51 protein-coding genes (2 of these 51 running past the window's edge) are annotated in these 57,671 nt (G+C 59.2%); 11 read left to right on the forward strand and 40 right to left on the reverse strand.

Annotated features, from left to right (window positions below):
- Both xseA and JOE62_RS12255 read left to right on the forward strand, forming a co-directional pair.
- A protein-coding gene (xseA, locus tag JOE62_RS12250; protein WP_204722578.1) for an exodeoxyribonuclease VII large subunit crosses the window boundary here: on the forward strand, positions 1-53 show its end. The gene continues 1,210 nt to the left of window position 1, outside the view; only the last 53 of its 1,263 coding nucleotides appear in the window; its start codon lies off the left edge, out of view; the stop codon is at positions 51-53.
- 28 nt (positions 54-81) lie between these two features.
- A complete protein-coding gene (locus JOE62_RS12255; protein WP_204722579.1) occupies positions 82-312 on the forward strand; it encodes an exodeoxyribonuclease VII small subunit in 231 nt (76 codons plus the stop codon).
- 20 nt (positions 313-332) lie between these two features.
- Here JOE62_RS12255 and JOE62_RS12260 read toward each other — a convergent pair whose 3' ends face one another.
- The 4 genes from JOE62_RS12260 to JOE62_RS12275 all read right to left on the reverse strand — a co-directional run bounded on the left by JOE62_RS12260 (position 333) and on the right by JOE62_RS12275 (position 4,207).
- Positions 333-1,196, reverse strand: coding sequence for a PPK2 family polyphosphate kinase (locus tag JOE62_RS12260; protein WP_204722580.1), 864 nt, complete (start codon positions 1,194-1,196; stop codon positions 333-335).
- Positions 1,197-1,477: 281 nt separating this feature from the next.
- A complete protein-coding gene (locus JOE62_RS12265; RefSeq protein WP_204722581.1) occupies positions 1,478-2,698 on the reverse strand; it encodes a pyridoxal phosphate-dependent aminotransferase in 1,221 nt (406 codons plus the stop codon).
- 92 nt (positions 2,699-2,790) lie between these two features.
- Complete coding sequence (locus JOE62_RS12270) at positions 2,791-3,696, reverse strand: glycine betaine ABC transporter substrate-binding protein (RefSeq protein ID WP_204722582.1); 906 nt, start codon at positions 3,694-3,696, stop codon at positions 2,791-2,793.
- A gap of 40 nt (positions 3,697-3,736) precedes the next feature.
- Positions 3,737-4,207 carry an NUDIX hydrolase gene (locus tag JOE62_RS12275; RefSeq protein ID WP_038990672.1) on the reverse strand — a complete coding sequence of 157 codons (471 nt, stop codon included), beginning with the start codon at positions 4,205-4,207 and terminating at the stop codon, positions 3,737-3,739.
- A 112-nt stretch (positions 4,208-4,319) separates the two neighbouring features.
- Here JOE62_RS12275 and JOE62_RS12280 point away from each other — a divergent pair, with 112 nt between their 5' ends.
- Positions 4,320-4,826: an Lrp/AsnC family transcriptional regulator gene (locus tag JOE62_RS12280; protein ID WP_038990673.1), complete on the forward strand. Its 507-nt coding sequence runs from the start codon at positions 4,320-4,322 to the stop codon at positions 4,824-4,826.
- A gap of 72 nt (positions 4,827-4,898) precedes the next feature.
- Here the strand turns inward: JOE62_RS12280 and JOE62_RS12285 are convergent, their stop codons facing one another.
- Together JOE62_RS12285 and JOE62_RS12290 are read right to left on the reverse strand one after the other, a co-directional pair.
- Positions 4,899-5,732: a hypothetical protein gene (locus JOE62_RS12285; protein ID WP_204722583.1), complete on the reverse strand. Its 834-nt coding sequence runs from the start codon at positions 5,730-5,732 to the stop codon at positions 4,899-4,901.
- Positions 5,733-5,912: 180 nt separating this feature from the next.
- The gene (locus tag JOE62_RS12290) at positions 5,913-6,533 is read right to left on the reverse strand and encodes a GNAT family N-acetyltransferase (protein WP_141356608.1); all 621 of its coding nucleotides are present in this window, start codon (positions 6,531-6,533) and stop codon (positions 5,913-5,915) included.
- An 85-nt stretch (positions 6,534-6,618) separates the two neighbouring features.
- Here JOE62_RS12290 and JOE62_RS12295 point away from each other — a divergent pair, with 85 nt between their 5' ends.
- The gene (locus JOE62_RS12295; protein WP_204722584.1) at positions 6,619-7,233 is read left to right on the forward strand and encodes a 5-formyltetrahydrofolate cyclo-ligase; all 615 of its coding nucleotides are present in this window, start codon (positions 6,619-6,621) and stop codon (positions 7,231-7,233) included.
- A 61-nt stretch (positions 7,234-7,294) separates the two neighbouring features.
- On the forward strand, positions 7,295-8,005 hold the full coding sequence (cpaB, locus tag JOE62_RS12300; RefSeq protein ID WP_204722585.1) for a Flp pilus assembly protein CpaB: 711 nt from the start codon (positions 7,295-7,297) through the stop codon (positions 8,003-8,005).
- A gap of 4 nt (positions 8,006-8,009) precedes the next feature.
- Here cpaB and JOE62_RS12305 read toward each other — a convergent pair whose 3' ends face one another.
- The 7 genes from JOE62_RS12305 to JOE62_RS12335 all read right to left on the reverse strand — a co-directional run bounded on the left by JOE62_RS12305 (position 8,010) and on the right by JOE62_RS12335 (position 18,821).
- Complete coding sequence (locus tag JOE62_RS12305; RefSeq protein ID WP_204722586.1) at positions 8,010-8,327, reverse strand: hypothetical protein; 318 nt, start codon at positions 8,325-8,327, stop codon at positions 8,010-8,012.
- Positions 8,324-12,556, reverse strand: coding sequence for a DUF4011 domain-containing protein (locus tag JOE62_RS12310; protein ID WP_239543361.1), 4,233 nt, complete (start codon positions 12,554-12,556; stop codon positions 8,324-8,326). The genes JOE62_RS12305 and JOE62_RS12310 overlap by 4 nt, the downstream gene beginning before the upstream one ends.
- A 392-nt stretch (positions 12,557-12,948) precedes the next feature.
- On the reverse strand, positions 12,949-14,535 hold the full coding sequence (gene guaA, locus JOE62_RS12315; protein WP_038990680.1) for a glutamine-hydrolyzing GMP synthase: 1,587 nt from the start codon (positions 14,533-14,535) through the stop codon (positions 12,949-12,951).
- Positions 14,536-14,679: 144 nt separating this feature from the next.
- Complete coding sequence (locus tag JOE62_RS12320; RefSeq protein ID WP_038990681.1) at positions 14,680-15,144, reverse strand: DUF3817 domain-containing protein; 465 nt, start codon at positions 15,142-15,144, stop codon at positions 14,680-14,682.
- Between the two features lie 50 nt (positions 15,145-15,194).
- Positions 15,195-16,004 carry an SURF1 family cytochrome oxidase biogenesis protein gene (locus JOE62_RS12325; protein ID WP_204722588.1) on the reverse strand — a complete coding sequence of 270 codons (810 nt, stop codon included), beginning with the start codon at positions 16,002-16,004 and terminating at the stop codon, positions 15,195-15,197.
- Between the two features lie 174 nt (positions 16,005-16,178).
- Positions 16,179-17,330 (reverse strand): GuaB3 family IMP dehydrogenase-related protein, encoded by a 1,152-nt coding sequence (locus tag JOE62_RS12330; RefSeq protein WP_066140656.1) that lies wholly within the window; start codon positions 17,328-17,330, stop codon positions 16,179-16,181.
- Between the two features lie 174 nt (positions 17,331-17,504).
- Positions 17,505-18,821, reverse strand: a complete 1,317-nt coding sequence (locus JOE62_RS12335) for a BtrH N-terminal domain-containing protein (protein WP_204722589.1) — start codon at positions 18,819-18,821, stop codon at positions 17,505-17,507.
- A 232-nt stretch (positions 18,822-19,053) separates the two neighbouring features.
- Here JOE62_RS12335 and JOE62_RS12340 point away from each other — a divergent pair, with 232 nt between their 5' ends.
- Positions 19,054-19,608, forward strand: coding sequence for a hypothetical protein (locus JOE62_RS12340; protein ID WP_204722590.1), 555 nt, complete (start codon positions 19,054-19,056; stop codon positions 19,606-19,608).
- 268 nt (positions 19,609-19,876) lie between these two features.
- Here the strand turns inward: JOE62_RS12340 and guaB are convergent, their stop codons facing one another.
- The 5 genes from guaB to JOE62_RS12365 all read right to left on the reverse strand — a co-directional run bounded on the left by guaB (position 19,877) and on the right by JOE62_RS12365 (position 27,850).
- The gene (guaB, locus tag JOE62_RS12345) at positions 19,877-21,382 is read right to left on the reverse strand and encodes an IMP dehydrogenase (RefSeq protein WP_038990687.1); all 1,506 of its coding nucleotides are present in this window, start codon (positions 21,380-21,382) and stop codon (positions 19,877-19,879) included.
- 121 nt (positions 21,383-21,503) lie between these two features.
- The gene (locus JOE62_RS12350) at positions 21,504-23,657 is read right to left on the reverse strand and encodes an acyltransferase family protein (RefSeq protein ID WP_338085825.1); all 2,154 of its coding nucleotides are present in this window, start codon (positions 23,655-23,657) and stop codon (positions 21,504-21,506) included.
- Between the two features lie 497 nt (positions 23,658-24,154).
- Positions 24,155-25,759, reverse strand: a complete 1,605-nt coding sequence (gene groL / locus JOE62_RS12355; protein ID WP_204722592.1) for a chaperonin GroEL — start codon at positions 25,757-25,759, stop codon at positions 24,155-24,157.
- 33 nt (positions 25,760-25,792) lie between these two features.
- On the reverse strand, positions 25,793-26,089 hold the full coding sequence (gene groES, locus JOE62_RS12360; protein ID WP_013349608.1) for a co-chaperone GroES: 297 nt from the start codon (positions 26,087-26,089) through the stop codon (positions 25,793-25,795).
- 204 nt (positions 26,090-26,293) lie between these two features.
- Positions 26,294-27,850, reverse strand: coding sequence for an amino acid permease (locus JOE62_RS12365; protein WP_420842195.1), 1,557 nt, complete (start codon positions 27,848-27,850; stop codon positions 26,294-26,296).
- A gap of 455 nt (positions 27,851-28,305) precedes the next feature.
- Between JOE62_RS12365 and JOE62_RS12370 the strand changes: the two genes are divergently transcribed.
- Positions 28,306-29,547, forward strand: a complete 1,242-nt coding sequence (locus JOE62_RS12370; protein ID WP_204722593.1) for a THUMP-like domain-containing protein — start codon at positions 28,306-28,308, stop codon at positions 29,545-29,547.
- Positions 29,548-29,702: 155 nt separating this feature from the next.
- Positions 29,703-30,845 carry a glutamate--cysteine ligase gene (locus JOE62_RS12375; RefSeq protein WP_204722594.1) on the forward strand — a complete coding sequence of 381 codons (1,143 nt, stop codon included), beginning with the start codon at positions 29,703-29,705 and terminating at the stop codon, positions 30,843-30,845.
- Positions 30,846-30,872: 27 nt separating this feature from the next.
- On the opposite strand, the gene JOE62_RS12380 is transcribed toward JOE62_RS12375, so the two are convergent.
- The 11 genes from JOE62_RS12380 to JOE62_RS12430 form a co-directional block, all read right to left on the reverse strand.
- Entirely contained in the window at positions 30,873-31,547 is a 675-nt protein-coding gene (locus JOE62_RS12380) for a FadR/GntR family transcriptional regulator (protein ID WP_204722595.1), read from the reverse strand.
- On the reverse strand, positions 31,544-32,791 hold the full coding sequence (locus JOE62_RS12385; RefSeq protein ID WP_338085787.1) for an MFS transporter: 1,248 nt from the start codon (positions 32,789-32,791) through the stop codon (positions 31,544-31,546). Before JOE62_RS12385 ends, JOE62_RS12380 begins: the two co-directional genes overlap by 4 nt.
- A gap of 238 nt (positions 32,792-33,029) precedes the next feature.
- Entirely contained in the window at positions 33,030-34,460 is a 1,431-nt protein-coding gene (locus JOE62_RS12390; RefSeq protein ID WP_204722596.1) for a glycoside hydrolase family 32 protein, read from the reverse strand.
- Positions 34,457-34,597: a twin-arginine translocation signal domain-containing protein gene (locus tag JOE62_RS12395; protein ID WP_204722597.1), complete on the reverse strand. Its 141-nt coding sequence runs from the start codon at positions 34,595-34,597 to the stop codon at positions 34,457-34,459. Before JOE62_RS12395 ends, JOE62_RS12390 begins: the two co-directional genes overlap by 4 nt.
- An 8-nt stretch (positions 34,598-34,605) precedes the next feature.
- Positions 34,606-35,553 carry an ABC transporter ATP-binding protein gene (locus tag JOE62_RS12400; protein ID WP_204722598.1) on the reverse strand — a complete coding sequence of 316 codons (948 nt, stop codon included), beginning with the start codon at positions 35,551-35,553 and terminating at the stop codon, positions 34,606-34,608.
- Positions 35,550-36,467 (reverse strand): ABC transporter ATP-binding protein, encoded by a 918-nt coding sequence (locus tag JOE62_RS12405; protein WP_204722599.1) that lies wholly within the window; start codon positions 36,465-36,467, stop codon positions 35,550-35,552. The genes JOE62_RS12400 and JOE62_RS12405 overlap by 4 nt, the downstream gene beginning before the upstream one ends.
- Positions 36,464-37,438 carry an ABC transporter permease gene (locus tag JOE62_RS12410; protein WP_204722600.1) on the reverse strand — a complete coding sequence of 325 codons (975 nt, stop codon included), beginning with the start codon at positions 37,436-37,438 and terminating at the stop codon, positions 36,464-36,466. The genes JOE62_RS12405 and JOE62_RS12410 overlap by 4 nt, the downstream gene beginning before the upstream one ends.
- 5 nt (positions 37,439-37,443) lie before the next feature.
- The gene (locus tag JOE62_RS12415) at positions 37,444-38,421 is read right to left on the reverse strand and encodes an ABC transporter permease (RefSeq protein ID WP_134779750.1); all 978 of its coding nucleotides are present in this window, start codon (positions 38,419-38,421) and stop codon (positions 37,444-37,446) included.
- Positions 38,422-38,494: 73 nt separating this feature from the next.
- Positions 38,495-39,961 (reverse strand): ABC transporter substrate-binding protein, encoded by a 1,467-nt coding sequence (locus JOE62_RS12420; protein WP_239543365.1) that lies wholly within the window; start codon positions 39,959-39,961, stop codon positions 38,495-38,497.
- Positions 39,962-40,215: 254 nt separating this feature from the next.
- Positions 40,216-41,220 (reverse strand): LacI family DNA-binding transcriptional regulator, encoded by a 1,005-nt coding sequence (locus JOE62_RS12425; RefSeq protein ID WP_204722602.1) that lies wholly within the window; start codon positions 41,218-41,220, stop codon positions 40,216-40,218.
- A 382-nt stretch (positions 41,221-41,602) separates the two neighbouring features.
- Entirely contained in the window at positions 41,603-42,631 is a 1,029-nt protein-coding gene (locus JOE62_RS12430; RefSeq protein WP_204722603.1) for a substrate-binding domain-containing protein, read from the reverse strand.
- A 122-nt stretch (positions 42,632-42,753) separates the two neighbouring features.
- Here JOE62_RS12430 and JOE62_RS12435 point away from each other — a divergent pair, with 122 nt between their 5' ends.
- From JOE62_RS12435 to JOE62_RS12445, 3 genes are read left to right on the forward strand one after another with little or no spacing between them, the layout of a single operon-like run.
- Entirely contained in the window at positions 42,754-44,226 is a 1,473-nt protein-coding gene (locus JOE62_RS12435; RefSeq protein ID WP_204722604.1) for a glycoside hydrolase family 32 protein, read from the forward strand.
- Complete coding sequence (locus JOE62_RS12440; protein WP_204722605.1) at positions 44,223-45,143, forward strand: carbohydrate kinase family protein; 921 nt, start codon at positions 44,223-44,225, stop codon at positions 45,141-45,143. Before JOE62_RS12435 ends, JOE62_RS12440 begins: the two co-directional genes overlap by 4 nt.
- A 20-nt stretch (positions 45,144-45,163) precedes the next feature.
- Positions 45,164-46,462, forward strand: coding sequence for an MFS transporter (locus tag JOE62_RS12445; RefSeq protein WP_204722606.1), 1,299 nt, complete (start codon positions 45,164-45,166; stop codon positions 46,460-46,462).
- A 190-nt stretch (positions 46,463-46,652) separates the two neighbouring features.
- Here the strand turns inward: JOE62_RS12445 and JOE62_RS12450 are convergent, their stop codons facing one another.
- From JOE62_RS12450 to alr, 11 genes are all read right to left on the reverse strand, one after another.
- Entirely contained in the window at positions 46,653-48,212 is a 1,560-nt protein-coding gene (locus JOE62_RS12450; protein WP_204722607.1) for a glycoside hydrolase family 32 protein, read from the reverse strand.
- Between the two features lie 138 nt (positions 48,213-48,350).
- Positions 48,351-49,328: a LacI family DNA-binding transcriptional regulator gene (locus JOE62_RS12455; protein WP_338085788.1), complete on the reverse strand. Its 978-nt coding sequence runs from the start codon at positions 49,326-49,328 to the stop codon at positions 48,351-48,353.
- Between the two features lie 38 nt (positions 49,329-49,366).
- The gene (locus JOE62_RS12460; protein ID WP_204723295.1) at positions 49,367-50,248 is read right to left on the reverse strand and encodes a carbohydrate ABC transporter permease; all 882 of its coding nucleotides are present in this window, start codon (positions 50,246-50,248) and stop codon (positions 49,367-49,369) included.
- Between the two features lie 32 nt (positions 50,249-50,280).
- The gene (locus JOE62_RS12465) at positions 50,281-51,162 is read right to left on the reverse strand and encodes a carbohydrate ABC transporter permease (protein ID WP_058254858.1); all 882 of its coding nucleotides are present in this window, start codon (positions 51,160-51,162) and stop codon (positions 50,281-50,283) included.
- A 70-nt stretch (positions 51,163-51,232) separates the two neighbouring features.
- Complete coding sequence (locus JOE62_RS12470; RefSeq protein WP_204722609.1) at positions 51,233-52,567, reverse strand: ABC transporter substrate-binding protein; 1,335 nt, start codon at positions 52,565-52,567, stop codon at positions 51,233-51,235.
- A 56-nt stretch (positions 52,568-52,623) separates the two neighbouring features.
- Positions 52,624-54,099, reverse strand: coding sequence for a glycoside hydrolase family 32 protein (locus JOE62_RS12475; RefSeq protein WP_204722610.1), 1,476 nt, complete (start codon positions 54,097-54,099; stop codon positions 52,624-52,626).
- Positions 54,100-54,477: 378 nt separating this feature from the next.
- Positions 54,478-55,548 carry a tRNA (adenosine(37)-N6)-threonylcarbamoyltransferase complex transferase subunit TsaD gene (gene tsaD, locus JOE62_RS12480; RefSeq protein ID WP_204722611.1) on the reverse strand — a complete coding sequence of 357 codons (1,071 nt, stop codon included), beginning with the start codon at positions 55,546-55,548 and terminating at the stop codon, positions 54,478-54,480.
- Positions 55,545-56,036: a ribosomal protein S18-alanine N-acetyltransferase gene (gene rimI, locus JOE62_RS12485; RefSeq protein WP_338085789.1), complete on the reverse strand. Its 492-nt coding sequence runs from the start codon at positions 56,034-56,036 to the stop codon at positions 55,545-55,547. The genes tsaD and rimI overlap by 4 nt, the downstream gene beginning before the upstream one ends.
- Positions 56,033-56,710, reverse strand: a complete 678-nt coding sequence (tsaB, locus tag JOE62_RS12490) for a tRNA (adenosine(37)-N6)-threonylcarbamoyltransferase complex dimerization subunit type 1 TsaB (RefSeq protein WP_204722612.1) — start codon at positions 56,708-56,710, stop codon at positions 56,033-56,035. Before tsaB ends, rimI begins: the two co-directional genes overlap by 4 nt.
- Entirely contained in the window at positions 56,703-57,281 is a 579-nt protein-coding gene (gene tsaE / locus JOE62_RS12495; protein ID WP_204722613.1) for a tRNA (adenosine(37)-N6)-threonylcarbamoyltransferase complex ATPase subunit type 1 TsaE, read from the reverse strand. Before tsaE ends, tsaB begins: the two co-directional genes overlap by 8 nt.
- A protein-coding gene (alr, locus tag JOE62_RS12500; RefSeq protein WP_204722614.1) for an alanine racemase crosses the window boundary here: on the reverse strand, positions 57,274-57,671 show its 3' portion. Its footprint extends 772 nt past the window's final position; 398 of the gene's 1,170 nt are visible here — the last part of the coding sequence; the start codon falls outside the window, past its right edge — the gene reads right to left on this strand; the stop codon is at positions 57,274-57,276. Before alr ends, tsaE begins: the two co-directional genes overlap by 8 nt.

Consider the following 57,671-nt stretch of genomic DNA (forward strand, 5'->3'; position numbering starts at 1 on the left):
AGCTGGTTGCACAGACCCTTGAATCAATTCCCGCCGGCGAGACCGCCAACTAAGCACGCCGATCACTGACCTGGAGTAATCATGACTGCACAGATCCCTGAAGATATTGCCAAGCTTTCCTACGAACAGGCTCGTGAAGAACTGCTGACCGTAGTGAACCAGCTGGAAACCGGCGGCGTGGCCTTGGAAGCCTCGCTGGCCCTATGGGAACGCGGCGAAGCGCTGGCAGCGCACTGCGAGAACTGGCTCAACGGAGTCTCCCAGCGCCTGGAGCAGGCCCGCGCCAATCACAACGAGGCCTCAGACCAGTAGCCATTGCACTTGGCTGCGAGCTATTTCGCAGCCTCCAGCCGCGCTTTCTCTTTCACTACATCAAAGGCTGCCTCGGGCCACTGGGGAGCGATGCGTTCTAGGGTGGCCAACAGCAATTCGGCAACGCACAACCGCGCCTTCCATTTCTGATCCGCCGGAACGATATTCCACGGTGCGCTCTGGTTGTCGGTACGGTTGATCGCGGTCTCATAGGCTGACTGGTAGCCGTCCCACAACAGACGGTCATCCACATCCCCGGGAGAGTATTTCCAGTGCTTGTCGGCACGTTCCAACCGCTCTGAGAGGCGTTCGTACTGCTCTTCGCGGCTGATATGCAGCATCACTTTGATGGGGTGGATGTTCTGCTCAATCAGCTGTTTTTCAAAGTCGACAATCTTCCCGTATCTGGATTCAATGACCTCTGGAGACGCGAAGCCCTTGACCTTGGCGACCAGCACATCTTCGTAGTGCGAACGGTCAAAGACACCCACCAGTCCCCCGGCCGGCAATTCCTTGGTGATGCGCCAGAGGAAATCATGGGCGGCTTCTTCTTTAGTCGGAGCTTTGAAAGCATGGTGCTCCACGCCCTGCGGATCCAGCATGCCCAGCACGTGGCGGACAATGCCGCCCTTTCCGGCGGTATCCATTCCCTGCAATATCAGCAGGACCGCCGGGGCTTGGCCTCCGGAAACTGATGCGGCGAAAAGCCGTTCTTGCAGATCTGAAAGCAACGGCGCCAATTCTTCCAGGCGCTTCTCGGCCGCGTTCTTATCGCCGGGCGCATCCTTGGGCCACCAGGCAGGGTTCTTGGTTGCCCGTTCAGAGAGTTTCAGCCCTGGCTCAGCACGCAGCGCTTGGATCAGGCTGGCAGGATAAGCGCTCATCAAAAACTCCTCAAGCGTTGTTCAAGGTCATGCTCTACGTAGTTGTCAGCCTACTGTCCCAACTAACCCCTGAGAAGAGGGCTCGCACTGCTGCGCAGGAAGAATCGTACTTGTTGTTCCCTAAGGAATTCGCGTCTTCAGAACCACGGATCGTTATGGAGCTGTCTAGGTGGATCTCGGCCTAGTAGCACTCCAACACCGCTGGAATATTACTGGTCTTTCAACACAAAACCGGCCCGGAATTAACCTATTGATTCCGGGCCGGCAAAGCAGCGTGTGGCTTAGGCGCGGGCGCGCCAGTCCGCCAGGAACTGTCCGATGCGTCCTACCGCGTCGGTCAAATCCCGCACATTGGGCAAGGTGACCAGACGGAAATGGTCTGGACGGACCCAATTGAAGGCGGTGCCCTGGGAAATCAGGATCTTCTGGGCCTTGAGCAGTTCCAACGCGAAGGTCTCGTCATTGTGGATCGGGTAGACCTCGGGGTCGAGCTTCGGGAACATGTACAGCGCGCCCTTGGCCTTTTGCACGCTCACGCCGGGAATGGCGGTCAGCAAGTTGTAGGCCGCGTCGCGCTGTTCGAGCAGGCGTCCGCCAGGCAGGATCAAGTCGTTGATCGACTGGTAGCCGCCCAAGGCGGTTTGGATTGCGTGCTGCGCCGGCACGTTGGCGCACAGTCGCATGTTGGTCAGCAGATTGATGCCTTCGATGTAATCCCCGGCTTGGTGCTTGGGCCCGGAGATCGCCATCCAGCCCGCACGGAAGCCGCACACGCGGTAGGCCTTGGACAGGCCGGAGAAGGTCAGGATCAGCACGTCATCTGCCAACGAAGCGGTATTGATGTGCGCTGCATCGTCGTAGAGGATCTTTTCGTAGATCTCGTCAGAGAACACGATCAACCCATGCTTGCGCGCCAGTTCGAGGATGCCCTCCAGGGTTTCCTTCGGGTACACCGCACCGGTGGGGTTATTCGGGTTGATGATCACGATGCCCTTGGTGCGATCGGTGATCTTCGCTTCCATATCTTCAAGATCTGGAAGCCACCCTTCTTCTTCGGTATTCAGGTAGTGCACCGGGGTGCCACCAGCCAGCGAAACCGATGCGGTCCACAGCGGGTAGTCGGGGGCTGGAATCAGGATCTCGTCGCCGTTGTTCAGCAGCGCGTTCAGCGAGAGGGTGATCAGCTCGGACACGCCATTGCCCAGGTAAACGTCATCCACGCCAATGGTCTGGATGCCACGGGTCTGGTAGTACTGGGAGACGGCGGTGCGTGCCGAGAGAATACCCCGGGAATCCGAGTAGCCCTGGGCATTAGGCAGGTTGCGAATCATGTCAACGAGCACCGCATCAGGCGCCTCGAAGCCGAACGGCGCGGGATTGCCGATGTTCAGCTTCAGGATGCGGTGTCCTTCGGACTCCATGCGCGTGGCATGCTCCAACAGCGGGCCACGGATATCGTAGAGGACATTGTGCAGTTTCGTTGATTGCTTGAATTCTGCCATGATTACACTTTCTCACGTCAGGTGCGATCCACACACCTTATTACCCGACCGCTATGGTCAGCGGCCGAAATCTTGGGAGCGCTGGCTAGGGCCTACTCTTCGATGATCCATTCCCAACGGGCGGCCGCTTGTTCCGGGCTCAGGCCGTCTTCTTGGCTGACCATCCGATTCAGGTCAACGAGCGACTGTTGCGAGAATTCACCGGTGATGCTGTCCAACTGCGCCCGAGCTTTGTCATCCACGTCGTCATCGGCCAGCAGCATGTAATTCTCCGCGTTGAAGAAGCTTGCGCTTCCGGGAATGGTGTAGAAGCCCTCATCCGAGATGACTGCGTTTCCGGCGCTCAGCACCACCGCGCTGTCCACCGAAGTGCGCAGCTTGCCTGCCAATTTCGCGGTCTGTTCTTCTACGACTTTTGGCTTCTCGCAGCCCGCATCCTTCAATGCAGTTTTCAAGGATTCGGAGCTGGCTTCATCGCTGATGATCGTCAGATCAGCGCAGGCAGCAATCAGGGTTTCTACGGAATCGACCTTGTGCAGGGTTGCCTGAGCCTGGCTCATGACCAGGATCTTGCCGGCATCAGCAGGGCTGAGCTCCAAAGCAGTCACTTTACCCTCAGCGTCATTGATGGCACTGCGCAGGCTTTGGGATTCCTCGGCACTGAGCAGCTGGTCTTCGCCGGTGATAGCTGCCGGATCAGCAGCGAGGGACAGTGCTTTGGCCGCTTGGTCCAACGCCAGATCGGCTTTTCCATCAACAACCTGCTGGTAGGGATTCGCCGCTGGCTCGTTCAGCGATGCCTTATAGCCTTCGGCTTTCAGGGCGTTGGCGTAGACATGAGCCAGGGCCTGGTCAGCCGGCTGGGTGCCGGCAGCAATCCGCAAGGTGATCTCCTTGCTCGGCTCTGTTGTTAGGGTTTCGTCTTCAGTGCACGCAGACAGGGTGAGCAGCAGTGCTGCGCTGAGCGTGCCGACGGTGATGGAATTTCGCAAGTTCATGTCCCTATTGATTCTAGGGCAGGTCACCTGCGATCCGTTGCTACTTGCCGGGTGCGGTCAGTCGCAAAATGCTCTCGACGCGTTCAATGCAGTTCAGCTTGGCAATCTCCTCGCGCGTGAACCAGGCCGCCTGGCTGGTCGAGCCGTTGACTTCATGGCGCAATTCGCCACCGGTCAGCCTAGCACGATAGGTGACGGCCACCGTTTGCATGGCGTGGCCTTCGCCCGAGTAGCGTTTCGAACCGGGAATAACTCCCGTGGTGACATCCAGGAGCTCCAATGCGTCTACGGCGTAGCCGGTCTCTTCATAGACCTCACGGCGGGCGCCTTCCTCGATAGGCTCCCCCAAGTCGATACCGCCACCTGGAAGGGACCAGCGCGGCGTGAAGCGCGGATCGCGATGACGCATATCCCAGAGCGTAAGCAGTACCTTTCCTTCGTGTTCCACCAAGCAATAGGCTGCCAGCCTGGTATCGAAGGATTCACCGGTGTGCTCAGAACGACGTGTCATATCCCCAATATATCCGTTTGTTCACCGATTATTTGTTCGTACGCGGACGGCATACTCCGATTTTTACCTCAAAGATCCCGCTGATGCCTTGCGAATATGATGAAATATTATTATGGCCCAGCAATCAGAGCTTTCATCAAACGTCGATCTGGACGAAATCGATCGAATCATCATCGACGAATTGGTCGCGAATGCGCGTATCTCCAACGCGACCCTCGCACAGCGTGCCGGCATCGCACCATCCACTGCGCTGCTGCGTACCCGTTCCCTGGTCGAACGCGGCATCCTCACCGGCTACCACGCCGAGGTGTCATTGGCAGCTGTCGGCCGTACCGTGCAGGCATTGATCTCGGTCAAGCTGCGGGCGCACGATCGCGAGAAAATCGATGCGTTCGTGGCACGCATTCCGCAGCTGCCTGAGGTCCTCTCCATGTTCCATGTATCCGGCGGCACCGACTACCTGCTGCATATCGCGGTTGGCTCCACCGATGCGCTGCGGGATTGGGTGCTTGATAACCTGGCGACCGATGAGTCGGTGGGCCATACCGAAACCACCTTAGTCTTCGCTCATCACCGCGGCAATCGCGGACCGCTGCCATTCGACGACATGATCAGCTGACAGCAATTCATAGACGTGTGGCCCGGACCTTGGGAAAAGGGTCCGGGCCACACGTCGTTGAGCTTGGATGTCCTATGCGCGACGGCGCTGCATGACCGCATCGAGGTTCAGCCGAGGCTTGGAAGCTGCGGAAACTGCCGGCGCGGCTTCTGGCGCCGGAGCCACCGGAGCAACGGCTTCCTTGCCTGCCGGAGCGCTCTCGGAACGCTTGGCAGCAACCGATGGAACTGCTGCGCGCTCTTCAGCTGATACCTCGGCAGCCAGGCGCTTGGCGTCCTCCGATGCCTTCAGGCTGATCTGCTTGCTCGGGCGCAACTGCTGCTGGACTGGAAGCGCAGGCTTGTGGGTACGATGTGCACCCTGCTCAGCTGCTTTTTCCGCAGTTTTGGCAATCCGCTCAGTGGCTTCCACATAGGTAGGCTTTGGGACACGCGTTGGCTCCCATGTCTCTGGCTGCTTCACGCCGCCGTGGCCGTGCGCCACGCGCAGCGCTTCGGCACGCAGCTCTTCAGCGGTAATTGCTGGAGCACGGCGGGAAGAACCTGGTCGGGCGTCAAAGACCTCGTCCTTTTCATGCTTGCGCGAGACGACCTGATTGGCGGCATCGTCGAAGGCCGGGGTCTGCAGCGCCTTCTGCCGGGTGGCTTCGAGGTGCTCAAGCAGCTTGCGGTTGCGGTCGCGCACAGCCAGGCCGCGCAGGGTGGCGAAGGAAGCGACGGCAACCAGCGCGAACAAGCCGACGGCACCAAAGGTCAGAGCCGTGAACGGAGCCAGGATGAGACCGACAACGGTCGCGATGACTGCCAAGGCACCAACGAGTGCGACGGACAACCGGCCATAGCGCACACGAATCTTGAGTTTGGTCGCAGCACTTTCCTGCGGAGCGCTCTGTGACGTGCCAGCCATGTGGGTCCTCCATCACCGATTGATTCGGTCAAATCCTTGTGGAACCAAATATGGTTCCGTCAAATCAACACTATGCAACCTTGGGTGCGCGCTCACGCACATCCCTAGGCGTGTCCGCATGTTTTCGATCCGGTTCGCTCATATCAGAGCTTGATTGATCGAAATAGCACGGAATCCGGGTCAGTATTCGTAGATGCGTTCGAGCATCGGAGTTTTCAGCTCTTCGCGGGTCAACGCGAAGGTGCGGTGATCCCGCCACTGCCCGTCGATGTGCAGATAACCCTTGCGCAGGCCCTCATCGCGGAAACCGAGCTTGTCCACAACGCGAAGGCTGGCGGCATTCTCCGGACGGATATTGATTTCCATGCGGTGCAGCTGCAACTGCTCGAAGCAGTGGTCGATGACCAAGGCGCAGGCTTCCGGCATCAGACCGAACCCGGCATGATTACGGTCAATCCAATAACCGATGGACGCTGTGCGTGCGGCCCCGTATTGCACGGAAGACACGGAAACCTGCCCGATCAGTGGCGGACGCCCCCGGTGCAGCTGGGGAAGGGCCAGTGCCCAGGAGTATCCGCTTCCGTCAATTGCCGATTCGTCCCTTGCCCTGAGCATCTCCCGAAAGGTCATGGATTCCGGCGGGCCCAAGGGACTCGTGGGATCCCACGGCTTGAGCCATTTGGCATTGGCATAGCGCAGATTGATCCACTCGGCCTCATCCCGCGCGGTCAGCTGGCGCAGCAGCAGCCGTTCCGAGGCCAGATCCGGAACCAGGTGCTTTGCCCGACGAGAGATGAACATGTGCACATCGTATTACTTCGTCATGCCCGCAGCCGCCAACGGCACCAGCGGGCAGCGATTCATTGCGTACGCGTAAGCTGTAGGCATGAACCTCACCGCTGACCAGCATCCTGGATCCGACAAGAAGGCCGCACGTGCCGCCGTCCGCAGTTGGCGCAGGGCGCTTGATCCGATCCAGCGCGAGCAGCTCGGCCAAGATCTGACCCGCACTGTGATCGGCTACCTGAGCCAAAGCACCGGCGTCGTCCAGAAGGTCGCGGCCTACTGCTCCGGTCCGGATGAACCGCCAACCGAGGCGTTATTGGATGCACTGGTCAATGAGGGCATTGACGTCTATCTGCCGGTGTGCGAACCGGATTATGCGCTGTCATGGGTCGAATACACCCCCGGCATGGAATTCGCGCCGAGCGCTTTGGCCCCGGTGTTGGAACCTGTGGGCGAACGGATCGGCACGGAACTCTTCGACGAGATCAATACATTGATCATGCCAGCCCTTTCCATCGACGAGGACGGATTGCGCCTGGGCCAGGGCGGTGGCTATTACGATCGCTTCCTGCCGTTGATCGAAGACGCCCCGGTACGGGTAGCTGCGGTGGTGTACGAGCATGAGTATGTTCCACCCGGTGCTTTCCGGATCGACGAACATGACCAGCCGGTGGACTTGGTGTTCACGCCACAGCAGGTGCATCAGATCATCTGATTTACCCACAGCTCGCGGGCGGCGGGCCACGGGTTCCAGTGATGGCTGGTTGCATGGGAATATGAGCTACTTCTCCAGGACCCAAGCCGCGCCCCGTCCTCCGGTGATTCCCAAGCCGAAAATCAGGCCGGTCCGTAATCGCAATGAGCTGTTGCGCCGCTATCGAAAGCCATTGGCCATTGCCTGCGCGTTGCTCGCCTTGGCAGGCATGCTCAATGTATTTTCTTCCGGGCAATTGGCCCAACGCGAGGTCGTAGTGGCGCTCAGCGACATTCCTGCCGGTTCCCGGATATCCGCCAACCAGCTGCAGATGCAAACTGTGCGGCTCGACCCGCATGATGCCGAGGTCTTTGAAGGCATTGAGGCCGTAGCAGGGCAACGCGCGGCCGTGGCACTGCGTGCAGGAACGGTGCTGCGCGACTATTCGCTGGTGGGACCGCAGCTTTTGCACGGATCACCAGAAGGTACCGTCGCAGTACCGCTGCGTCTGAGCGACCCGGCCACGGTGACGCTGCTGCATCCAGGGCAATTGGTGGATATTGTATTAACCACCGGCGACGGTTTTGAGAAGGAAATCAGCTCGCAAACCATCGCCAAAGCGGTGCCGGTGCTCTGGGTTCCGGATAATACCACTGGTTCTGAATTCGGCATGCTCAGCAGTGCTGACCCGACCGGCGAGGGGATTGTCGTGGTTGCGGCGGCCAACAGCCTCTCGGATGATCTGGCAGGGGCGGTATCGCGCGGCAAGGTTTCAGCCGTCTTGGTGAATTAGGCGTTCAGCCCCAGTGCGGCGGTTTCTCGCGCTTCATCATTTCAGCAAGATCTTCCTTGGAGTCGCCCCAATTTCGCGGGTCCTGGTCCTTGGCGAGCAAATCAGCCAGCGGATCGGTGGTGCGCTTCTTGGCTCCTGCCGCCATCGTGTTCTCGGGCGCACCGGCACTCTGCGGGCCCGCTAGCGCACGGTTGACGGATTCTGAATGGGGCACCGGTGTGTAGCTGCCGGTCAGTTCGACACGTGCAGCCAAATGCTGCGGCGGTGCCACAACGCGCGGCCGCTTGCGGCGGCCGCGCGTTGGTCCTTGCTCAGAAGTCATGGCTTCTTTGGTTCCGATTCATCGATCTTGCTGGTGGCTGGCACAGGTGCTGGGGTCACCGGCTTGCCTGCATCGTCCTTGGCAGGCGACTCGGTTCCAGCCTTGGCCGCGCTGCCGGCAGCCGGCGCTTCCTGCTTGCTCTCTGCCGTGGGTTCCTGGCGCGTCTTGGTGGACTTCAGCAGTTTCGATTTTTCCTTCGGCGCCTCCGGCTCGGTGGTGACTTCACGGGCCGAGACTGGTCGAGCGGCGGCCATGCCGCTGCGGGCCGATGGCTGTTCAGCAGCCGTCGTCTTTTTCAGGCCCAGGGCATGGGCCAGGCGATCGGCGACTGCACCTGGGTCCGTGAAGACATCGATGGTCCACAGCGGAACATAACGCCAACCGTGCTTTTCGAAGAATTCCGGGCGCAGGCGGCTGCGCTCACGCACGGTCAGGCCTGCATAGTGCTCGGTGCCGTCGTAGACCACGGCCAACGGGCGGATGCCGGTGTGCGCCGAGTCGTAGGCATGTGCCGACAAATCCAGCACACCACGGTAATCCTCGGAAACTATCGCACCGCTTTCGCGCAAGCGTCGGGCAAGATCCGAGACCAACGGGTCGAAGCGCGGGTTGCGCATCGAGCTGACTCCGGAATCCCCGGCCTGTACGCGTCCGAACAGCTCGAAGAACTGGCGGGCTCCGCGGTAGACGCGGTTCAGGTCGACATCCTCCGGCAGCAGGCTGGAAACCAGGGTCATGCGGGTGCGCGATCGGGTCATCGCGGCGACGAACAGCTGCTCGCCGCCCTCGCGGGACAAGGCGCCGAATTCGTGCAGCGTCTTGCCGTGCGGGGTACGTCCGTAGCCCCAGGCGAAGATCACCGAATCCCGGCGCAAGCCGATCAGCCGGTCCATGGTGGTCACCACGAACGGTTCGCGCTTGGAGCGCAGGTGCTCCATCGCGTACTTGTGGTTTGGCAGCTGGACACGGATCGCTTCGGCGATGGCCGAGGCGTGGCTGCGGTTCGAGGCAATGACCGCCAGCGATTCTCCGCCGTGGTTCTTGAAATGCTCGAAGACCAGATCCACTACCCGCGCCACTTCAGCGGCGGTGGTCTGCACGCCGTCTTCGCTGCTGGACAGCGATCCGGTGGCATCCGGGACATATTCGCCGCGCAGCAGCGACGAGTTGCCGGTGAGGTTCACCGCCATCGGCAAGCGCGAGAGCGCAGCGTCGTAGTAGGTGGTGGACAGCTGTTCCACCAGGCCTTCGTCGATTCCGCGGTACACGGTGGACAGCGAACCGGTGACCAGCACCTTGTTCAACGCTTCCAGCGCGGAACGGTCCACGCCCTGCTCGCGAACACGGGCGGTGGGGTCCACGGAGACTTCAAAGCGCTTCGGGCCACCGAGCATTTCATCGCCGATGGCAATGACCTGCTCGGAGCGGCGGATCGCATCCAGGACTTCCCGCAGGGTCAGGTAGTTGGCTTCAAGCAGGATGACGGCATCGAACTTCGTGTCCTCCGGCAGGGCGCTGCCCAGCAGCAGCGGTGCCGAAACGATGACAGGAGTCAGCGAATTGGCCAGCGGCGCACCAAGATCCAGCAGCCCTGCAATGCTCGGGGTTCCGCCCTTGAGCATCTCGCGCAGCGCGCGCGAGCCGGCACGGTGGTCAGCCAGCGCAGCCTTCCAGTTCCGAGCCAGCGACCAGCGGATGCGCTGCGGTCCGGCGGCGATATGCGCACCGTCAGCCAGCCGGTAGTCCGCTTCGATCTTCTCCAGCTTGGATCCGTCGTTCATGGCAAGGAAGTCATCGCCTGAGATCATGGCGTCCAGCACTGACTGCCACCAGGCAAGTTCCAATTCGCTGTCTACCTGGTCGGCATCGATCTCGCGTTCGGCGAAGTCATCGAGCAAGTCGCCGAGACCGGCTTCGGCCAGCTGCTCGGAGATCAGCGTGCGTTCGGGCAGCTCTCCCAGGTCCTCGCGGCGTTCAACCAGCGAGGCGATCACCGAGAGCAATTCCTTGATGGGCATTTCGCGCAGGCGCGAACCCAGGGAGGATGGCAGCATTTCGGCCAGCTTGTCGATGCGGGCACCGGCGTCATGGTAGCCGGCCTCGACATCCAGCAGTCCCCCCGGGACCTGGGGGTTGCGCTGGCTCGTGGCGATGGCACGCCACGCATCACGCTGGACCGATACGGCTTGCAGCGCGGACTGCAGGTCGGCGACGTGCATGCCTGGACGGACGTATTCCTTGGCGATCTTGCGCAGCCGGGAACGGACAATCGAACCCATCTCGACACCGTGTTCACGGCGCCATGCGCTGGTTGCCGTGGCGGCGATCAAATCGTCGATATCGCCCTCGAAGATATCGGCTTCGAATTTGTCCAGCGAGCCGCGGACGGCGACCAGCAGCTGCAGCTGGTCTCCCCACTTGTCGTAGCTTTCTTCCAGCCTGATCTGCGAACGCTCGGCAATCTGCAGCATGTGATCATGCAGGATTGGCAGGTCGCGGCCCAGGCCACTGGCCAGGTTCAGGGCCTTCTCGGTGGCTTCGGTGTTGCGCAGCGGTGCACCGTGCCAAGGGCTGGTGGTATGCACCTTGGAGAAGGCGCCGAGCTGGGCGGCGCGCTTGAGCTGCGCGGCGACATGTCCGCGCTGGCCCATGGAATCGAGCACCGAACGTTTCAGGCGCACGGTGGTGGATGGCGCTGGTTCCAGTGCGGAGAGGCGTGCCAGCTCCTGCATCGCCTGGTATGGCGAGCAGCCCCAGCGGCTGCGGACCGAGTGCAGCGACTTCACATGCTCGTGCAGCGCATGGCGGGATTCGCGCAGGCGCGTGAACATGGAGCCCAGCTGCGGCTCGGCGGCGCGTTCATTGCGCAGGATCGCCTTGGTCAGCATGGCGCGCAGCGCTTCTGGATCCTCGTTCGGTTCCAGCAGCATGCTGCCGGCATCCAGCTGCTCGTTGAAACGAGTCACGAACTCTTCGGCAGCTGAACGCTGTTCGGCAACGACCAGCACACGCTTGCCCTGGGCTGCCAGCAACGCTGCGGCGTTCAAGGCGGTCTGGGTGGCACCGGTGCCGGCGGCGGCATTGATGGCCACCGATTCGCCGGCGGCGATGTAGTCGAGCATCTTGGACTGGGATTCATCGGCGTCCAGCAGGAACAGCTCGTCTTCCGGATCACGGTCATCAGAAGACTTCGCAATGGTAGTGGTGCCGGTATGGACCTTGCGGGCCGACGATTCCTCGGAAACTGCGCCCTGCTTCCGCGAGCGCGCGCTTTCCTTGAGGATGTTCTTCACGCGGCTCAGCCTCGAACCGGAGCCTTCATTGCCCTTGGCCTCGGCAGCCTGCGCGGCAGCCTGCTCATCCTGCTTCTTTGCAGCAGGATCCTCGGTGGCGTCCTCGGGCTTCGATGCTTCGGCCTTCGAACCCTCGGGCTTGGCGGCGCCCGGCTTTGAAGCAACCAGGTTGGCCAGCGCCTCCGAGGTCTTGCTGCTTTGGCTGTTCCCTGCCTGCTTTTCCACGGTGTCATAACGAATCAGGGCGTCGATGACCGGGTGGGAGCCGTTGAGCTTGGCCGGGTCTGCCGGGTCCATCAGTTCGGAGAAGGTGGAGAGCAGCAGGCGGTGGCCCACGACTACGCCGGGGACCTCGGCCATCTGGTGGCGCAGGGCATCCATGCCCCGGACCGGATCAAAGCGGGCGATGGAATAGGCGGCGGCGTCAACGGCGTCGACGCCGACCTTGGCGTTGTGGTCGGCTTCGAACTGGCGCACGAAGGCCGGGGACACGGTTGCGCGCCCTACGAGCTGCAGGTCGTAGTCGTCGGCATCCACGTGCTTGGTCAGCGTGATGCGTCCGAGCATGATGGGGGCGGAAACCGGCTCGCTCTTGCCATCATGGACGGCACGCCAGTTGGCGACACCGGCGGCCAGGTAGCCGACGTCGATGCCGCGTTCTTCCCACAGTTCGCTGATCTTGGCCGACAGCGCACGGGCGGTGCGGCGCGCGGTGGCGTACTGGTCCGCATCATGCAGCAGGGTGGACAGGCGGGTGCGCCGTCCGGCAAGGAACTGGGCCAAGCCCGATGGATTGGCATGGGTTATGTCGATGCTATTGGAGGTCGACGGAGCAAACCGCAAGGTCGTATCCGCCCCGGCACTCTGCCCCAGCGATTTGACCCAGGCAGCTACACGCTCGGCGGCAGCATTCTGTCCACTAGTCACGACAGTCATTCCCTTCACTGAACCGACCACATTCGGGCGCAACACAGATGCAGATACGCCTCTTTCTAACGTAGTGCACCGACCGTGCAGAACCGGTGCGCGAAACACGTTTTAACCGCGGGATGCGCAAGCTCATGCTCGCGGTGTTCGCTTATGGGCCTCGCTAAGCAAACTGCGGATATTGGATGCGCGATTTCATGAAGCCGTGGCGTGTGGCCCGCGCTCTCGTGCACGATCCCCTGCCCATGGGCCATGATGCGCTTGCGGCCACCTTCCACCTGCGACGTCCGCTTCGCGACGCTGCCTTGGCCCTCAAGAGGGTCCCGCGCGCCAGAACACAAAAAATCCCCTGCCTGTTGCCGCAAGCGCGGCAGCAGGCAGGGGAATTCCAGGCTACGGGATTACTCCCACTCGATGGTTCCTGGTGGCTTGGAGGTGACGTCCAGCACCACGCGGTTCACCCCATCGACCTCATTGGTGATGCGGTTGGAGATCTTCGAGAGCAGATCGTATGGCAGGTGCGACCAGTCGGCAGTCATGGCGTCCTCGGAGGATACCGGACGCAGCACGATCGGGTGGCCGTAGGTGCGGTGATCGCCCTGCACGCCTACCGAGCGCACGTCGGCGAGCAGCACTACCGGCATCTGCCAGACCTCGTCGTCCAAGCCTGCGGCGGTCAGCTCGGCGCGGGCAATCGCGTCGGCCTTGCGCAGGATGGTCAGGCGCTCCTCGTTGACCGCACCGATGATGCGGATGCCCAGGCCCGGGCCGGGGAACGGCTGGCGGCCAACGATTTCCTCAGGCAAGCCCAGCTCGCGGCCCACGGCGCGCACTTCGTCCTTGAACAGGGTGCGCAGCGGCTCGACGAGTTCGAACTGCAGATCCTCTGGCAGGCCGCCCACGTTGTGGTGGCTCTTGATGTTGGAGGTGCCTTCGCCGCCGCCAGACTCGACGATGTCCGGGTACAGGGTGCCCTGGACCAGGAACTTCACCGGCTCGCCCTCGGAAGCGGCCTCGGCGATGATCGCAGCTTCGGCTGCTTCGAACGCGCGAATGAATTCGCGGCCGATGATCTTGCGCTTGGTCTCCGGGTCGGTGACACCGTCCAGAGCGGTCAGGAAGCGCTCGCGCTCGTCGGCAATGTACAGCTTGGCGCCGGTGGAAGCGACGAAGTCCTTCTCAACCTGCTCGGCTTCGCCTTCGCGCAGCAGGCCGTGGTTCACGAACACGCAGGTGAGCTGGTCGCCGATGGCGCGCTGCACCAGGGCAGCTGCCACAGCGGAGTCCACGCCGCCGGACAGGCCGCAGATGGCCTTGCCGGTGCCGACCTGGGCGCGGATGCGCTCGATCTGCTCGTCAGCGATGTTGTCGGCAGTCCAGTCGCCCTTCAGGCCGGCACCGTTGTACAGGAAGTTCTCCAGGACGTCCTGGCCGTACTCGCAGTGCTTCACCTCCGGGTGCCACTGCACGCCGTACAGGCGCTTGGCTTCGTTGGCGAACGCCGCCACTGGAGCACCAGCGGTGGTGGCCAGGACCTCGAAGCCTTCCGGCGCCTGGGAGACGGCGTCGCCGTGGCTCATCCAGACGGTAGGGGCCTGTGCGGCGCCTGCCAGGATGGAGCGGGCTTCGCCCTCGAAGGTGGTTGCGGTGCGGCCGTACTCGCGCAGGCCGGTCTCGGCCACGGTGCCGCCCAGGGCGTTGGCCATGGCCTGGAAGCCGTAGCAGATGCCCAGGACCGGTACGCCGGCCTCGAACAGGTCGGCCCCTACGGAAGGGGCGCCATCGGCATAGACGCTGGAAGGACCACCGGAAAGGATGATCGCAGCAGGGTTCTTGGCCAGGATGGCTTCGGTGGACAGGGTGTGCGGAACGATCTCCGAGTACACACGGGCCTCGCGTACGCGGCGAGCAATCAGCTGCGCGTATTGGGCCCCGTAGTCGACGACCAGAACCGGCTTATGTTCTGGGTTGAGGGGAGCAGTAGTCACCGTTACAGTCTACGCGGTTCACTGCGCGCGAAACAGCCAAGGTGATGTCATCAGCGTCACCAAGTGCATTTTTGGCAAAAGCAAGGGCGGATCGATTCATCTGGGATGAACCGATCCGCCCTTGCAATGCAATGCGCTGCTGTGTCAGTAGCGCTTGGCCGCCTTCGGATGGGCCGCCAGCTCGCGATCAACTTCAGCGTGCACCTTGGCTTCGGTCCAGAAGGACAGGAATGGAACCACGCCGCCCAGCGCAATCGTAATGAAGCGCATGAACGGCCAGCGCATTAGCGACCACAGGCGGAAGTCTGCAAACAGGTACACCACGTAGAGCCAGCCGTGCGCAATCAGGATGCCCAGCGAGAGGTTCAGTCCCCCAGCTACCTCGGCGCGGTTGTACATGCCGATGGCGTTGGCGGTGCCATCCACCAGGGTGCCGCCCACGAACAGTTCCAAGGACCAGAAGTACTTGAAAATCATTTCCAGCACGAGCAGCAGCAGCATCACGCCGGTGACGTAGGCGAAGACCTTGTAGAAGTTCGCGGCTGCGCGGATCTGCTTAGGTGTGCCGCCGAATTTCCGGGGCTTCGGTGCCGGGGTGGTGCTGGACATCGTTGGTGGTTCCTTCCGATTTCGGTAAGAAGTGCGGTGTGCGTGAAATGCTATTCGTTGCTGTTGTCAGCCTGGGTGGCATTGCCGCCCTTGTGATGTGCTTCGGCGGCGCGCTCAGCAATCTCGTCAAGGTCTCGCTGGTAGTCATCGCGCACCATGCGGTACCAGAGGAAGATGGCGAAGCCTGCGAAGAGGACCCATTCCAGGCCGTAGAAGACGTTCAGCCAGTTGATCTGGCCTTCTTGGGGCTGCGGGCCGACATAGACGAGCTCCAGGCCCGCCTGCGTTGCGGCCTCGCCCTTGGCCGTGGTGATTTCGTGGGCCGAGACGAATCCTTCATAGAGGATCGAATCCCAGATGTTCGCCAGCTGCGCCGAGGCGACCGTAGGCAGCGTCGGGCTGCGCAGGTCCACGCGGAATTCCGGGCCTTCGCTTGGCAGCAGGCGGCCGGTAATTTCCAGTTCGCCCTCCGGTGCCGGTGCAGGCTTGGTTGCTTCAGGCTGCCAGCCGCGCACCACGGCGATGCCGGCGTCCTTGTCCGCGCCCTCGACCTTGAACTCGGTGACCACCCAGACACCGCGCTGTTCCCCATTGAGCCGCGGCGAAATCAGCTGATCGGTGCCGGCGACGAATTCGCCCTCCATGGTGATGATCTGGTCTGCCTTGATGCCCAGCAGTTCCTTGCCGACTTCCTGATGCTCGATCAGCGCAACCGGCTTCTCGGTCTTGTCGATCTTGACCGGCGGCTCGGTTTCGGAGGCGCCAAACTGCCATCCGGAGAGCAGGACGAATCCGGTGGCGATCGCTAGCGCGGCAAGCAGGGCGGCGATCCATTTGGGCTTCAGAGCGGTTTTAAGCACACTCTAACGGTACTTCTATTTGGCGTAGAACTCGAAATGCAAGGGCGTGAGATTAGCCCTGTTGCCTTATTTTCCGCTGGTGGAACCAACTTGCTTATCCATCCGTTGAGACCCAGCGTGCAAACGGCACTGGCCCCGCCCTTCAGCAGAAGGACGGGGCCAGATCGAGATCCGCTAGAAGCGATCCGATTCGTAAGGGGAAAGCACGACATCGACGCGCTGGAATTCCTTCAGCGTTGAGTAGCCGGTGGTGGCCATCGAGCGGCGCAGCGCGCCAACCAGGTTCGAGGTGCCGTTGGTCTCATGCGATGGGCCGTGCAGTACCTTCTCCAGCGAGCCGACGGTACCGACCTTGGCGCGGTCGCCGCGTGGGCTGGCCTCGTGAACAGCTTCCATGCCCCAGTGGTAGCCAGCGCCTGGCGCTTCATCGGCGCGGGCCAGCGCGGTACCAAGCATCACTGCGTCGGCGCCCATGGCAATGGCCTTGACGATGTCCCCGGAGTTGCCCATGCCGCCGTCGGCGATGACATGGACGTAGCGTCCGCCGGACTCTTCAATGTAGTCGCGGCGTGCAGCTGCCACGTCGGCAATTGCTGTAGCCATCGGGGCATGGATGCCCAGGGTGCGGCGGGTGGTCGAGGATGCGCCGCCACCGAAGCCGACCAGCACGCCTGCTGCGCCGGTGCGCATCAGGTGCATGGCCGGGGTGTAGCCAGCTGCGCCGCCGACGATCACTGGGACGTCGAGTTCATAGATGAACTGCTTGAGGTTCAGCGGTTCGGTGGTCTTCGAGACGTGCTCGGCCGAGACTGTCGTGCCGCGGATGACAAAGATGTCAACGCCAGCGGCGACCACGGTTTTGTAGTGCTCTTGGGTGCGCTGCGGAGTCAGCGAGCCGGCAACAACAACACCCGAGTCGCGGATCTCGGAGATGCGCGAGGTGATCAGCTCTGGCTGGATTGGAGCCGCATACAGTTCCTGCAGCTTGGCGGTGATCTTGGGGTCGTTGCGGGTAGCCGCCTCGGATTCCAGGCCGGCGATTTCAGCCAGCACTGCTTCCGGATTCTCGTAGCGGGTCCACAGGCCCTCGAGGTTCAGCACGCCCAGGCCGCCGAGCTTGCCCAGTGCAATGGCGGTCGCCGGGGAGGTCACCGAATCCATTGGCGCGCCCAGGATAGGGGTGTCGAACTGGAAGGCGTCGATCTGCCAGGACACCGATACGTCCTTCGGATCACGGGTACGGCGATTCGGTACGATCGCTACGTCGTCCAGGGAATATGCCTTAGTTGCCCGCTTGCCGCGGCCGATCTCAATCTCGTTACTCACCTAACTAGGTTACCAAGATTCCGGGATAATCCCGCTTTTGGCAGTGCGCTGGCCATAGATGATGCGGCGTCGGCAGCTTCGAGGCATCCGGCGGCTGGATGCGCACCGGGACAACAATGCCCCGGCAACCGGTGAGCAATATCACCGGATGCCGGGGCGAATGTTGAGCCAGATTTACTTCGCCGTCTTGGCTGCCAGCTGCTTTGCTGTTGCGGCCAAGGCGGTCGCGGCCTGCTCCTCGGCTTCGGCAATCCGCTCTATCGCGTCTGCCAGTAACGCGAAGTGCTCTGCGCGCTGTGAGAATTCGATCTCTGGATCGATCAGATCAGCGAATTCGTCCCACTGCGCAGACAACTGCTGATACGCATCCACGTGCGCTGCCAGCGCCGAGAGACCCGGAAGTTCGGCTGCTTCGGCAAGGAAGTCGGAGTATAGCCCGCGCAATGCGCCTTCACCGCTGAAGCGCGTATCAGAGAAGAACCCGGCCAGCTGGTCCAGGCCATTGGCCAGCGCTTGCTGGCTTGCGAAGATCTGGGACCAGCCGGTCTTGGACTCGGAATCGCGCAGTCGCGTGGCCAAGGTGCGCATTCCGGTAATGCCGAAATTCTTGGCGAAGTGCACCGGGACCCCGGACAGCTCGCTGGTGCCCAGCAAGCGAGCGGTGGTTTCCTCGATAGCCTCCACAGCGTTGGCGGCCAGGGTTTCGGTCTTCGGCGAGCGCGAGGACGGGATCCACGCCTGCCAGTGCTTTTCCTTCTTGCGCATCGCACGGGCGATGGCCAACTCCTTGGGGCTGATCAGGTTCAGGGCACCGGATCCGTCATCGACCAGCAGGTCTTTCTTGTGCTCGCCAACCACGGCGAGGTCCAGGGTCTCGGCTTCATCCACCGTGGTGCCGTCGATCCATGGCAGCGCGCTGATTGCCACGCGAACCACGACGGCGCGGCCTGCGTCCAGGGCGGCGTCCATGTATTCGGCGGCGCGTTCAGCTGAGCCGGTGGTGCGTTCGGTGACCGTGGCACCGCAGCGGGCCAGCAGGTTCTGGGTGTACGGCTCCGGGTTGTGCCGGGTCACCAGGGTTACTGCGGTTTCTTCGCCGCCTTCGTGGGTGAAGGCCATGAAGCCAATGCCGCCAGCAAGACCGGCGAGCAGCGCCTGGCTCAGCGGTTGGCCGGTGCGCATGTTGGTGACGCCTGCTTGAACCAGCACGCGGTGCCACAGCGCGGCATCGTATTGGATGACATCTTCTGGGGCCGGGTATTCAGGCAACTCGTCAGCTGGCGAAGCTGCCGGAGCTTCCTTGTCCTTCTTGGCTTGCGCCTTGGCCTTCTCGCGTGCTTCCTTGGCGTAGTCGCGTGCGGCCGCGGCGCGGGCTGCCCGCGGGCTTTCAGGCTTGCCGGCCAGGATGTTCTTGCGCGCGGTCGTGTAGCTCTCCCCCGTGCGCTCCATTCGCTGGCGAGTTTGCTTCTTCAGATTGGCTGGCTGGCCCAAATTGATGTCCTTCGTTGACGTTCGCTCACTTGCGGGTGGTTCCCGCGCACCGAGAGGTATTGCCGAGCTTTCATTCTACGTGGGGTCGCTGGTACTGGATGCCTTGTGCACTGTGCTTCTGGACAAGTCAGTCCCACGCATGAGTCCACTAGATCGCGATGAGGCGTCTTTGTCCCTGTGTTCCCTTAGACTGACGTCTAGCATCACTCCCCTCGTCTTCAGAAAGATAACCGTGCGCAAATCGCTGACCTGTTTGCCTCTGCTTGCCATCGCAGCTCTGGCTTTGGCATCTTGCACTTCTACCGGATTTGAGCAGGTCCGGGCCTCCACAACTGCAGTCGAGCCTGCTCCTTGGCAACAGGAAACATCCGAACTGCCAGCACTTGCAGAACCGTCGGCTTCGAAAGCCCCCGAGGACTATTCGGACAAAGAGCTGCAGGACTGGGCCGATGAAAAGATGCAGCAATGGATGGACGAAATCAATGAGGGCTGGGAGGACGTTGTCATGGACATCGATGAACCGGCGGATTTCCTGAAGTGGTACCCAACGGATCCACATGGGCATATGCTTCCCTTTGAAGCGCCCGAATACGGTGAATTGCTGGTTACCCTTGAACCCTATGAGTGGGAAGTCGACGCCCGGTCCGATTTGGCCTATGTAGGCAGCAACACGATGCTTCGTGTCGGAGAACAGGACAAGAACCTTCGCTCTGTCACAGTGGTTACACAAGATGGAGAATTCGAATACGTGGCAACTCGTGAAGATTGGCCTCCATTCGAAAGCTGAAGACGAACCCCATCGGCCACCAGACCTCTAGGAAACACGATCATCCCTAGCCTGATTCGTTTCTGAACGTATTGCCTGCGGCGTTGCGCCGGTGGGCACCTCGGCTCGTGCCCCGCTGCGAACCGTATTGCTCCTGGCATTGGGCAACCGACCTCCTAGCTGCCACTGTCACGCTGGGCTGTCGACGTGAGAACCCCGGCGAAAGTTGCAACGAAAAACCCCACCAAGCAGAACTCTTTGCTTGGTGGGGTTTCCGTATCAGATGCGTTTAGCGCGAACGGTAGTTCGGAGCCTCAACGGTCATCATGATGTCGTGCGGGTGGGATTCCTTCAGGCCTGCAGCAGTGATGCGGACGAACTTGCCGCGTGCCTTCAGCTCCGGAACGGTGCGGCCGCCAACGTAGAACATGGTCTGGCGCAGGCCGCCAACCAGCTGGTGGGTGACTGCGGACAGCGGGCCGCGGTATGGCACCTGGCCTTCGATGCCTTCAGGAATCAGCTTCTCGTTCGATGGGGCATCCGCCTGGAAGTAGCGGTCCTTGGAGTACGAGGTGTTCTTGCCGCGGGTTTCCATGGCGCCCAGCGAACCCATGCCACGGTAGGCCTTGAACTGCTTGCCGCCCATGAAGACCAGATCGCCCGGGGATTCTGCGGTGCCTGCCAGCAGGGAGCCGAGCATGACCGAGTCGGCGCCGGCAACCAGTGCCTTGCCGATGTCGCCCGAGTGCTGCAGACCGCCGTCGGCGATCACTGGCACGCCAGCTGGAATCGCGGCCTTGGCTGCTTCGTAGATCGCGGTTACCTGCGGGACGCCCACGCCGGCAACAATGCGGGTAGTGCAGATGGAGCCTGGGCCAACGCCGACCTTGATCGCGTCGGCACCAGCATCGATCAGCGCCTTGGCACCGTCGTAGGTTGCTGCCTGGCCGCCGATGACATCCACGTGCGCAGCGGCTGGGTCCTTCTTCAGACGGGCGATCATGTCGAGCACGCCCTGCGAGTGGCCATTGGCGGTGTCGACAACCAGTGCGTCAACGCCGGCGTCGATCAGGGTCATGGCGCGCTCGTAGCCTTCGCCGAAGAAGCCCACGGCTGCGGCTACGCGCAGGCGGCCGTCCTCGTCCTTGGTGGCCAACGGGTACTGCTCTGCCTTGTCGAAGTCCTTGACGGTGATCAGGCCGGTCAGCTTGCCCTCGTCATCGATCAGCGGCAGCTTCTCGATGCGGTTCTTGGACAGCAGCTCGATAACGGTCTCGCGCGATACGCCTTCCTTGGCGGTGATCAGCGGCATGCCGGTCATGACTTCGTAGACCTTGGTGGTCATGTACTGCTCGCGTGGAACAAAACGGGTGTCGCGGTTGGTGATGATGCCCATCAGCTTGCGGTTCTCGTCGACTACCGGCAGGCCGGAGACGCGGTACTGCGCGCACAGCTCATCCCAGTCGGCCAAGGTGGCACCCGGGTGGACGGTGACCGGGTCGGTGATCATGCCCGATTCGCTGCGCTTGACCTGGTCAACCTGCTTAGCCTGGTCCTCGATGGACAGGTTGCGGTGGATCACGCCGATGCCGCCCTGGCGTGCCAGCGCAATGGCCATTGGAGCCTCGGTCACGGTGTCCATGGCGGCGGAGCTGATTGGCACCTGGATGTTGATGCGCTTGGTGAAGCGAGTGGTGGTGTCCGCCTCCGAAGGAATCACATCCGTCGGACCAGGCAACAGCAGAACGTCGTCGTAGGTGAGTCCTTCAAAAGCAAAGGGGTTGAACTCAGTCACGTGGAAACCTTTCGGGGCGACAGCGGAGGTTGGTTAAATGGTAGAGCTCTTTTGGCGTTCCAGTTATTCCTTCGTGGTGCACTGTGTTCAAGCTCATGCTTCACGCCGTATCCATGGTGACTTATTCCCAGTTTGTTGCTTCCTTGAAGGAGGTGGCGAACTGGCGCTTGGCGCTGAGCACGAAGGTCTTGGACAGGTGCGAATCGTCCAGATACGTCAGGACATTTCCGATGACAGCTTTGCAGACCCCGTCGGGGCAGAGCAACCCCGTCATGTCGAGGGAAACGACCTGGTTCCCGTAATCCTTCGAATCTAAGAACTGCTCTACAGGGTTCACGCTATTCAAGGCGTAGCCGGCCGAGCCATCGCAGTTGTCCAATTCGCCCTTATTGGAATCCACGCATTCGGGAATGGAGTAGGTATAGCGCGGGGTATCGCGCATCGCGATAACTCGGCTTCCCGCATCCAGCAGCGGCTGGATCATCTCGGCGTAGTTGTCCACCAGAGTTTCCTGCTCTCCCGGGCTGCGCAGCATGGCATCCGGGGCAGCAACGGTTTTGCTGGCGGTGGTCAGCACCATTTGCGGCGCCAAATCCGCGACATAGTCCTGCGCGGCATCCTGGAAGTCGGAGCAGGTTTCATCCACGCGATCCGCATCGGAACCGTAGCGGCATCCTGGCTCGTAGACCAGGATCCAGCTTCCGCCGGCTTCCTCGATCATTGCCGATGCCGCCGCAGACCAGTGCTGCATGTGGGAATCGCCGAGCAGCACCAGGTCCGGTGCTCCCCCGTCAAAGTCGCCGCCCTGCTCGCAGAAGTGGATCCGCTTATCCTCGGGGGCGTTGGGCCCTTCGCAGGCGATGCCCGGGGTCTGCCACTCGCCATCCAGTTCGGTGGCCAGCGGCAAGGTCAAGGCAGCAGGCGATGGATCCCAGTCCTCGGTCGCGTTGGCACCGGGGTTGTCGGTATCGGTCTGCGCCGCAGCCAGGGCACGGCGGTGCTCGACATTGTTCTCCCATGCCAGTACAGGGAGGCTGGCTACGCCAATTCCCAATGCAACAACCGCGAACTGGGCGATCAGCTTGAAGCCGGCCTGCGGTATCAAGCGCGAGAAGCTTGGGCTGGCCTGCCAGGCGACGGCCGGCTTCTCAATGAACTTGGTGGTGCACCACGAGGCGCCGATGGATGCCGCGATGAGGATGGCACCAGCCAGGAAGGAGGCCTTCTCATTGCCGGAGACCTCAAGGTAGAAGACCAGCATGGGCCAGTGCCACAGGTACATGCCGTAGGACAGGTCGCCCAGCTTGACCAACGGGGGCAGGGAAAGCAGGCCGGATGGGTTGGCCCAGCTGCGCGGAGCCGGGGCGGCAATCACCAGCGCGGCGGCGACGGTGGGAACCAGCGCCATGAAGCCCGGGAACTGTCCCTGCACATCCAGCACGGCACCGCTACCGATCACGGTGACCAGTCCTGCCCAGCCGCCAATGCGGCGGATCTTCTCCGGCAGGGTGGACAGCCATGGCAAGGCCAAAGCCAGCAGCGAGCCGAGCGCGAATTCCCACAGTCGCGCGCCAGTGTGGAAATACGCGACCTGCTGGTTGGTGGCGGTGATGTGGATGGAATATGCCAGCGAGCCTACGAAGATGGCACCGAAGGCGCTGCCGGCTACCAGCGCGAAGCTGCGGCGGGAGAAGAACTTCTTCCAGACCAGTGCGCTGCCGGCGAGCACCAGCGGCCAGATGATGAAGATCTGGCCCTGGACCGACAAGGACCAGAAATGCTGCAGCGGCGAGGCGGCAGCGGTGTTGAAGGCGTAGTAGTCCACCTGGTGATCCGAGAGGTACCAGTTCTGCCAATAGAACAGCGCGGCATTGGACTGGTCGATCAGCTCCAGCCAGCGCGTACTAGGCAGGATGATCCACGCAGCGATGACCACGCCAATGATGACTACCGCCGCTTGCGGGATCAGGCGCGAGAATCGATGCAGCCAGCCATCGAGCAGAGGTGGGCGCTGCCCGCGGGCAATGCGCCGGGCAGTGGAAGAAGTGAGGAAGAAGGCGGAGAGCATCAAGAAGATGTCCACACCGCCAGAGACCCGGGAGAACCAGATGTGATAGCACATCACCAGCAGGACTGCGAGGGCGCGAAGTCCCTGCAAATCAACTCGGAAACCGGCACGCTGGGTGCTTGTCCGAGACTGATCCAAGGTATGGCTCACTGGCTGCGCTTTCGTCGGGGACAGGTAATTGTCCTCGGCGCTTTCTTCTCGAATCACGTCAGACAACGAACCATCTTATCAATCCGCACCATGCGTTCTTCCCCGTCTAGCGCTTTCCGCACGTGTTCTGCCACTAACGCTGAAAGCTCCCATACTGCTGACTTGTGATGGTTTAGTTGCGGTTCCTTGGAAAATGTCACCGGAATTCCGGCGGTTCATGCTCAAAACCACGCATCGCGGGCTGATCCATCATGCAATGGCGCAATTTGCCTTGGGCCCGACGCGGCGCAATTGGGATGCCGAAAAGGCAGTTGCTACGGCTCAGGACAGGAAGATGCATGTACTCTGCCAGATGCATGGCGCTCCGCTCAAAGCTTGGCCAAGAATACTACCTGGCCACAGCTTGGACCGGCGTGCTTTTCCAGCTCCATACTTTCCAACCTGTCTCGCTATTTGCAGGCAACGTGAAAAAGCCGCCACCGGAACCAGCATGAGGCTGGTCCCGGCGACGGCTTTCGCGCACGGGAAACTGGTCCCGCGCTTGGCGCTTGGCCTTAGTGGCTGTGCGCTTCTTCGTCTGCTTCTTCGGCCTTCTCGGCCACCAGGGTCTCGGTGGTCAGCACCAAGGCCGCGATCGACGCTGCGTTGCGCAGTGCCGAACGGGTGACCTTGACCGGGTCGATGACGCCTGCGTGCAACAGGTTCTCGTAGACACCGGTCTTGGCGTTGAAGCCTTCGTTGGCGCCGGACTCTGCGACCTTGGAGGCAACTACCGAACCGTCGAAGCCTGCGTTGGTAGCGATCCAGAACAGTGGCTGCACCAGGGCACGGCGGACAATCGCTACGCCTGCTGCTACGTCGCCTTCGGTGGCCGCGATGCGGGCATCGGTATCCAGCGAAGCCAGCGCGTCAACCAGGGCGGTACCGCCACCGGCAACGATGCCTTCTTCCAGCGCCGCACGGGTCGAGGACACTGCGTCCTCGATGCGGTGCTTGCGTTCCTTCAGCTCGACCTCGGTGGAAGCGCCCACCTTGATTACGCCGATGCCGCCGGACAGCTTGGCCAGACGCTCGGAGAGCTTCTCGCGGTCCCACTCCGAATCGGTGCGGTTCAGCTCAGCCTTCAGCTGGGCTACGCGCTCTGCCACATCCTCGTCGGTGCCAGCGCCATCAACGATGGTGGTGGAATCCTTGGTGACGGTCACGCGGCGTACCGAGCCGAGCACCTCGGTGCCAACCTGGTCCAGGGACAGGCCCAGTTCCGGGGAGACAACCTGGGCACCGGTGAGGATGGCCAGATCCTGCATCATGGCCTTGCGGCGGTCGCCGAAGCCCGGGGCCTTGACGGCTACCACGTTCAGCAGGCCACGCAGCTTGTTGACCACCAAGGTGGACAGGGCTTCGCCCTCGACGTCCTCGGCGATGATCAGCAGCGGCTTCTTCGCTTCCAGGACCTTTTCCAGCAACGGCAGGAATTCTGCCACGGTGGAGATCTTGCCCGGGTTGATCAGGATCAGTGCGTCTTCCAGGACAACTTCCTGGCGCTCCTGGTCGGTGATGAACTGCGGCGAGAGGTAGCCCTTGTCGAACTGCATGCCCTCGGTCAGGACCAGCTCGGTGGCGGTAGTCGAGGACTCTTCGATGGTGATTACGCCATCGGTGCCCACGGTCTTGAAGGCCTTGGCCAGCAGTTCGCCGATTTCATCCGACTGCGCGGAGATCGCGGCAACGTTGGCGACCTTGTCCTCGACGGCCACGGCGTTTGCTGCCAGTGCGTCAGAGACGATCTCGACAGCCAGTTCAATGCCCTTGCGGACATCGCCCGGAGCGGCGCCAGCGGCGACGTTCTTCAGGCCTTCCTTGACCAGGGCCTGGGCGAGCACGGTGGCGGTGGTGGTGCCGTCGCCTGCTACGTCATTGGTCTTGGTGGCTACTTCCTTGGCCAGCTGCGCGCCAAGGTTCTCGTATGAATCTTCCAGATCGATTTCACGCGCAATGGTGACACCGTCATTGGTGATGGTCGGGGCGCCCCAGGTCTTGGCAAGCACCACGTTGCGGCCACGTGGGCCGAGGGTGACCTTCACCGTGTTTGCGAGCTTATCGATGCCCGCTTCGAGGGCGCGTCGCGCATCCTCGTTGAATGCTAGCTGCTTAGCCATGCATTTTCTCCTGAAACTTTAGAGAGGTTGGCGTTACTTTACGACGACTGCCAGTACGTCGCGAGCCGAGAGCACCAGGTACTCTTCGTTGCCGACCTTGACCTCGGTTCCGCCGTACTTCGAGTACAGGACTACGTCGCCTTCAGCAACGTCCAGAGGAATGCGGTTGCCGTTGTCGTCGATGCGGCCTGGGCCTACTGCAACTACGGTGCCTTCCTGCGGCTTTTCCTTAGCGGAGTCTGGGATGACCAGGCCCGAAGCGGTGGTGGTTACGGCTTCGACCTGCTTGATGACAATGCGGTCTTCGAGCGGCTTGATGGAGACAGACATGGTCTCTCCTTTTCGTGTATGAACCAATGGTTGTAGGGGTGCGCCCTATGGCATTGGACCAACCGTCGTCGCGGTGCCAGTTGGTGGTATCCAGTCAGGCGGTGTGCCACGCTGCAAGCTGCAGATGCAACTTCCAATGCGACACCCACACATGACTTTAGGACGAGCATTAGCACTCGGTCAAGGCGAGTGCTAATCATTGCCCTAGTTCTTCATGCCGGTTCGCGCAGAGCGCACAGCCGCGGACTCCTCGATGTCCTCCGGAGCATTAAGATCCATGTCGGTGAGCTTCACCAGCTTGGACTTGGTCACCATGCGATGCACCAGCCACAACCCGAGGAACAACGGCAAGCCGATATAGGCCGAAAGCACTTCAAGCCCATGGCCAGCCAGCACCGCTTGGTAGTTCTGCCCGATGATCACGGCGATGAGCATCAGGAATGCCACTATCGGTCCCAGCGGGAAGAGCGGGGCCACATAGGGCAGGTCCTTCGCACTGTAGCCCTGGGCGAGGTAGCCGCGGCGGAACCGGTAATGGGAGACGGCGATACCCACCCAAACAATGAACCCGCACAGGCCCGAGACGTTCAGCAGCCAAGTATAGGCCGCACCCTGGCCCACCAGCGCGGTGAGGAATCCGAACAGGCCGACCGCCGCGGTGGCCAACAGCGCCATGATCGGCACGCCGCGCGAGTTGGTGCGCCCGAAGATTTTCGGCGCCTTGCCGTCGTGGGCCATGGCATAGAGCATGCGGGTCGACGCGTAGAGCCCGGAATTGCCGGCGGACAGGATTGCGGTGAGGATGACGGCATTCATGGCAGCAGCGGCAAAGGCGATGCCGGCCCGCTCAAAGACCAGGGTGAAGGGCGAGGAAGCCACGTCCGCTTCGCCGCTGGCTAGCAGGCTCGGATCAGTGAAGGGAATCAGGCAGCCGATGATGAAGATGGCGCCAATGTAGAAGAGCATGATGCGCCAGAACACCCGTCGGATGGCCTTGGGCACTTCGCGCCGCGGATCCTTGGCCTCGCCGGCGGCTACACCCACCAGTTCGGTGCCCTGGAAGGAGAAACCGGCAATCATGAAGACCGAGACGATGGACAGCCAGCCGCCATGGAATACATCCTTGCCTTCACGCCAGTTCGCCAGCGGATCGGTGTGCGATCCGAGGACGCCGAAAATCATCAGCACGCCAGCGGCCAGGAAGGCGATGACGGTGGCCACCTTGATCAGGGCGAGCCAGAACTCGCCCTCTCCGAAGGCCTTGGCAGACAGCGCGTTCAAGGCGGTCAGCGCAACCAGGAAGACTCCGGCCCAGACCCAACCGGGAACATCGGGCAGCCAGAAGCTCATCACGATGCCGGCCGCGACCAGTTCCGCCGCGACGGTGATGGCCCAGTTGAACCAGTAGTTCCACCCAATGGCGAATCCGAAGGACGGAGAGACGAAGCGGGTGGCGAAGGTCTGGAAAGATCCTGCCACCGGGATCTTCGCGGTCATCTCGCCCAGGGACTGCATGAGCAGGTACACCATGAGTCCTACGGCCGCATAGGCCAGCAATGCGCCGCCGGGTCCCGCCTGGGCAATCGTGCCGCCCGAGGCCACGAACAGCCCGGTGCCGATGGATCCGCCAATGGCGATCATCTGCAGGTGGCGGCTGCTCATGCCGCGCTTGAGCTGGTTCTGGGTCAGAGGCGCCGGATCCCCCGGCGCAACGTCCGCGGTCTTTTGGTCGATAGTCGACGTCGTTGTCGTTCGCTGCATAGGTTTCATCACAGGTGCCATACAACACCAGTCGCACGACGGAATGCGACGCGGATCACTTCACGTTTTGCGGTAGGTAGTTGCCCGCTTGCCGGCGATACTGCTCCGCGGTCCCGATAACCGGTGCTCGGCGACGGTGAACTGTAGAACAGCGAGAGCACTACTTGTTAGTCGGATGCACCAGATGGCAATAAGGATTACGCTTTCTAACCACTTCAATGCTCATGAAAAAGCATCCCTTTCTCTAGACGGTTCCGGATTTCAGATCCTCCGGCTCCAAGATGCCTCTTGTCCGGGCGCGCCCCGTCCGCGTACCAAGGCGCGGCAATGCCTTCCCGGTGATTCTGTGAATTCCGAATATGACGCGCGTTTGTCATATAGATCACGTTCTTTGCGGCCTGGACGCACCATGATGCCCGCACATCCCCGAGGCTCATCGACGATAGTCTTGGGTCATGGCCCAGGCTTCAAATGACTCCACGCTGAATGAACAATTCGCCGCTCTGCTTTCGGAAGATGGCTGGAAGCTGCTTTCCACCATCGATCCATCCATGGTGGCTACAAAGGATGCCGCTTGGGCGCTAAATGAGAAGCTGCGCAAGGAGGGCCACGACCCCAAGGTTGTCCGCGCCGTCATGGCCCAGACCCAGCTGCGATTCAGGGCGCGGGTGAAATTCGGCCCATTCGCCGATTCACTGGTCCTGACCCCGGCCGGATTGGAGCAGGCGACCCGCCTGACCATCGCCGGGCTGCATGCCCGTCGCTACACGAATGCCGGATCCACCCATGTGGCCGACCTCGGATGCGGCATCGGCACCGATTCGATTGCGCTAGCCAGCGCAGGACTGCAGGTCACCGCCGTTGAGCTGGATGAAACGACTGCGGCCGCCACAACCTTGAACCTGATGCCTTTTGACAACGCCAAAGTGATCCACGGCAGTGCCGAGGATACGGACCTGACGGGCATTGATGGTGTCTGGCTGGATCCTGCACGGCGCACCGACGTGAAAGGGAGCACCCGTCGGCTTTTCGACCCCGAGGCGTTCTCCCCTCCTCTGTCTTTCGTGGAGAAACTGGTGGACTCGGGGCTGGATGTCGGAGTGAAGCTGGGCCCTGGCCTTCCTCATGAAGCGATCCCGGCGAATGCCGAGGCGGTCTGGATCTCCGACCACGGCTCGGTCATCGAGGCCTGCCTCTGGTTCGGCAAGCTGAAGCGCAAGGACATTGCCCGCGCCGCACTGGTGATCGACAAGGACGGCGCCCACGAATTGTCCAGTGCTGAAACGGCAGAGAATGACCAGCCAGCACCGGTAGGCGACTTGGAAGCGCACATCTACGAACCCGATGGCGCAGTCATCCGCTCACACCTGATTTCGACGCTGCTGGAGCAGACTGGCGGCCATCTGCTCGATGAGCATATCGCCTACTTCACCCATGAACAGCAGATTTCAACGCCGTTTGCGCGCGGCTACAAAGTCCTGGCAGTCCACGACTACAACGTGAAGAAGCTGCGCAGCTGGGTGAAATCAAACGGCATCGGCACGCTGGATATCAAGAAGCGCGGAGTCGATGTCACTCCGGAAGAACTGCGGCGCATTCTACTGGCAGGCTCTCCCAAGAGTGCCAAGAACAAGGCCACGCTGATCTTGGCCCGCCTCGGAGAGAAACGCGTAGCATTCGAGGTCATCCCGCACTAATCTGGGGTGACGCAGGTCCCACCGGAAGATTGTCCTGGCGGGAGCGGCGCAATACATACAATGAATATGGAGAAACACCGGGGAATCGGTGCATGTTCCATCCGTCTTGTTCGGCTCCGGAGCATTCCGTCCGAGATGTCATCAATAGGAGCGCCGTGCAGAAAATCGAGTTCGTCCAGTCTTCCCAATCCACTATCGGTGTCGAGTGGGAAATCGCCTTGGTCAATCGCGAGAATGCGGACTTGTGCTCGGTTGCCGAGAACATTCTCAACCAGCTCAAGGACGAGGCCGGCCTCGACCATGGTGAAGAGCATCCCACGGTGAAGCCGGAGCTGCTGATGAATACCGTCGAGGTAGTCACCGGCGTCCACACCACCGTGGCCGATGCGGCCGAGGAACTGCGCACCAATGTGCGCATGCTCAACGAGGTAGCGGGCAATCACGGGGTGGACTTGTACTCTGCCGGTTCGCATCCGTTTGCCGCACCGACCTTGCAGCCCGTGACGGACAAGGATCGCTACGCCAAGCTGATTGACCGTACCCAGTGGTGGGGACGGCAGATGGTGATCTACGGCGTGCACGTTCATGTGGGACTCGATGACCGCGAGAAGGCTCTGCCCATCACCGACGGGCTGATCAACTACCAGCCGCATTTCCAGGCCCTCAGCGCTTCCAGCCCCTACTGGGGCGGGGAAGACACCGGCTACGCATCGCAGCGCTCGCTGATGTTCCAGCAGCTGCCGGCGGCAGGGATTCCTTTCCACTTCGATTCGTGGTCCGAGTACGAAGCCCATGTGGCAGACATGCTGCACACCGGAGTCATTGACGATGTCTCGGAAATCCGTTGGGATGTGCGACCGGTGCCGCGTTTGGGCACCGTGGAAATGCGCATCTGCGATGGCGTCAGCTCGCTGGAGGACATTGCCGCGATCACCGCGCTAACCCAGTGCCTCGTGCACGATATGTCGCTGTCCATCGAAGCCGGCTATAAGATTCCGGTCATGCCAGCCTGGTTCCGTGTGGAGAACAAGTGGCGCGCCGCCCGCTACGGCCTGGATGCCATCATCATCCTCAATGCGCAGGGCGATGAGATGCTGGTGACCGACCACCTGCGCTCAGAGGTCAAGCGACTGGCGCCGATCGCCGAGCAGCTGGGATGCTCCGAAGAATTGCAGGGCATCATCCGCTTGATTGAGCGCGGTGCCGAATACCAGCTGCAGCGCAATACCTTTGCGGCTTCGGGCGGGGACTTCAAGGCCGTGGTTCAGGAGAACGTGCGTCGTATGAAGGCCGTCTAGCTTGGGCAGCACCGCTGATGCCTCGGATTACGGCATCCAGCTCATGCAGTAGTCGAGGTTCTTGATGACGGTTCGGGCCGCGGCCTCAGGGTCGCCTGCCTGGATTGCGTCCACCAATGTTTCGTGGCCCTCATGCAGGCAACCATCGAATCCAGCGGAAAGCCGCTGAACCATCTTGGTACCGTGGAAGACATCCCCGAAACTCTCATAGATCTCGCTCATCAACGGAACTCCGGATGCACGCGCCACTTCCAAGTGGAACTTCCAGTCGGCTTGCGCCCAGGCCGGATAGTCCCGGGCTTCCCAAGCCTCGCTTCGCTGGCTCAGCAACGTGCGCAGCTTCTCGATGACTTTCGCATCAGCAGCTTTCGCAGCGAGCCGGGCGGATTGGGTATCTAGGGCGAAACGCACCTGGAGCACGTCCTGGTCGGAGTGGTCGCGGAACACGCGTTGAGCGGTGCCGCTGATCTCGCTGGTCGCACGCACATAGGTCCCATCACCGCGGCGAACCTCGAAGATGCCAGTACTGGCCAGCGCCTTGATGGCTTCGCGCAAGGTCCCCCGTGAGACTCCCATTTCAGCCATCAGCTCGGGCTCTGCCGGGATGCGGTCCCCGACCTTCCAGCGGCCTTGGGCTACCGCGGCCTGCAGCTTCGTTCCAACCTCTTCGGACAACGGAGGACGCAACGGAATCTTGCTCATGAGCGCTCCGCTTCGGCCGAGCTGTCAACTTCAATCAGCTGATGCTCATCGGCTTCGGTACGCAATCCCCCGAGCTTGAAGCAGAACAAGAGCTGCATCACCGAGAAGCCAAGGATGATTACCAGGCCAGCTGTCCACGACCCCAGCGCACCTTGCATGAATCCCAGTGCGAAAGGGCCGATGGCCGCAATCAGGTATCCGACAGATTGGGCCACGGTGGACAGTGCGGTCGTTTCTGCCGCGCTGCCGCCGCTGCGGCTGATCATGAGCATCACCAGTGGGAATACTCCGAAACCCAGGCCGATGAATATCGAGCTGATCAAGGAAAGCTCCACGGGCAACAGCAGCAACGCGATAAAGCCGAGGACAGAGCAACTGGTAGTCAGCACGAAAGCCGTGCGCAGCAGATTCGGCTTCGATGCCATCCAGAGCATGATCATGACTGTAGGGATGCTGACACCCTGCACGATGCCGAGCATCAATCCGGCATCAACTGGCTCCAGCCCGCGCGAAATGAGAATATGCGGCAGCCAGCTGACCACGGTGTAGACCAGCAGCGACTGGAGAGCGAAAACAGCGGTGAACAGCAAGCCCTTGCTCGTGGCCAGCAACGGCCATGGGGAAACATGCGGCCCTTTTTCAACGGCAGGCCCCTTCCCGGAAATGGAAAGCGGCACAATGACCAGCAACGCCATGCCTGCGGGAATAGCCCACAAGGCCAAGGCGGTTGTCGGAGAACCTGCCTGGACCGCCAGTGGAACGCTGACCGCCGAGGCCAGCGTCGCGCCAATGGACATAGTTATCGTGTAAGCAGCAGTCATCGACGCAGCACGATTCCTGTCGTGCTCTCGGATGAACGACGGCATCGCCACATTGCAGATGGCCAAGCCGCTCATGCCCACGACGGTGCCGGCCGGCAAGGCCCAAGTTGAATCGACAACGCGCAGCGCCAAACCGGCAGTGAACAGCAGCAGGGACAAGGCGATCCCGAGCTCGAGTCCGGTGCGGCGGAGCACAATGCTGGTTGCGGCACCGGCAAGCGCGAAGCAGAGCACAGGGATCGTGGGCAGCAGCGACGCGGTGAACGTGCCGTACCCCATCATTTCCTGCAGGTCGTGGAAAAGCGGAGAAGCCGAGGCAATACCCATGCGCAGGTTCAGCCCGACGAGGATCACCGCTGCAACTGCCAGTGCGCTTGCCCGCCAAGGATGCTTGGCGGCATTGCTGGCAGGAGGCGGGGCCACGGCTTCTGGTGCGTTGTCGATCGCGTTTAAACATTAGAAGTTTGATGTTTCACGCGGCAAATCCTGTGATCCAGCGCACCAGAACCTCGCTACGTGCCCGCTTCCGTCCGCCAAGTATTGCTGCTCGGGCTCGAACTCCGGCTGCGTCGTGCACATGGCAAGCACCTCAGGAGGGCCCGCGACCCGATTTACCCCAAGCCACCCTCGGGCTTCCTGGATCCTGGCAGCAGCCAGCCTCCTATGCGAAGCCCAGCTCGCGCGCCGTGAGATTCTTATATGACGCTTTCCCGCCGGAGACAAAGAGCTTGATCCCGGCATCAGTGGACAACGGGAACACGCGATGAGAGTGGACGAGCCGCCCGTCGCCGAAGAACACCTCGACGCTAGAGCGATCCACCAGGATGCGCACGTCGAGTTTCCAGCTCGGTACCTCCAGCGGACTCTTGGATTCGCCCTTATCCCCAGGATGGAAGCCCGGCTTGCGATTCACATAGGCGAACCCGCCGGCCAAATAGAGCCCGGTTGCCACATGGCGCGTTCCGGATACGGCCCGGCACAGCTCGAAACCGATGTTTTCCGGCGGGTTGGCCGGGTCCCACTGCAATTCGCACTGCAGCACATAAGCACTGCTGGAGAACGGGAGAATCTTCTCCCCCGAAACCACAGGGCTGCCGAACTTGGTGGTTGCACGGGCTAGCCTGTCCAGCTGCGCCACCGGAACAGAAGCGAGGTAGTTGCCATTCGGTCCGGCAACCATCCGCACCTCGCGCACAATCATGTCGTCTCCGTTGTAGCCATCGGTGGCCATGCTCGGAGCATTATGCGGATAATCCCAGAAGTTGTTCCAGCCAATGACGCGACGCATTCCGGGATTTTCGCTGCCATCGGCGTGGTGGTCCGGATAGGTCACTGCGCCGTAGAAGTCGAAGCCCCAATCCAGCCATTGCGGTTCGGCCTGAGAAGCAGTGAAGGCCTTTCCGTCGAAGTCGCCAATCCAATAGGCGTAGGTAGCGGGCAAATCGCGGGGCTTGCCGTTAGCGCTGGTTCCCAGCACCCAATGCCTGGAGCCATCCGAAGCCTGGATCTGGAAGAGATCCGGGCATTCAAGAATGCCCAGAGTGGTGCGCACGAATTCGCTGGTTCTCGTCCACTGCTTCAGATCCGCCGAAGCATAGATTCCGATGCGGTCTCCCTCGGCATTGAGCAGGACCCACTGAGAGCTCTGCTTATGCCAGATCACCTTCGGGTCGCGGAAGGCATCGGTGCCCGGGTTGGCCAGAACCGGTTCGGTCCCTCCGGGTTTGAAGCTGCGTCCCTTGTCGGTGGAGTACCAGAGGTACTGGGCCTGCACGCCATTGGGGGCTTGGGTGACCAAAGCAATCAGCGTGCCCTTCCCGTATCCTGCGGTGTTTTGCTGGTCGATGACAATTGATCCGGACCAGCAGTCCCCGTTGGGGCTCTCATGCTTGCTGATAGCTACGCCGCGGTCAGTGAAATTGACGTGGTCAGTGGTGCTCGCCATGCGCCAGCTGGTCCCATTGCCGCCGAGAATGTAGTCCTCGTTGTAGAGGTAGTAGTAGAGGTATTCGCCATCAAGATACACCGGACGCTGCGGGTCGTTCTTCCAATTGTCGGGGACGCTGAAGTGGTAGCTGGGACGATAGCTCATGGCCGGGGAAACGCCCTTCTTGGTCTTGGAGCGGCATGGGCTGCATCTGGGCCAACCCCGGCCAGCCCCAAAGCGGTGGCTGCAGCCAGGGTTTTGACAACATTTCTCCGGGAGGCGCTGCCATAGGCGGCATTCATATCCAGATTCAATTCATTTCGCTTTCGCCGGCCAGCACCCAGTGCTGGCGTGATTCATCGATCATGTGCTTTTTCAGGGTGGTGCTGGCCGACCAGCGGTGGCTCTGTTCACGCAGGGCCGCGCGCTTCGACGCATCCTGGCTGCTGTCGCGGTCCGGGTCGGGTACCGCGCCCACCAGCAGCCGGGTGTATGGATGCCGGGGATTGTCCAGCAGCTGCACGGACTCGCCCGACTCGACTATTCGCCCCTCGTTAAGTACCGCGATCCGGTCCGAGAGATAGCGGGCGGATGCCAAGTCGTGGGTGACATAGAGGATGCAGATCCCATGCTCATCGCGCAGCTTGTGCAGCAGATTCAGCACGCCGATCCGCACCGAGACATCCAGCATGGAGGTCGGCTCATCGGCCAGGATGACTTTCGGCTTGGCTGCCAGCACGCGGGCGATTGCAATGCGCTGGCGCTGTCCGCCGGAGAGCTCGTGCGGGAATGAGGACAACACATCCGGGCTCAGCCCGACGGTGGACACCAGCTTGGCCATTTCCGCGCGCTTGGACTTGATGCTTGGCTGGTGCAGCGCCAAGGCGCGTTCCAGGATGTGCTCCACTCGGAAGGCCGGGTTCAACGAACCGAAAGGGTCTTGGAACACCATTTGCACTTCACTGCGGTAGTTCCGGGCCGCTGATCCTTTGAGCCCGGATATATCCTTTCCGTTGACCAGCATTTCCCCGGAATCCGGTACCTCAAGCAATGCCAAGCAGCGGGCCAATGTCGATTTACCGGAACCTGATTCGCCCACCAGCGCCAAGATTTCACCGCGGTGCAGATCCAGGTCGATACCCCTCAGGGCCGGAACCTTCGTGCGACGGAACAGTGCGGTGCTGGTGAAAGATTTGCTCAGCGAACGGATACGCACCACTGGCACCATAGATGCGTGCTTGGCAGCTGTCGAGGTCATGACAATTCTCCTTGAGTGAGGACCGGGGCTTGGGTCGGGGCGACCCAATGGCCTTCGCCTACCTGCCTAAGGTCCTTGATGTTGGTGAATCTGGTGCCTTCGGCCAAACCGGTGAGCTTGACTTTCGGGCCGTGCAGGGGCGGGAACGCTCCGAGCAGCGCCTGCGTATAGGGATGCTTCGAACCATGGCGCAACGACGGCGCCGGTGCCAGCTCCACGATGCGCCCGCCGTACATGATGCCAATGCGATCGGAGAGCTCCAGCATCAGCGACATGTCATGGGTGATGAACAGGATGGCGAATCCGAGTTCGCTTTGTAGTTCCCTGATCTGCTCTAGGATTTCTTGCTGAACCACTACGTCCAGCGCCGTGGTGGGCTCATCCAGGATCAGCAACCGCGGGTTCAGCGCACAGGCCATGGCAATGACAATGCGCTGGCGCTGTCCGCCTGAAAGCTGGTGCGGATAGGCCCGCAATCGCGCCGGATCGATGCGCACCATGGTGAGCAGCTCTTCGGCGCGCTGCACCGCGGCAGCACGGGTGCCGCCACGGTGCGTGCGGATCACATCGACAAACTGCTCGCCAATTCGGGTGACCGGGTTCAATGAGTTCATCGCCGACTGGAATACCATGGCGACGTTGTTCCAGCGCCAGACGCGCAGTTCCGCTTCGTCCATGCCCAGCACATCTTGGCCTTCAAAGAGGATCTTGCCGTGGGTGATCCGCGCAGGATCTTTCAGCAAGCGCATGATCGAGTTGGCAATGGTGGACTTGCCGCAGCCGGACTCCCCCGCCAAACCGAAGATTTCACCGGAGTGGATGGCGAAGCTGACCCGGTCAGCGCCGCGCACAGCTCTCTCGTCGCTGACGTACTCGACGGTCAGTTCCTGAACTTCCAATACCGGGACGCTCATTTTTCTTCCTTTCGCACCACGGTAGTCGCCGCGGTGCTTTTCGTTGCATGCTTCGGGCGGCGCAGGCGCGGATTGGTGATTTCATCCACCGCGTAGTTGCACAGGGCCAAGGCGAAGGCGACCAAGGCGATGGCCAGGCCCGATGGCACGAAAATCCACCATTGGCCCAGCATCAGCGATCCGTCGCTGGTCGCCCAGAACAGGTTGGTACCCCAGGAGATGGTGTTCACGTCGCCCAAGCCCAGGAATTCAAGCCCAGCCTGTGCGCCGATGGAGCCGATGATGCAGCCAAGCAGCGTGGTCATGACGACCGAGGCCATATTGGGGAGCATTTCGCGGACCATGATGCGCAGCGGGCGCTCGCCCGATACCAAAGCCGCGGCAACGTAGTCTTTTCCGCGGATGGACATGGCCTGGGAACGCATGACGCGTGCGCTGCCTGCCCATCCGGTAATCATCAGCACCACGATCACCGTGCCAAGTCCAGGTGGCATGAATGCCGCCAGGATCACCAGCAACGGCAGGCCGGGCACCAGCAGGAAGACGTTGGTAACCAGGGAGAGCACCTCGTCCAGGCCGCGGCCGAAGTAGGCCCCGCTCAACCCGACCAGCACGCCGACAATGGTGGAGAGGATGCCGGCGGCGAAGCCGACGAAGAGCGACGAGCGGGCACCCCACAGGGTCAGCCCCAAAACGTCTTGGCCCTTGCTGGTGGTACCCAGCCAATGCTCCATGCTTGGTGCGCTGGCACCGGCCGAGGTAATCCGCGACGGATCCCCGGGGAAGAGCGCCGGGGCAAGCAAGGCCAGGATGATAAAGGCAAGCAGGATGCTGAGCCCAGCCAAGGCCTTGCCGTTGCGGAGCAAAGTCCGCAGCAATCGGGTAGCACTGACTCTGGCACGCGCGGAGCCGCTTTCCTCCGCTGGTTGCGAGGCAGCCAGCGTCTGTGGATCTGTAGCATTCTGGGTCATGGCGATCAGCCTTTCCGCACGCGAGGGTCGAGTCGGACGTAGACAAGGTCTACGAGGAAGTTGGCTATCAGCACCGCGGCAGTAATGGTCAGGAACATGCCCTGCATCAGCGGGTAGTCAAGGCCTTGGACAGCGCCGAGCAGCTGGTAGCCGACGCCTGGGTAGGCAAATACCACTTCGGTCAGCAGTGCGCCGCCGACGATGAAGCCTATGCTCATGCCCATGCTGGTGACCGATGGCAGCATCGCGTTGCGTGCCGCGTAGTTCAGCATGATGCGGTGCGGTCGCAGCCCCTTGGCCTCTGCCATCAAAATATAGTCTTCGGAATTGGTGGCAATCATGGTGTTGCGCATGCCCAGCATCCAGCCGCCCAGGGAAACCAGCACGATGGTCAGCGCAGGCAGGACCAGGTGCGCTGCAACGTCCAGGATGAACTCGAGATTGAATCCGGGAACCAGGCCTACGGAGAAGGCATGGCGCATCGGGGCGACGCCCATGTTGATGCCGAAGATGTACAAGGCCCCCATGGCTAGCCAGAAATACGGGAAAGAACCGATGAACACCAGCAGCGGTGGAGCAACCGAGTCCAAGAAGCCGCCACGGCGCCAGGCGGCAAGGATGCCCAGGAGGTTTCCGAGGATCACGGCGAAAATCAATGAAGTCAGTCCCAGCAGCAAGGTCCACGGCAGCTGCGAGGCGATGACCTCGGAGACTGGAGTGGGGAAACGGGAAATCGACATCCCAAAGTCGCCGGTCAAGACACGGCCAAGATAGCCAAAGTATTCGGGGATGATGGGGCCGCCGTCCACTCCCATCAGGGTTCGAAGTGCTTCGACTTGTTGTGGCTCAAGCCGTTGCTGCGAGCGGGACAGCATGCGGGTGACGGGATCGCCTGGCATCAGCCGCGGTAGAAGGAAATTCAGGGTGATTGACGCCCAGAAGGCTAGGAGATAAAAGCCCAAGCGCCGTAGGAGGAAACTCATGTTGTGTGTCCTTGGCTAAGGATCGCAACGCAGCGGGCGGACGGTATCCGCCCGCTGCGAAGGGAAAATGTTGCTAGTTCGCTGGTTCCAGGCTGGTGAGCACCAGAACGGTGGTCGGGGCCCGGTTGCTCAACGTGGCATACGGGTTATCTTCGGTTGGCCAACCCACGAAGTTCTCAGTGGTGTAGGCACCCCATTCCGGGCCGGCGAATAGCGGTACTACCGGTGCCAGTTCGCTGTAGCGAGCCTGCAGGTCGTTAACGATCTGCTTCTGTTCTTTCTCATCGCTGGCAGCAGCGAACTTGTTCAACAGCTCATCTGCTTTTTTATCGCTGAACCGGTGGTAGTTGTCAAAGCTCTGCTTGCCCACGGGCTTGACGTTCTGGCTGCCCATGAGGTTGAGGTAGTACTGGTAAGGAGTCGGAGCGTTAGCGCTCCAAACGATTCCGGTGTCGAATTCACCGGTTTCGTAGCTTGCGGTCACCGCGGCCCAATCCGGCGAATCAACAGTGGCCTTGATGCCCACGTCCTGGAGGTTTTGGGCGATGATATTCGCTACCGAAAGCCAATCCGAGGAGGTTGAACCCACGGAGATATCGAAGGTGAATGGCTTGCCAGTGGCGGTGGTGCGCTGCCCCTGTGCATTCTCCTTGAAGCCTGCTTCATCAAGAAGCTTCTTTGCGCCTTCCACATCCCGCGTGGTCCAGTCGCACTGTTCGACGACCGCAGCGTCGCGCCACTTGTCGTAGTTGCCGGACAGTCCGGTGCAGTCCGCTGGTTTGGCGTAGTCGGACATGCCGACCTTGACTATCTGTTCGCGGTCTACGGCCATGCTCAACGCCTTGCGTACGCGAACATCCGAGAATTCTTTCTTGGTAGTGTTCAGCTGCCAGTTGATTTCGGCGCCAGTGGTCGGGAACCAGAAATGACGGTGCTCCGGATCTTTGTCCACGTAGGTCGATTGGATATCCGGCATGTAGGTTTGCGTCCAGTCAACATCGCCGGAGATGGCGGCGAGGTTGGCTCCGTCATTGCCGGCGAAAGCGAGCATGCGGATGCCGCCGATATTCTGCTTCTCGGGTTGCCAATAGTATGGGTTCTTGCCCAATTCGAAGGACTGCGCCTGGAAATTGGCTACTTCGGTGTATGGTCCGGTGCCTACTGGTTTCGGGTTCTCTTCATTTCCGGGCTTGTCGAACTTGGACCAGATGTGGGCCGGGACAATCACCTGCTGGCCCAGTTCGTAGAGGGCCGGGGTGAATGCCTGCTTGAAGTGGAACTCGATGGTCGAGTCATCGAGAGTCTTGATGGACTTCAGGTAGTCATAGCCGCCGAGCAGTTCCTTTTGCAGTTCAACTGAGAGCTTGACGTCCTTGGACGTCAGCGGGGTGCCATCGGAGAATTTAACGCCCGGACGCAGAATGAAGGCCAGCGACTTTCCATCTTTGCCTGCACTCCAGTCCGTGGCCAACCAAGGCACGGTGTCGCCGCCTGCCGGGTTGTAAACCAGCATGGATTCATAGATGGACTGGCCGGTCATTGGCGCGGCGTTTGGTGAGAATGGGTTGAAGTTTCGGGAGAAAGTGCCCATATCTTCACGTGGGATGGTGAGGAACGCAGCGCTTGCTGATCCGTTGCCACTTTCAGTTCCGCCAGGATTAGATGCAACGCATCCACTCAAGGCGAGAGCACCCACCACTGCGGTGGCAGCCGCAGCAAGGTGCGCACGACGTAGGTATTTGATTATCATTGAAGTTCCTCATCCATTCATGTGATGTGTAGCGGAGGGGAAGCTCATCTACGGCCGTGCATGGCCACAGATGAACGAATGCGTGGAGGGCAGCCGATGGTAATTTGGCGATTCTCAATCGGTGAGCCCTCTACCATTTGGTTGAGTAGAGCTACTCCTGCCATACCCAATTCTTCAAAGGGCAGGGCAATCGTTGTCAGTTTTGGTCGCATATGCGGAGCCAGGATTTCTTGATCGTCAAATCCGACGATTGAAATGTCTTCTCCTACACGCAAACCACGTTCTTTGATTGCGTCATAGGCGCCCATGGCGATCCGGTCATTACCGCAAAAAATTGCGGTCGGAGGATCTGATTGGCTTAGCAACGTTTGCGTCCCGTGATAGCCGCTGTCCGCGGTTCCATCGCCAGGGACGATTTTTGAATCGTCCGGCTCGATCCCATGGTCCAACAAGGCCTGCTTCATACCGGTTTGGCGCCCGATTTGTGCAGGGATTCCTGTTTTGAGGGTGATGTGCCCGATGTTGGTATGTCCCGCCTCTGCGAGAATTTCGGCCGCGGCGTAACCGCCACCGATCTCATCAGGAACAATTGAGGGGAATTCTCTCTCAGCGTCAAAGCAATTGACCAAAACGCAGGGAACCGATTTCGCGTTCTCCGGCACTGTGATTTCACGGTGCCACGTGGTTGCGATGATCAGTCCGCCGACTTGTTGCTCGAGTAGCTTTTCCACGGCGAGTTGTTCCATGCCCGGATCATCTTCGCTTGGCGCGACGAGCAGAAAATTGCCGTCTTTCCATGCTGCCTGCTGTGCTCCTTTGATCACGTCGGTAGCAAAGGGAGAAGTGGCAATTTCGGTAACCAGGCCGAACCATGAGCTGCGTTTGCTAGCCAGGGTACGTGCAGCCGCGTTGGGGCGGTAGCCCAGCTCGCGAGCTGCCTGGTTGATTCTCTCTCGCGTGGACTCGGGGATGCTCGATGCCATCCGTCCGTTGAGTACAAACGAAACCGTTGTTCGGCTGACGCCGGCCGCTTTGGCAACGTCTGCCATGGTCACAGACTGTGGCGGCATGCCCCCTCCTCCCCTTTGAGATCAGTGCGTGTACTGACGTGCAAACGTTTTGCTAACACGATTCAGTAACGCGCGTTACTACGCTGAGAAATAAGGTAACCCACATCACTTGCGAGTGTCAAGAAAGAACTTTTCGGGAGGTCGCGAGAGCGCGCCACAAGGAAAGCACGTGAGTAAAAAGCGGTAGGCGTGCCGGCATTCCGAGCGTTATTTGCCCTTGATTTGGTCATTTGCCGCATGGCCCAAGGGCCCACGGCAAGTCAAGAACAGGAGCGGCCTGGCGGAACAGCTCACAAACCCACTAGTGGGACTTTCTGGGAGATTAAGAGTCTAATTCCCGCCAGTTTCCAAGTAGATCCGGCTAATGAGCCATCATTGAGTCGCGCTCGATAAGCGGCATATCAATCTGGTGCTCGCCAGGCTTTAGATTTCCATCCAGCAGCAGCTCAACAGCGAGCGAACCCATTTCTTCATAAGGAAGACGAATCGAGCTCAGCTGGGGTCGAAGATAACTGGCAATGATTTCATCATCGAAAGACAGCACAGATAGATCCTTGCCCGGGGTCAGCCCTTGTTCGGCGAGCGCCTGGAAGACACCCATGGCTACACGGTCATTGGCGCAAATGATGGCATCCGGGCTGTGCCCTTGAGCAAGTAACTGCGTGGTGGCTTCATAACCATCAGTAGGGTTCCAGTCATCTAGCACCCAGTGGCCAAGGACTTCGAGTTTCGTTTCGGCCAGGGCGCCGCGCAATGAACTGAACCGACGGGAAATACTGGGGTACGTCCGTGGATCTTTTTCAGCGTTCGCCAGTTCACCGATGACTGCGACACTGCGTGCCCCGGATTCAATCACACGCTGCACCGCCTTGGCGCCGGATTCATATTCGTTGGGAAGTACTGCGGTTCTCGGAATCGCATCAAGTCCGTTAACCAAAACCGTGGGTAGACCAGTAGATGGAAGATTGAGTTCACGTTGACGTGAATCCATAAATCCGAGAATCAATCCATCAACATCTCTGTGCGCCATTTGAGTAACAGCTTCAGCCAATTGATCTGGCTTACCAAAGGTTTCAGCAATCAGAACCGTGTGGTCGCGCGCCTCGGCGGCACGCAAGATGCCGGTGATCATTTCCGAGGCAAAGCGGGTAACAGTTACTTGATCTGAAATAAAACCGAGGGTTCGAGTCTTTCCGCTACGTAGTGATTGGGCCGCGGCATTCGGACGGTATCCCAGTTTCTTAGCCACACCGCGAACACGTTCGCTGGTCTCTGCAGACAGGCGCGTTCCGGGCTTATTGTTCAGGATCATACTGACGGCAGCCTTCGACATACCTGAGGCCTGCGCAACGTCAGCAATGGTGACCCGCTTAGTTTTCGGTTTTTCCACTTTTCCTTCTTGCCACTGTCTTACCTGCAATATTCGACCCTAGTCTATTGCGAGGTCTGGGTCACACTGCTAAAGTTCTTTGCTAAATGGATTTAGCCGACTCTTATTGAAGGATGGCAGCGTTGCCCAATACACAGCAGGTCGCGGTGAAGCGACCGGAGCTACACTTCACAGCAAAGAAAAACTGGATCAACGATCCCAACGGGCTTTTCTTTGATGGACAGCAGTACCACCTCTACTTCCAGCACAACCCGCACGGCGTTAGCCATGGCTACATGTCATGGGGTCACGCGGTCAGCACTGACTTAGTGAACTGGGAAGAACTACCGATCGCGATTCTCCACGGCGATGCCGCAGACATCTTCTCAGGCTCCATCGTGGTGGATCATGAAAACACCACTGGCATCGGCGATGGAACGATTGCTCCGGTCATTGCGATTTACACGGCGGCCGCCAAGGACGAAACCAACCAGTCTCAGGCCATCGCGTACTCAGTTGATGGCGGCGCCACCTTCACCAAGTACGAGAACAACCCCGTACTTGATCGTGGCTCCAAAGACTTCCGAGACCCGAAGGTCATGCGCTACGAATCTGCAGAAGGTTCTTACTGGGTCATGGTTGCTGTAGAAGCAATTGAACGCCGGGTACTGTTCTACCGATCAGAGAACCTGGAGGATTGGACCGAACTTTCCAGCTTTGGCCCACAGGCAGCTGTGGCAGGAATCTGGGAATGCCCGGACCTCTTCCAACTACCCGTAACTGGCACCGATGAGCTCAAATGGGTACTGGTTGTTTCGTTGAACCCTGGCGGTGTTGCAGGTGGCTCCGGCACTCAATACTTCGTTGGTGAATTTGATGGCACCACCTTCACGCCTGATCAGGTTCAACCCGGTTGGGAGAGCTTCGAGTACAAGGATTTGAAGCAAGGTGACTGGCTGGATTGGGGCCGCGACTTCTACGCTGGTGTCAGCTTCCACGGACTTCCAGTAGATCAACAGACACTCATTGCTTGGATGAGCAACTGGGACTACGCTCGCGAGCTCCCCCACGACGGATGGCGTGGTTCCATGAGTGCGGCCCGTCATCTGGACTTGGTCAAGAACAACGATGGCAAGTTCGAGATTCGTCAGCGCATCCTCGGACTACCCACGGCACAAGAATCCGGTACACCAGCTCCAAGCGGTGACACCCGTATTGAGCTGGGTTCCCCTGCCTTGATTGAGTTGAGCGTTGTTGAGCGCTCCAGTGATCCAACGGTACTTTCTTTCTATCGTTCGGATAACACGCTGATCAGTGAACTGACTATCGATTCCGAAAAGATTGAGCATCGTCGCGAGGCTGGCAAGGTGGATCATGAACTCTATGCATCCAACCAGCGCATGCCTTTGCCAACAGATATAGGCAAGCTCGTCGTACAGGTAGTAGTGGATCATGGATCAATTGAAATCCTTGCCGCCGATGGTCTGCGTTCCCTGACAGATCAGTTGACGGGAGAAGACTCCCCCGCCTTTGCGAGCTTGCATGTAGCTTCTGGCACGAGCATTTCATTCACTGTTCAACAGCTCTCGGGTGAGACGATGGAGATCAACGCATGAGTCACATCGAAGTTATGGGTGAATCGCTTGTCGACGTTGTTGGCGGAACAGCTCACCCCGGAGGTTCGCCTCTAAACGTGGCCGTCGGGCTGGCCCGCTTAGGTCATGAGGTTCATTTCTCCACCGAGTTCGGACGCGATACTTACGGCAACCAAATTGACGAGCACCTTCAGAATGCCGGAGTAAAAGTTATTGCCGGCTCCGTCACTGAACGTTCCACATCGGTAGCGCAAGTGGAGATGGATGAGCTTTCCAATGCTCATTACACTTTCGATATCCACCAGCAAATCCCTGCCATGCAAGCTGATGATGCCACCGAGTTGCTTCATACAGGTTCCATCGCCGCATGGATTGAACCTTCAAGTCAGTGCATTGTTGATGCATTCATGAATGCATCGGTTCACTCGCTACGGAGCTATGATCCGAACCTCCGTCCTGACCTCGTTCAGGAGAAAGACTCGGCGGTTGAGCGCATTGAACAGTTGATGTCACTAAGCAACATTGTGAAGCTCAGCGATGTTGATGGCCAGTGGCTCTACCCCGAACTTGAAGCTTGGGAAGTACTAGAGCACATCGCGAGCCTCGGACCTGGTCTGGTCGTGATGACCCAAGGAGCAGACGGTTGCCTAGCGCTGACTTCTGGACGCCGTATTGATATCGAGGCTTCACCTACCACTCTGGTTGACACTATTGGTGCCGGTGATGCTTTTATGTCCGGTCTGCTCTATGGAGTATTAGCTAATCCGGAATTGGCTCTTGCGCTTCGTAGTGGAACAACTGCCGATTCTAAAGATGTTGAAGTTGCGCTTCGTCATGCGTTAACCTCAGCTGCACTAACAGTGGCACAAGCTGGAGCCAATCCCCCTTGGATTGAAGACTTCTCCCTCGCTATCAATAACTACGCTTCACAGCATTAACGAAAGAATCCAGGACAAAGATGGCTGTCTTTACGACTTCTCTGAAAAATCCTACCTACCTCCAAAGCTCCTTCTCGATGCTCTTGTTCTTCGCATCGTGGGGCATCTGGTGGTCCTTCTTCCAAATCTGGCTCACGAGCGAATCCGCTGGACTTGCATTGAGTGGCGCTCAGGTGGGCACCGTTTACTCAGTGAACTCTCTTGCAACACTCGTGCTCATGTTTGCTTACGGTACCATCCAGGACCGGCTCGGCATTAGAAAACACCTAGCAATAGTTCTAGCTGCCGTCACAGCACTAATTGGCCCATTCTGTACATGGGTCTATCAGCCTCTACTTCAGTCGCACTTTATGACCGGCGTAGTTTTGGGCTCCATCGTGCTCTCGGTTGGCTTCCTTGCAGGTGTTGGTCTCTTTGAAGCTCTCACCGAACGCTTTAGCCGTCGCTTTAACTTTGAATACGGACAAGCTCGTATGTGGGGATCCTTCGGTTACGCCATTGTTGCACTGGCTGCTGGCTTCCTATTCACCATCAACCCTGCACTGAACTTCTGGATTGGATCCGCACTTGGTCTGATCCATCTCCTGTTGCTGATTTTCTCCCGCAACGGCGAACCACCAGTCATCAAGAAAGCTCCTGTTGACGGTATCTTGTCACCAGCTTCCACCCCGACCTTGCGCGATATGTTCAGGCTATTCCGCTTGCCAAGCCTCTGGCTGATTATTCTCTTCGTCATGCTGTCTTGGACTTTCTACACCGTCTTTGACCAGCAGATGTTCCCTGACTACTACACCGGGCTTTTTGAAACACCAGAGATTGGCCAGCAAGTCTACGGCATCTTGAACTCGGTTCAGGTCTTCGTAGAAGCAGCCATGTTGGGCATCGTACCTATCGTCATGCGTCGTGTTGGTGTGCGCACGTCGTTGCTCATGGGCGTCTCCATTATGTTCATCCGTATCCTTGGATGCGCACTGGTCGATGATCCTCTGTGGGTATCAGCGATCAAGATGCTGCACGCCATTGAAACTCCGCTGTTTATCCTGCCGGTGTTCCGTTACTTCACCCTGCACTTCAACCCAGCTCTGTCGGCCACCTTGTACATGGTTGGGTTCCAGATCTCGGCACAGATTGGCAACGTTGTTCTTTCCACTCCTCTGGGGGCACTCCACGATCGTCTGGGTTACCAGCAAACATTCATCACCATTTCGGCGGTGGTACTGGTTGCCGGTATTTACGGCTTCTTCGCACTGAAGAAGGATGATCAACAAGTAGATGGTGATCCGTTCCTACGCCATTCGAAGGTGTCCGTCGACGCATAGGACCATAGTTCGAAAGTCCTTGTTGACGTATGGAAAGCTCGACCTTGATGCCCCAAGGTCGACCTTTCCCGGATTTAATGTGAAATCGAATTCTCACTGTCTAATTTTCGGAGTCTCCAGCCCGAAATGTTTCATTCGGACCGGAGACTTTATCCATGTAGCTCAAATAGCAGCAAGCAGTATCTGCATCTCAGATCCGCTCAGCAAATTCCTTGATGCTGATCCCTGAGAATGTTGCCGGGCCACCGTCAGTATAGAAAGAGATACCGGTATCTCCTTCCGTGAAGTGCACCTGCTGCGAAAGCACTGTATGACCATCATTGACGAACACTTCGACGCTTTGCATATCTACAAAGATTCTTAAGTGCACCGACCGTGCACCAGCATCGATAGGCGCGGCAGCCCTTGAATAGGGGCTCAATGAATATCCGTCCAGATCTGATGGCCCACGATCCACATAAAGATCGCTTCCATATTTGCCGATATTTGTATGCCTATTCCCGTCCGCCGAACGTCCTACAGAAACACCGACATTCGCTGCAGAGTCCCAACTAATGTCGAGTTCAAGTTCATAGGCGCGTCCATTCCAAGGAAGGACGAAACTTCCGTCAACATTCTGATCCTCAAAGGGGACCGTCGACGTGGCATAGGAAGACAGCGCCCTCACCGGGCTACTGAGCAAGGAATACTTCCCACCTGCTTGTGCGGAAAGCTCTAGTTCGCGCACGATGGAGTTTTGCCCGTTGTAGTTATCTGTGGCGTCGGTAGGGACATTACGATTCGCGTATTTCCAGTTATTCATCCAACCGATCGCCAGTCGCCGAGTTTCTGGGTTCTGAGCAGAAGGCCAAGAGACAGCCCCATACCAATCCCAACCCCAGTCCAACCACTGCGGTTCTAGGTCATCAGCGATAAATTGTTCGCCGTTCCACTCTCCTGTCCAATACGCGTACGTCATTGGCAGGTCAACACTGTAGGCATCCATGCTGGCGCCAAGAACCCAGTGCTTGGTTCCATCATCAGCGGTCATTTCAAAGAGATCTGGGCATTCGAGGCCGCCCAAGTCATGATTCGGAAAATCGAAGTTCCGCTTCAGCTGCCAGTCACGCAGATTGGTTGAGGTGTAAAACGCTGCGTAGCGGGCTCGTCCTATGACACAAACCCATTCGTTGCGAGCCGAGTCCCAGTGAATTTTCGGATCACGGCACCATTCTGCGTTTTCAATCTCAGCCTGCGTTGCGGCACTACGACCATCGGTGTTGACGATGACCGGGTCTGGCAGGCCCTGGAAGGTATAGCCACCATCGGTTGACCAGTACAGGTACTGCTCCTGGTATTTGCGGATGCCATCGGTGGGCTGGGTAGCCAATGCGATGAGGGTTCCTGGCCCAAACCCAGCCGTATCATCTTCATCAATTACCGTTGATCCGGTCCACACGGGAAAGTCTGGTTTTTGTGCAATTGCGACTCCGTGATGAGTGAATGAAACCCCATCCGCAGTTGTCGCGTGGTCCCAGTCGCCGTTGCCGTTGTTCACCCCGGAATGAAGATAGTAAAGATGGTAAGTGCCGTTGAGATATACCGGACGTTGTGGGTCACACAGCCATCCTTTAGGCGGCGTCATGTGATAAAAGGCCCGTTGAGAGCTTTGCGCCCGGGCTGCTGCCGGTAGTGCACCGGCGGCATACAGTCCGAGTGCACCAACACCAGCAATTTGAAACAAACTACGTCGAGAAATTTCGTGCATCATTGCGCGTTCCTTCCTGTTATCCCCCGTGTGCGTCTATGCATAGTCGGGAGAGGAATAGTTTGAGAAATCCGGCAGCACTGCCGGTAGAAAATTATGGAGAATCAGGCTTCTGAATGTGCCTGAAGAATTATGTCGCTGCTAAACGGACTGGCGTTTAATAGCCGGACAATTGATCAGATATAATGCATTGTCTTGTTCGCGTTCCAGACCTAAGAGAACTCGTATTCCGGCGGCTCCAATCTCGTAGTGTGGCAAGGCCACCGTGGTCAGTGGTGGCCTCAGGTGGGCCGCGATGACTTCCTGATTATCAAATCCCACCACGGCAATGTCTTTAGGGACATCTAGACCTCGAACCCTCAGTCCGTCGTAGAGGCCCATAGCCACTCGGTCGTTGTGACAGAAGACAGCGCTCGCACCAGAAGCGATAATCGCGCTAGTTACCTCATAACCTCCCTCTTGCTCAGGTACGGCCGAGATGACAAGGGACGCATCGAATTCGAGCCCTGAGGATTCAAGTGCTGAGCGATAGCCAGCTAAGCGGCCGGTCAATGCCGGTGAAGGGGTAGTTGTATTAATAAACGCTATTCGTCGGTGGCCTGCATCGATAAGTTCTTGAGTTGCTGCCTTGCCTCCTTGTACTTCATCAGGAACCACCGCTGGAAGGCCGCTTCCGGTGGAGAAACAGTCAACCAATACGGTGTCGGTTTGGTGTAATGATTCCGGGACTTCAATTTCGCGGTGGTACCAGGTGGAGTACAGGATGCCGCGCACTTGATGTTCAAGCATCATGGCGATGGCATCATGTTCAGCGGCTTTATTGCCATCGGTGTTGGCCACCAACAACACGTAGCCGTGTTTCCATGCCTCATCTTGAGCACCGTGAATGATCTGACCTGCGAAGGGCGTGGTTGCGATGGCGTCAGCAACCAATCCAATAAACCGTGAGGATCCTACCGATAGGGTTTTCGCCAAAGCGTTGGTTCGATACCCCAGAAGATCGATGGCCTCGTGCACGCGTTGGCGAGTCTCCTCACCAATGCGTGCACCCTGATTGTTGTTGACTACATGCGAGACAGTTGCCACCGATACGCCGGCTTCCTTGGCAATGTCTCGCATGGTGACAGGAGCACCGTGTTTACTGTGTCTCTCTGTCCTCATCCCTTAGTTGCTCCGCTCTCCAAGCCTTGAATCATCGCCTTGTTCAGCACGAGGAATACCAAGAGTAGTGGCGTGACCGAAACACACACAGCTGCAAAGGTGGCTGTCCAGTCCGTATTTCCCATGGCGCCAATGTAGTTCTGCAGGCCAAGTGGAATGGTTTTCAGCCCATCAGAAAGCACAAAGGTATTGGCGAAGATGAAATCATTCCAAATGAAAATGCTGTTAACCAGCACCACTGTGACGATGGTATTCAACGACAGCGGAAGAGTGATCTGGGCAAAGATGCGGTACGGTCCGGCGCCATCAAGAGAAGCTGCTTCGTAAGTCTCTCGCGGAATGAATCCGTAGAACGAAGAGAACAGATAAATGGACATCGGTAGCGAGAAGGCAGCCAACGGAACGATCATCGACAAGTGAGTATCGAGCAACCCGACTTTCGAATAGTCAATGAACAACGGCACCAGGGCAATCTGTACTGGAACGATGATGCCCAGCATGAACAGGGCTCTGACCAGCGGACTGAGTCGGAAACCTAGGACTTCCAATGCGTAGGCTGCCATCATTCCTGCGACTACGATCAGTGCGCTGGCTCCAAGAGTGACAATCAAACTATTGACGATATTGAGGCCGAGATTTCCGGTCTCAAATGCTCGCGAATAATTCTCCAAGGTGAATTCGCTGGGCCAGGAGAAGGCATTGCCACCAGCAAAATCAGCTGCTGTGCGGAAACTGGTCAAGAACAGCCACAACAGCGGGTAGACCTGCACAATGACGATGAGCACGATGGTCACGGTCAGTAGAGTGCGCTGTATTTTGAGCTTTCGTGGCCTCCCCTGCGAAGGTTGTGGCTTCTTGGCGACAGGCGGCTCAATCATGGCTTCCTCAGGCTTAGCTTCAACTGTCGTGCTCACGAGTCTTCCTTTCGTCGCAGCATTAGAAGGATCAGGCCAACGGCTACGAGGCACTCGATCACAATGAAGACCGAGATTGCACTGGCATAGCCGTAGTCTGTGTGCACAAAGGCCGTCTTATACATGTAGGTGGTGAGCAGTTCCGAGGATTGCCCTGGGCCACCGTTGGTCAGCAGGTACGGGATATCGAATCCACGCAAGGCAAAGGTGGTCGCCATGATGGTTGTGGTCGTCCAGACTGGACGAATATGTGGGAAGCGGACGTTCCAGAAGACTTGCCACCACGAGGCGCCATCCAAGCGGGCGGCTTCTTCAAGTTCGCGAGGAACCGAGATCAGCGCCGCGTAGATGATCAGCATGTATAGGCCGGTGTAGCGCCATCCTTCAGGAATGGATACTGCTGCCAGAACGGTCTGAACATTGGACAGCCACGCCGTTTGCAATTGGCCAAGGCCAACCCATTCAAGTAGCTGGTTCAACATACCTACTGGCTCCAGCGAGTACACCCGCAGGAACAAGAAGGCGATGGCCACAGTGGAGATCACTGCAGGCAACAAGTACAGGGTCTTGACCAGTTCGCGCGCTTTAGGCAAAGCCGTGAGCAAGCTGGAAACTATTAGCGCTCCCCCAAGTTGGAGGACCAAGCAGATGATGAGGTATCCCACCGCATTGATAAATGCGGTCCAAAAGACATCATCACGAGAGAGCATTTTTACGTAGTTATCAAGACCGACAAAGTCCATGTCGGTAATGCCGTCCCAGCTAAAGAAGCTCAGGACCAGGGACTGAATGATAGGAAGTAGTACGGCAACGCCGTAGATCACCAGTGGTGGCAGAAGGAATACCGCCACCGAAAGCTTGGAACGACGAGGCAACATTGATGTTGGTGCCTTTCGGCTCAGCCGGCGAGCGCGCGCCGGCTGAGCTGCTGGGGCAGTGTCTAGAACGCTAGTCACCGACGTTCTCCTTTAGTGCGGCGTCCATGGTGGTGACGAACTCATCTGGAGTAATGTCACCTTGGACCAGCAGGGTCAGTTCCTGCTGCAGTCGGGTATTGGTTGCTGGATCCAGCTGGGTGTCCCACGGCATCGCGATGGCACTGCCAACTTCATCAGCTTGCTTGATGGCCTGGTCGTACAGCTTGGTGGCCGTCTTAGGCACGGTGGTCTCCGCACCGGTGGTTGGTGATAGTGCACCGGTGGAAGCGTAGAGCTCTGGGTAGCGTTCTAGGGCAAAGGCGAGGAAGTCGCGTACTAGCGGGTCATAGGTTATAGCGTTCACGGCCATACCAATGCCTGAGGGGGTGACGTATTCGTTCTCCGCGGTGGCAGAACCATCAATGGTTGGCAGGGTGAAGTAGTCAACGTCATCGCGGACCTTAGCGTCCAAGGTATCGGTAGCCAAGTTGCCTAACTCCCAAGTACCAATGTTGTAGACGCCGGCCTTGCCACTGGTGAATAGTCCCTGTGCGTCCGAGTAGCCAGCGGAAGAGAAGCCCTTCTGGAAGCATCCTGCCTTACCCAGATCTGAGAGCCACTGGGCAGCAGCTTTACCTTCCGGATCTGAGAAGCTTGCTTCACCGGTCTTCAGCTTTTGTACGTACTCCGGTCCGGACATGCGGAATGGGTAGTAGGACATGTAACGTTCCAGTGGCCATTGGTCTTTGCCATCCAGCGCGATAGGCGTGACACCCTCTTCTTTTAGCGCCTCGCACATAGCCGGGAAATCATCGAGTGAGGCTGGGATGTCAATGCCTGCCTTCTTGAAGACGTCCTTGTTGTACCAGAAGAATTCCAGCTGGAACTCGAAGGGAACCATGTACAGAGAGCCGTCATCGAAGCGCTGGTAGTTCAGTGCCGCCTCACGGTATTCATCGCTCAAGCCAAGATCTGTGAGCAGCTTGTCAACATCAATCATCTGCCCCTTGCTGGCCAACTTCTGAGCGAAAGGGGTGGCATCAGTGTCGAAGAGCTCTGGAAGCTTGTTCGCGGCGGCTAGGGTTTCGTACTTCTGAATGTAAGAAGGACGGTCTGGTGTGGTGACGAGGTTCAGGGAGAATCCTGGGTGAGTTTCCGCGTATTCGTCAGCGATCTGTTCCATCGTCTTGATCACTCCGCCGTCAGCGGGTCGTGAGAGCAACCAAGAAATTTCGCGGGGCTTGATCTCCCCTTCTGGGTTCACGTTGGATGGGTCTGCTCCCGCTCCTCCTCCACAGCTAGAGAGCGCGAGGGATGCTGCTGCGAGGATGGGCAGGAACTTGGTGCGGCGAGTTGTCTTAGACATGATGAGTTTCTCCATTGAAGTCGTAGTGCAAGTGGAATTCTGAAAACGAAGGTCGGTTATACCGATGGAGTGAAAGCCAGGCTTTCCTGAGGTGCTTCAGTAGTGGTTTCGATATCGCGTGTTGCGATGGTGAATTGTGAGATGGTGACTGCTCCCTCACCGACAAAGGCACCGGCACGACCGGTCGGCCTGTCATAAAGTCGGGTGCTCAGCACCGTTGCATCATCCAGGGTGGCAACGCACAAATCACCGTCGACAATGATGTCTAGCTCGTGAGGACCACCTCCAATGACTGCTGGTCGCTCAAGCTCAATCGCGAAGGGTACGTCTCCATCGATGTGCCATTGTTCGGTACCTGGAACTCGGCGTGGCCACCGGTCCAAAACGAGGCGGTTGCGTTGTGGTTCGAGGCGCAATGCATAGCCCTCATCCCCGTCAGCACTAGCCCGCAACAGGACGCCTACCTCACGGGTTCCTTCTTCAATCTCGAAGTGAGCACGCAGTCGGAAGGAAGTTGGGGTGTCTTCTTCGGTGAGCAGATCGGCATAACCGTCGTTAGCTACCAAACGGGTTTGAGCAGGTAGTACATCTTCTGTCTCTTGGAAGGTTGATCGGAACTCGGCTGGTGGGTGGAACGCTAGGGCTCCGTCCTCACGTTGCTCCGCTTCAAGAACCGAGAGGGTTCCTGCCCATTGCCAGGCACCGGCATCGCATGAGTTTTCTTTAGAAGCAATCCAACCAAAGAAGAACCTGCGTCCGTCTCGTTCTGCCGATTTGGATGCGTAGTATGCTCGTCCGTCCAAAGTGTCGAATTCTGGAACAATCCATGGTCCGTTGAGGCTGCGAGACATTCGATATCTGGTGGTAAAGGCATCGCTGAATTCCGAGTAGACCAGGTACCACCAGTCTCCCCATTGGAAAACTTCGGGGCATTCGTGGGCGATGTAGCGGCGTGGATCCCAGAAAGGTTCTACCGGTTCCCACGTGGTTAGGTCAGCGGAGGTGCACTGAGCAATGACGCCGCGGCGTCGTTCTGCTCCAGAATTGTGGCGAGCGGTAATGAGCATGCGCCACAGGTTTGATTCAGCGTCCCAGAAGACGTATGGGTCTCGCCAGTCACCGGTCTCATAACCTGCACTGGCACCGAAGGTATCTTCGGGGTGGCGTTGCCAGGTTTCCATTCCGTCGTGGCTCGTTGCGTGCATGACCAGCTGTAGTGCACGCCCGTCTGCTCCGAGATGGTTTGGATTCTGGCCGGTGTAGAACGCGTGGTGTGTACCTTCAGCGTCCACGATGATGCTTCCGGTGTAGATGTTGTAGTCATCTGCCGTGGCCCCGCCGGAAGCAATTGCTTCTCCGGTTTCTTCGAAGTTCACTACGTCTTTGGTCACGATGCGATGCCATGGCATTCCGCCTCCGGAGACTCCGCGGTCTTCGTGAAGGTAAAAGAGGTGGAAGACTCCATCCTCCTGCCAGGGAATGACATCGCCTACCCACGCACCGTTGGGTTGGTAGAAACCTTGTGCAGTCATTGCTTGCCCGTTCTATGAGGTTAATCGGTTTAGCAACAACCTTAGTGGCGCGAATCACAGATGGTCAATCGGTTAAGCAAACTTTTCTTGAGAATTTTTTTGAAGGTCAAAAAGCGCTAGGCAACCCAAGAAGAGGGCCAGTATTCCAACGACAAGTTGTCGTTTTGTAGACACTCGCGGCGGGTAAACGATGTACCGATCACCGCGACGAGGAGGTAGGAATGATGGTCATCCGATAAATTCGTTTCGATTCCCTAGAACTTAGACAAGACGCAAAAATGCCACCTGGCTTGTATCTAAGGACGCAAGCCAGGTGGCAATGATGATTATTTTCGTGGGTAAACCACGAACTTCGCGAGACGGAAGAAGCGAAGAGGTTTAGCTCAGAACAATGTTGGTTACCGGCTGCGATGAATCTGTCGCGAAGTCCAGCCCCGAGGGAGCCACGCCGTCAGCGACGAGCTGAGCGCCCAGAGCAGCGACCATGCCGCCATTATCCGTGCAGAGGCTGAACGGCGGAACCACGAGTTCGATTCCCGCCGAGGTGCAACGCGCTGCCAGCAGTTCGCGCAAGCGGGTATTAGCTGCCACTCCCCCGCCCAAAAGCAAGGTCTTCAGGCCTTGTTCTTGCATGGCACGCACGGCCTTCGAGGTGATGACATCCACGACTGCTTCCTGGAAGGACGCAGCAATGTCGGCGACTGGGACTTCTTCGCCATTGGCCTCGAAGTGCTCTACGCAGCGGGCTACAGCAGTCTTGAGTCCCGAGAATGAGAAGTTGTTGCGGTGCTTGCCAGGATTCGCGGCGCTGCCGACGAACTTCGGCAAGGACAAGCCGCGAGGGAAGCGGAATGCCTTGCGGTCTCCGTCTTTGGCCGCTTTGTCGATGGCTGGCCCGCCAGGATACCCCAGGCCCAGCAGACGAGCAGTCTTGTCATAGGCTTCGCCGGCCGCATCATCAATGGTCGAGCCCAGCAGTTGCACATCGTTGGTCAGCGAAGTGACTTTCAAGATTTCGGTATGCCCGCCCGAGACCAGCAAAGCTCCGAAGGTCGATGGTAATACGGTTCCTTCGAGAACACCTACGCCTACATGGGCAACCAGGTGGTTGATGCCGTAGAGCGGTTTGCCGGTTGCCAGGGCCAAGGCTTTGGCCGCTGAAACGCCCACCATGAGCGCTCCAGCCAGGCCCGGACCACTGGTTACAGCGATGGCATCAATATCGTCAAGAGCCAGTTCGGCTGTGTCCAACGCGGACTGCAAGGTTGGCACGAATGCTTCCAAGTGCGCACGGGCCGCAATCTCGGGAATGACACCGCCAAAGCGCACGTGTTCATCCATGGAACTGGAGACAGCGTTGGCCAGAAGCTTGTTGCCGCGCACGATGCCTACGCCGGTTTCGTCGCAAGAGGACTCAATGCCTAGTACTACGGGTTCGTTGAAGCTCATGCGTTGCGTTCTTCCTCTTGTCCGTGCTGTGCATCCAGCGGGAGTCTCATAATTAGTGCATCGACCCCGCCCTTGTAGTACCCCCTGCGGCGGTGGATAGTAGTGAATCCAAAGGATTCATACAGGTCAATGGCGGTGGGGTTGTCAAAGCGAACTTCGAGCATCACATCCAGTGCATTTTTCTCACCGGCCGTCTGGACAAGCAATGACAACAGCTTGCGGCCCAAGCCCCGGCCTTGGTAATCCGGGTGCAGGGCTATGGTCTGGACATCGGCTATCGGCAAGACCACGCAAAGCCCTGCATAGCCGACAACTCGACCAGCGTCTTCATAGACCCAGTAGGTGCGGGTATCGCGTTGCGCCAGCTCGGATTCGAAACCGGCAAGGGGCCATGCATCCTCGGGAAAAAGCTGCTGCTCAAGATCATGGACGGCTTGCAGATCATCTGGCTGCATGCGGCGCAGGAGAACCTCGTGCTGCTCGCTCACGCCTTGGCCTGCTTCATGAAGGCAGGAATCTGGGCATCGGATTCGCGCAGATACTGAGGCGAAGTATCTGAGAGGTCCTTGCCTCCAGCGAGGTCGCTCAATGCCCGGCGGGCCAGGAAGCCGACGTCGGCAATCCATTCGAAGGACTCAGGCATTGGCTTGGCACCGGCTTCCTCAAGCTGCTCGGCGTAGATGCCGGCCCCGACACCGAAAACTGGCATCGCTGGAAGAGCTGACGCTGCTGAAACGTGCGGCCCTCCAACCATGGTTCCGGAATTGTCGTAGCGTGCCCAGTAGACTTCTTTGCGTCGTGCGTCCGAGGCGACAACGAATTCAGCAGGAACATCGCTGGACTCCAGCACCTGTTCGGCGAGCGCATGCAACGACATCACTCCGTGCACAGGTACTTGCCATACGAATCCGAAGGTACGCGCGGCCACCAAGCCAACGCGCAGGCCGGTGAAAGGACCCGGGCCAACGCCGACGATGATGCCCGCAAGGTCTTGGCCCTTCTGGCCGTGGGTGTCCAATAGCTCCTTGACGTATGCCGACAAGGTTTCGGTCTGGTCGTTTCCCTTGGAGGAAACACGCTTGTCGACAAGTAAACCGGTGGTTTCGTCAACTAGTGCCACCGAGGCGTTGGCCGAGGTGTCGATTGCTAAGTAATTAGACATGTTTTTCTTCCGTGCGCTGTGCAGCAACCGCAGACAGCAATGAATCTTTCAGCTGGGCAAAGGCATCTTCGTCCCAGCGCGGGCCGATAGCTTTCAGGCTGAACAACCGCGGCTCATCCAGTTCCTCTTCAGCTTCTTCCCATGGATTGCCGACTGGTGCGGCCAGGGCTTCGCGATCCAGCTGGATTTCCAAGCGTGAATCGGTAAGGTGTTCGACCTTCCCCAAGCCCCATTCCACGACGGTAACTGAATCTGCCAGCGTGGATTCAAGATCCAGGGTGTCCACGTCATCATGGTCCTTGAGACGGTAGGCATCTACGTGGATCAGACCGGGTCCATCCCCAAGTGATGGGTGCTGGCGAGCCAGTACGAACGTCGGGGAGATGATTCCTTCACGGACGTTCAGTCCCACGCCCAGCGACTGGGTCAGCGTTGTCTTGCCAGCTCCAAGTGCACCCGTAAGGATGACCAGGTCACCGGCCTTGAGCTGAGCGCCTAGGGCTTCGCCCATCGCTTCGGTGACGGTGAGGTCATCCAGCTGGCAGGAGAATTCCGATATCGGGTTATTCACCGGCCTCACCCCAGCTGCCTTCAATGTAGTAGCGAGGTACACGTGGCGAAATGCGGGTCACCACTTCGTAGTTGATGGTGTTCGCTGCGTAGGCCCAGGTGTTAACCGACTGCCCGCCGTCACCGAAGATAATTGCTTCAGCTCCCAGGAATTCTTCTGGGTTGATGCCTGCTCCCAAATCGATGACGCACTGGTCCATGGCAATGCGACCACGTACTGGATAGGTGCGCCCATTGACAGTCACTGGAGCACCGGTTGCGATCCTTGGCAGTCCATCGGCATAACCCATGGGGATCAGGCCGAGGTAGGTTTCCCCTTCGGTCTTGTAATTCAGGCCATAGGAAACACCCTGCCCCGGGTGAACCTTCTTGACATTCGCAACCCGGGTCT

It is taken from the genome of Glutamicibacter nicotianae, from assembly GCF_016907615.1.
GTDB classification, from domain to species: domain Bacteria; phylum Actinomycetota; class Actinomycetes; order Actinomycetales; family Micrococcaceae; genus Glutamicibacter; species Glutamicibacter nicotianae.

What these genes read in the sequence shown, in the direction of transcription:
- JOE62_RS12305 (WP_204722586.1), bottom strand. Translation starts at nt 8,327, where the DNA reads ATGACTTCTGAGCAAGGACCAACGCGCGGCCGCCGCAAGCGGCCGCGC.
- JOE62_RS12450 (WP_204722607.1), bottom strand. Translation starts at nt 48,212, where the DNA reads ATGATGCACGAAATTTCTCGACGTAGTTTGTTTCAAATTGCTGGTGTT.
- JOE62_RS12370 (WP_204722593.1), top strand. Translation starts at nt 28,306, where the DNA reads ATGGCCCAGGCTTCAAATGACTCCACGCTGAATGAACAATTCGCCGCT.
- JOE62_RS12365 (WP_420842195.1), bottom strand. Translation starts at nt 27,850, where the DNA reads ATGCAGCGAACGACAACGACGTCGACTATCGACCAAAAGACCGCGGAC.
- JOE62_RS12470 (WP_204722609.1), bottom strand. Translation starts at nt 52,567, where the DNA reads ATGTCTAAGACAACTCGCCGCACCAAGTTCCTGCCCATCCTCGCAGCA.
- cpaB (WP_204722585.1), top strand. Translation starts at nt 7,295, where the DNA reads ATGAGCTACTTCTCCAGGACCCAAGCCGCGCCCCGTCCTCCGGTGATT.
- JOE62_RS12290 (WP_141356608.1), bottom strand. Translation starts at nt 6,533, where the DNA reads ATGTTCATCTCTCGTCGGGCAAAGCACCTGGTTCCGGATCTGGCCTCG.
- JOE62_RS12260 (WP_204722580.1), bottom strand. Translation starts at nt 1,196, where the DNA reads ATGAGCGCTTATCCTGCCAGCCTGATCCAAGCGCTGCGTGCTGAGCCA.
- JOE62_RS12445 (WP_204722606.1), top strand. Translation starts at nt 45,164, where the DNA reads ATGGCTGTCTTTACGACTTCTCTGAAAAATCCTACCTACCTCCAAAGC.
- JOE62_RS12420 (WP_239543365.1), bottom strand. Translation starts at nt 39,961, where the DNA reads ATGACCGGCCAGTCCATCTATGAATCCATGCTGGTTTACAACCCGGCA.
- groL (WP_204722592.1), bottom strand. Translation starts at nt 25,759, where the DNA reads ATGGCTAAGCAGCTAGCATTCAACGAGGATGCGCGACGCGCCCTCGAA.
- JOE62_RS12395 (WP_204722597.1), bottom strand. Translation starts at nt 34,597, where the DNA reads ATGAATGCCGCCTATGGCAGCGCCTCCCGGAGAAATGTTGTCAAAACC.
- JOE62_RS12400 (WP_204722598.1), bottom strand. Translation starts at nt 35,553, where the DNA reads ATGACCTCGACAGCTGCCAAGCACGCATCTATGGTGCCAGTGGTGCGT.
- tsaD (WP_204722611.1), bottom strand. Translation starts at nt 55,548, where the DNA reads ATGAGCTTCAACGAACCCGTAGTACTAGGCATTGAGTCCTCTTGCGAC.
- JOE62_RS12465 (WP_058254858.1), bottom strand. Translation starts at nt 51,162, where the DNA reads ATGTTGCCTCGTCGTTCCAAGCTTTCGGTGGCGGTATTCCTTCTGCCA.
- JOE62_RS12475 (WP_204722610.1), bottom strand. Translation starts at nt 54,099, where the DNA reads ATGACTGCACAAGGTTTCTACCAACCCAACGGTGCGTGGGTAGGCGAT.
- JOE62_RS12410 (WP_204722600.1), bottom strand. Translation starts at nt 37,438, where the DNA reads ATGACCCAGAATGCTACAGATCCACAGACGCTGGCTGCCTCGCAACCA.
- JOE62_RS12405 (WP_204722599.1), bottom strand. Translation starts at nt 36,467, where the DNA reads ATGAGCGTCCCGGTATTGGAAGTTCAGGAACTGACCGTCGAGTACGTC.
- JOE62_RS12275 (WP_038990672.1), bottom strand. Translation starts at nt 4,207, where the DNA reads ATGACACGTCGTTCTGAGCACACCGGTGAATCCTTCGATACCAGGCTG.
- JOE62_RS12425 (WP_204722602.1), bottom strand. Translation starts at nt 41,220, where the DNA reads ATGGCAGACGTTGCCAAAGCGGCCGGCGTCAGCCGAACAACGGTTTCG.
- JOE62_RS12455 (WP_338085788.1), bottom strand. Translation starts at nt 49,328, where the DNA reads ATGCGAGACATTGCCAAGGAAGCCGGCGTATCGGTGGCAACTGTCTCG.
- JOE62_RS12460 (WP_204723295.1), bottom strand. Translation starts at nt 50,248, where the DNA reads ATGATTGAGCCGCCTGTCGCCAAGAAGCCACAACCTTCGCAGGGGAGG.
- JOE62_RS12380 (WP_204722595.1), bottom strand. Translation starts at nt 31,547, where the DNA reads ATGAGCAAGATTCCGTTGCGTCCTCCGTTGTCCGAAGAGGTTGGAACG.
- JOE62_RS12255 (WP_204722579.1), top strand. Translation starts at nt 82, where the DNA reads ATGACTGCACAGATCCCTGAAGATATTGCCAAGCTTTCCTACGAACAG.
- JOE62_RS12265 (WP_204722581.1), bottom strand. Translation starts at nt 2,698, where the DNA reads ATGGCAGAATTCAAGCAATCAACGAAACTGCACAATGTCCTCTACGAT.
- JOE62_RS12310 (WP_239543361.1), bottom strand. Translation starts at nt 12,556, where the DNA reads ATGACTGTCGTGACTAGTGGACAGAATGCTGCCGCCGAGCGTGTAGCT.
- JOE62_RS12415 (WP_134779750.1), bottom strand. Translation starts at nt 38,421, where the DNA reads ATGAGTTTCCTCCTACGGCGCTTGGGCTTTTATCTCCTAGCCTTCTGG.
- JOE62_RS12440 (WP_204722605.1), top strand. Translation starts at nt 44,223, where the DNA reads ATGAGTCACATCGAAGTTATGGGTGAATCGCTTGTCGACGTTGTTGGC.
- JOE62_RS12285 (WP_204722583.1), bottom strand. Translation starts at nt 5,732, where the DNA reads ATGGCTGGCACGTCACAGAGCGCTCCGCAGGAAAGTGCTGCGACCAAA.
- JOE62_RS12295 (WP_204722584.1), top strand. Translation starts at nt 6,619, where the DNA reads ATGAACCTCACCGCTGACCAGCATCCTGGATCCGACAAGAAGGCCGCA.
- JOE62_RS12320 (WP_038990681.1), bottom strand. Translation starts at nt 15,144, where the DNA reads ATGTCCAGCACCACCCCGGCACCGAAGCCCCGGAAATTCGGCGGCACA.
- groES (WP_013349608.1), bottom strand. Translation starts at nt 26,089, where the DNA reads ATGTCTGTCTCCATCAAGCCGCTCGAAGACCGCATTGTCATCAAGCAG.
- JOE62_RS12390 (WP_204722596.1), bottom strand. Translation starts at nt 34,460, where the DNA reads ATGAGCTATCGTCCCAGCTACCACTTCAGCGTCCCCGACAATTGGAAG.
- JOE62_RS12270 (WP_204722582.1), bottom strand. Translation starts at nt 3,696, where the DNA reads ATGAACTTGCGAAATTCCATCACCGTCGGCACGCTCAGCGCAGCACTG.
- JOE62_RS12280 (WP_038990673.1), top strand. Translation starts at nt 4,320, where the DNA reads ATGGCCCAGCAATCAGAGCTTTCATCAAACGTCGATCTGGACGAAATC.
- tsaB (WP_204722612.1), bottom strand. Translation starts at nt 56,710, where the DNA reads ATGTCTAATTACTTAGCAATCGACACCTCGGCCAACGCCTCGGTGGCA.